The organism is Peribacillus folii, from assembly GCF_030271255.1.
Classification (GTDB): Bacteria; Bacillota; Bacilli; order Bacillales; family DSM-1321; genus Peribacillus.
Map to the genome: position 1 here is coordinate 288357 of NZ_JASJOM010000006.1, position 57671 is coordinate 346027.

The 57671-nt window shown below is 40.5% G+C and carries 52 protein-coding genes and 1 pseudogene (1 of these 53 only partly in view); 14 read left to right on the top strand and 39 right to left on the bottom strand.

Going from position 1 to position 57671, the window contains the following annotated elements; genetic code table 11:
- The 5 genes from QNI08_RS12540 to allW form a co-directional block, all read right to left on the bottom strand.
- A protein-coding gene (locus tag QNI08_RS12540; protein WP_285767755.1) for a uracil/xanthine transporter crosses the window boundary here: on the bottom strand, positions 1-264 show its beginning. The gene continues 1041 nt to the left of window position 1, outside the view; only the first 264 of its 1305 coding nucleotides appear in the window; its start codon is at positions 262-264; the stop codon falls past the left edge of the window.
- A 173-nt stretch (positions 265-437) separates the two neighbouring features.
- Positions 438-821 carry a cupin domain-containing protein gene (locus tag QNI08_RS12545; RefSeq protein WP_285767756.1) on the bottom strand — a complete coding sequence of 128 codons (384 nt, stop codon included), beginning with the start codon at positions 819-821 and terminating at the stop codon, positions 438-440.
- Positions 822-941: 120 nt separating this feature from the next.
- The gene (allE, locus tag QNI08_RS12550) at positions 942-1706 is read right to left on the bottom strand and encodes a (S)-ureidoglycine aminohydrolase (RefSeq protein ID WP_285767757.1); all 765 of its coding nucleotides are present in this window, start codon (positions 1704-1706) and stop codon (positions 942-944) included.
- 370 nt (positions 1707-2076) lie between these two features.
- Entirely contained in the window at positions 2077-3429 is a 1353-nt protein-coding gene (locus tag QNI08_RS12555) for an allantoinase (RefSeq protein WP_285767758.1), read from the bottom strand.
- A gap of 147 nt (positions 3430-3576) precedes the next feature.
- On the bottom strand, positions 3577-5043 hold the full coding sequence (gene allW, locus QNI08_RS12560) for an allantoin permease (RefSeq protein WP_285767759.1): 1467 nt from the start codon (positions 5041-5043) through the stop codon (positions 3577-3579).
- 394 nt (positions 5044-5437) lie between these two features.
- Between allW and QNI08_RS12565 the strand changes: the two genes are divergently transcribed.
- On the top strand, positions 5438-7093 hold the full coding sequence (locus QNI08_RS12565; RefSeq protein WP_285767760.1) for a PucR family transcriptional regulator: 1656 nt from the start codon (positions 5438-5440) through the stop codon (positions 7091-7093).
- 195 nt (positions 7094-7288) lie between these two features.
- Here the strand turns inward: QNI08_RS12565 and QNI08_RS12570 are convergent, their stop codons facing one another.
- The 15 genes from QNI08_RS12570 to QNI08_RS12640 form a co-directional block, all read right to left on the bottom strand.
- Entirely contained in the window at positions 7289-8539 is a 1251-nt protein-coding gene (locus QNI08_RS12570) for an allantoate amidohydrolase (RefSeq protein WP_285767761.1), read from the bottom strand.
- A 206-nt stretch (positions 8540-8745) separates the two neighbouring features.
- Positions 8746-9684 (bottom strand): sugar phosphate isomerase/epimerase family protein, encoded by a 939-nt coding sequence (locus QNI08_RS12575; RefSeq protein WP_285767762.1) that lies wholly within the window; start codon positions 9682-9684, stop codon positions 8746-8748.
- A gap of 145 nt (positions 9685-9829) precedes the next feature.
- Positions 9830-11587, bottom strand: coding sequence for a thiamine pyrophosphate-binding protein (locus QNI08_RS12580; RefSeq protein ID WP_285767763.1), 1758 nt, complete (start codon positions 11585-11587; stop codon positions 9830-9832).
- A complete protein-coding gene (locus QNI08_RS12585) occupies positions 11588-13042 on the bottom strand; it encodes a four-carbon acid sugar kinase family protein (RefSeq protein ID WP_285767764.1) in 1455 nt (484 codons plus the stop codon).
- Positions 13043-13075: 33 nt separating this feature from the next.
- Positions 13076-14023, bottom strand: a complete 948-nt coding sequence (locus QNI08_RS12590; RefSeq protein ID WP_285767765.1) for a transketolase family protein — start codon at positions 14021-14023, stop codon at positions 13076-13078.
- Position 14024: 1 nt separating this feature from the next.
- On the bottom strand, positions 14025-14849 hold the full coding sequence (locus QNI08_RS12595) for a transketolase (protein WP_285767766.1): 825 nt from the start codon (positions 14847-14849) through the stop codon (positions 14025-14027).
- Between the two features lie 477 nt (positions 14850-15326).
- Complete coding sequence (locus tag QNI08_RS12600) at positions 15327-16082, bottom strand: IclR family transcriptional regulator (RefSeq protein ID WP_285767767.1); 756 nt, start codon at positions 16080-16082, stop codon at positions 15327-15329.
- 165 nt (positions 16083-16247) lie between these two features.
- Positions 16248-17630: an allantoinase AllB gene (allB, locus tag QNI08_RS12605; protein WP_285767768.1), complete on the bottom strand. Its 1383-nt coding sequence runs from the start codon at positions 17628-17630 to the stop codon at positions 16248-16250.
- 121 nt (positions 17631-17751) lie between these two features.
- Entirely contained in the window at positions 17752-19149 is a 1398-nt protein-coding gene (locus QNI08_RS12610; protein ID WP_285767769.1) for an NCS1 family transporter, read from the bottom strand.
- A 629-nt stretch (positions 19150-19778) separates the two neighbouring features.
- On the bottom strand, positions 19779-20309 hold the full coding sequence (tpx, locus tag QNI08_RS12615) for a thiol peroxidase (RefSeq protein ID WP_285767770.1): 531 nt from the start codon (positions 20307-20309) through the stop codon (positions 19779-19781).
- A 146-nt stretch (positions 20310-20455) separates the two neighbouring features.
- Positions 20456-21373: a class II fructose-bisphosphate aldolase gene (locus tag QNI08_RS12620; RefSeq protein ID WP_285767771.1), complete on the bottom strand. Its 918-nt coding sequence runs from the start codon at positions 21371-21373 to the stop codon at positions 20456-20458.
- Positions 21374-21566: 193 nt separating this feature from the next.
- A complete protein-coding gene (locus tag QNI08_RS12625; protein ID WP_285767772.1) occupies positions 21567-22871 on the bottom strand; it encodes an MFS transporter in 1305 nt (434 codons plus the stop codon).
- 868 nt (positions 22872-23739) lie between these two features.
- Positions 23740-23877 (bottom strand): hypothetical protein, encoded by a 138-nt coding sequence (locus QNI08_RS12630; RefSeq protein WP_285767773.1) that lies wholly within the window; start codon positions 23875-23877, stop codon positions 23740-23742.
- A gap of 430 nt (positions 23878-24307) precedes the next feature.
- Positions 24308-25084 carry a carbon-nitrogen family hydrolase gene (locus tag QNI08_RS12635; RefSeq protein WP_285767774.1) on the bottom strand — a complete coding sequence of 259 codons (777 nt, stop codon included), beginning with the start codon at positions 25082-25084 and terminating at the stop codon, positions 24308-24310.
- 157 nt (positions 25085-25241) lie between these two features.
- A complete protein-coding gene (locus QNI08_RS12640; RefSeq protein WP_285767775.1) occupies positions 25242-25913 on the bottom strand; it encodes a GntR family transcriptional regulator in 672 nt (223 codons plus the stop codon).
- Between the two features lie 375 nt (positions 25914-26288).
- Here QNI08_RS12640 and chrB point away from each other — a divergent pair, with 375 nt between their 5' ends.
- Positions 26289-26876: a chromate efflux transporter ChrB gene (chrB, locus tag QNI08_RS12645; RefSeq protein WP_285767776.1), complete on the top strand. Its 588-nt coding sequence runs from the start codon at positions 26289-26291 to the stop codon at positions 26874-26876.
- The gene (gene chrA / locus QNI08_RS12650; RefSeq protein WP_285767777.1) at positions 26873-27427 is read left to right on the top strand and encodes a chromate efflux transporter ChrA; all 555 of its coding nucleotides are present in this window, start codon (positions 26873-26875) and stop codon (positions 27425-27427) included. The genes chrB and chrA overlap by 4 nt, the downstream gene beginning before the upstream one ends.
- A gap of 140 nt (positions 27428-27567) precedes the next feature.
- Here the strand turns inward: chrA and QNI08_RS12655 are convergent, their stop codons facing one another.
- From QNI08_RS12655 to QNI08_RS12670, 4 genes are all read right to left on the bottom strand, one after another.
- Positions 27568-28866, bottom strand: coding sequence for an arsenic transporter (locus tag QNI08_RS12655; RefSeq protein WP_285767778.1), 1299 nt, complete (start codon positions 28864-28866; stop codon positions 27568-27570).
- A gap of 105 nt (positions 28867-28971) precedes the next feature.
- Positions 28972-29700, bottom strand: a complete 729-nt coding sequence (locus tag QNI08_RS12660; RefSeq protein WP_285767779.1) for a hypothetical protein — start codon at positions 29698-29700, stop codon at positions 28972-28974.
- On the bottom strand, positions 29693-30421 hold the full coding sequence (locus QNI08_RS12665; RefSeq protein WP_285767780.1) for a hypothetical protein: 729 nt from the start codon (positions 30419-30421) through the stop codon (positions 29693-29695). The genes QNI08_RS12660 and QNI08_RS12665 overlap by 8 nt, the downstream gene beginning before the upstream one ends.
- Positions 30422-30598: 177 nt before the next feature.
- Positions 30599-30721: a hypothetical protein gene (locus tag QNI08_RS12670; RefSeq protein ID WP_285767781.1), complete on the bottom strand. Its 123-nt coding sequence runs from the start codon at positions 30719-30721 to the stop codon at positions 30599-30601.
- Between the two features lie 273 nt (positions 30722-30994).
- Here QNI08_RS12670 and QNI08_RS12675 point away from each other — a divergent pair, with 273 nt between their 5' ends.
- The 4 genes from QNI08_RS12675 to QNI08_RS12690 all read left to right on the top strand — a co-directional run bounded on the left by QNI08_RS12675 (position 30995) and on the right by QNI08_RS12690 (position 35042).
- Complete coding sequence (locus tag QNI08_RS12675; protein WP_483313775.1) at positions 30995-32368, top strand: sensor histidine kinase; 1374 nt, start codon at positions 30995-30997, stop codon at positions 32366-32368.
- Complete coding sequence (locus tag QNI08_RS12680) at positions 32369-33046, top strand: response regulator transcription factor (protein ID WP_285767783.1); 678 nt, start codon at positions 32369-32371, stop codon at positions 33044-33046.
- Positions 33031-33594 (top strand): TVP38/TMEM64 family protein, encoded by a 564-nt coding sequence (locus QNI08_RS12685; protein ID WP_285767784.1) that lies wholly within the window; start codon positions 33031-33033, stop codon positions 33592-33594. Before QNI08_RS12680 ends, QNI08_RS12685 begins: the two co-directional genes overlap by 16 nt.
- 659 nt (positions 33595-34253) lie before the next feature.
- A complete protein-coding gene (locus QNI08_RS12690; protein ID WP_285767785.1) occupies positions 34254-35042 on the top strand; it encodes a SurA N-terminal domain-containing protein in 789 nt (262 codons plus the stop codon).
- A gap of 128 nt (positions 35043-35170) precedes the next feature.
- Here the strand turns inward: QNI08_RS12690 and QNI08_RS12695 are convergent, their stop codons facing one another.
- Positions 35171-36355, bottom strand: a complete 1185-nt coding sequence (locus QNI08_RS12695) for an MFS transporter (RefSeq protein WP_285767786.1) — start codon at positions 36353-36355, stop codon at positions 35171-35173.
- 788 nt (positions 36356-37143) lie between these two features.
- Between QNI08_RS12695 and QNI08_RS12700 the strand changes: the two genes are divergently transcribed.
- On the top strand, positions 37144-37584 hold the full coding sequence (locus tag QNI08_RS12700; RefSeq protein WP_285767787.1) for a cell wall hydrolase: 441 nt from the start codon (positions 37144-37146) through the stop codon (positions 37582-37584).
- A 348-nt stretch (positions 37585-37932) separates the two neighbouring features.
- On the opposite strand, the gene QNI08_RS12705 is transcribed toward QNI08_RS12700, so the two are convergent.
- The 8 genes and pseudogenes from QNI08_RS12705 to QNI08_RS12740 form a co-directional block, all read right to left on the bottom strand.
- On the bottom strand, positions 37933-39348 hold the full coding sequence (locus QNI08_RS12705; RefSeq protein WP_285767788.1) for a SpoVR family protein: 1416 nt from the start codon (positions 39346-39348) through the stop codon (positions 37933-37935).
- Between the two features lie 376 nt (positions 39349-39724).
- A pseudogene (locus QNI08_RS12710) lies at positions 39725-39886 on the bottom strand (zinc ribbon domain-containing protein); the annotation flags it as partial.
- On the bottom strand, positions 39856-39999 hold the full coding sequence (locus QNI08_RS12715; protein WP_285767789.1) for a hypothetical protein: 144 nt from the start codon (positions 39997-39999) through the stop codon (positions 39856-39858). The gene QNI08_RS12715 and the pseudogene QNI08_RS12710, both read right to left, overlap by 31 nt.
- Entirely contained in the window at positions 39984-41147 is a 1164-nt protein-coding gene (locus tag QNI08_RS12720) for a M20 peptidase aminoacylase family protein (RefSeq protein WP_285767790.1), read from the bottom strand. Before QNI08_RS12720 ends, QNI08_RS12715 begins: the two co-directional genes overlap by 16 nt.
- A gap of 27 nt (positions 41148-41174) precedes the next feature.
- Positions 41175-42017, bottom strand: a complete 843-nt coding sequence (locus QNI08_RS12725) for a MurR/RpiR family transcriptional regulator (RefSeq protein ID WP_285767791.1) — start codon at positions 42015-42017, stop codon at positions 41175-41177.
- A 180-nt stretch (positions 42018-42197) separates the two neighbouring features.
- Complete coding sequence (locus QNI08_RS12730; protein WP_285767792.1) at positions 42198-43079, bottom strand: radical SAM/SPASM domain-containing protein; 882 nt, start codon at positions 43077-43079, stop codon at positions 42198-42200.
- Between the two features lie 193 nt (positions 43080-43272).
- Positions 43273-43596: a DUF3889 domain-containing protein gene (locus tag QNI08_RS12735; protein ID WP_285767793.1), complete on the bottom strand. Its 324-nt coding sequence runs from the start codon at positions 43594-43596 to the stop codon at positions 43273-43275.
- A gap of 20 nt (positions 43597-43616) precedes the next feature.
- Positions 43617-44615: a M14 family zinc carboxypeptidase gene (locus QNI08_RS12740; protein ID WP_285767794.1), complete on the bottom strand. Its 999-nt coding sequence runs from the start codon at positions 44613-44615 to the stop codon at positions 43617-43619.
- A gap of 131 nt (positions 44616-44746) precedes the next feature.
- Between QNI08_RS12740 and QNI08_RS12745 the strand changes: the two genes are divergently transcribed.
- Positions 44747-44989, top strand: a complete 243-nt coding sequence (locus tag QNI08_RS12745) for a YhdB family protein (protein WP_285767795.1) — start codon at positions 44747-44749, stop codon at positions 44987-44989.
- A 127-nt stretch (positions 44990-45116) separates the two neighbouring features.
- On the opposite strand, the gene QNI08_RS12750 is transcribed toward QNI08_RS12745, so the two are convergent.
- From QNI08_RS12750 to QNI08_RS12760, 3 genes are all read right to left on the bottom strand, one after another.
- Positions 45117-45644, bottom strand: coding sequence for an NADPH-dependent FMN reductase (locus QNI08_RS12750; protein ID WP_285767796.1), 528 nt, complete (start codon positions 45642-45644; stop codon positions 45117-45119).
- Between the two features lie 372 nt (positions 45645-46016).
- Entirely contained in the window at positions 46017-47747 is a 1731-nt protein-coding gene (locus QNI08_RS12755; RefSeq protein WP_285767797.1) for a phospho-sugar mutase, read from the bottom strand.
- 151 nt (positions 47748-47898) lie between these two features.
- Entirely contained in the window at positions 47899-49446 is a 1548-nt protein-coding gene (locus QNI08_RS12760; protein WP_285767798.1) for a bifunctional GNAT family N-acetyltransferase/carbon-nitrogen hydrolase family protein, read from the bottom strand.
- Positions 49447-50013: 567 nt separating this feature from the next.
- Between QNI08_RS12760 and QNI08_RS12765 the strand changes: the two genes are divergently transcribed.
- Positions 50014-50484, top strand: coding sequence for a thioredoxin family protein (locus tag QNI08_RS12765; RefSeq protein ID WP_285767799.1), 471 nt, complete (start codon positions 50014-50016; stop codon positions 50482-50484).
- 66 nt (positions 50485-50550) lie between these two features.
- Here the strand turns inward: QNI08_RS12765 and QNI08_RS12770 are convergent, their stop codons facing one another.
- A complete protein-coding gene (locus QNI08_RS12770) occupies positions 50551-50970 on the bottom strand; it encodes a DUF5365 family protein (protein ID WP_285767800.1) in 420 nt (139 codons plus the stop codon).
- A gap of 262 nt (positions 50971-51232) precedes the next feature.
- Here QNI08_RS12770 and QNI08_RS12775 point away from each other — a divergent pair, with 262 nt between their 5' ends.
- Positions 51233-52114 (top strand): RluA family pseudouridine synthase, encoded by an 882-nt coding sequence (locus QNI08_RS12775; RefSeq protein WP_285767831.1) that lies wholly within the window; start codon positions 51233-51235, stop codon positions 52112-52114.
- A gap of 473 nt (positions 52115-52587) precedes the next feature.
- Here the strand turns inward: QNI08_RS12775 and QNI08_RS12780 are convergent, their stop codons facing one another.
- Positions 52588-52842 carry a GlsB/YeaQ/YmgE family stress response membrane protein gene (locus QNI08_RS12780; protein WP_180319977.1) on the bottom strand — a complete coding sequence of 85 codons (255 nt, stop codon included), beginning with the start codon at positions 52840-52842 and terminating at the stop codon, positions 52588-52590.
- 705 nt (positions 52843-53547) lie between these two features.
- A complete protein-coding gene (locus tag QNI08_RS12785; protein WP_285767801.1) occupies positions 53548-54378 on the bottom strand; it encodes an aldo/keto reductase in 831 nt (276 codons plus the stop codon).
- 372 nt (positions 54379-54750) lie between these two features.
- On the opposite strand from QNI08_RS12785, the gene QNI08_RS12790 reads away from it, so the two are divergent.
- From QNI08_RS12790 to QNI08_RS12800, 3 genes are all read left to right on the top strand, one after another.
- Entirely contained in the window at positions 54751-55749 is a 999-nt protein-coding gene (locus QNI08_RS12790; protein WP_285767802.1) for an inorganic phosphate transporter, read from the top strand.
- 233 nt (positions 55750-55982) lie between these two features.
- Entirely contained in the window at positions 55983-56603 is a 621-nt protein-coding gene (locus QNI08_RS12795) for a DUF47 domain-containing protein (protein WP_285767803.1), read from the top strand.
- 15 nt (positions 56604-56618) lie between these two features.
- Positions 56619-57617 carry an inorganic phosphate transporter gene (locus tag QNI08_RS12800; RefSeq protein WP_285767804.1) on the top strand — a complete coding sequence of 333 codons (999 nt, stop codon included), beginning with the start codon at positions 56619-56621 and terminating at the stop codon, positions 57615-57617.
- The last annotated feature ends 54 nt before the right edge of the window (positions 57618-57671 follow it).

A 57671-nucleotide genomic window follows, 5' to 3' on the forward strand; every position in this document is an offset into this window, starting at 1 on the left:
TGCCGAGATGCCCATATTTATCATCAAACCCCACATTAGCCCCGAATGGCTATCCAATAATGGATAACGATGCCCTATCCATGCCTGCACAATAGAGGATATCCCTGTAAAGATGAAGGAGCATCGTATTGTCATTTCAATTGTTTCCGAAGGAAGCTGGAATGCTGCTCCTACAGAAATCGGTACGACAACTGTATTGGCAAAAATAAAAAAAAGCCACTGTAAAGAAGACAATATTGTTACAGTAACTCCCTGCTGTTTCATCCTGATCATCACCATTTCCTTTATAAGATCTGTTTGCATTTCCTTTGGAATCCATAGTTTCTACGTAAAAATGCAAATCATCTCGTTTTAATAAAAATATAAGCGAAGCGCGGTTTTCATTCCACTCGCTTCGCCTTAATCACTTTTTTTGAAAGCAGAATCTTTAGCCTTTTTTAATATCTTGTAATATCCATTGGCAATGTCCCTGCCGCAAAGCCTACAAACATGAATCGACTGTTTCCTGTATTGCGCATTCCATGGATTTGATTAGGCTTGGCCAATACTACCATTCCTTTTTTGATCGTAATTTCATTCTCTAAATCTGGAAAGTAAGTTCCTTCCCCCTCAATGCAAACCCAAATATCATCAACGTTCGAATGAGAATGTAAATATACTTCCTGCTCAGGTTCTAGACACCAAACAGCCCCAACCGTTTTATCCGTTTCATAGAAATAGTTTTTTTGTGGTACATTAGAATCGAATTTTGCTATTTTATCGATTTCAAAAACTCTTTCCTCTATTATCGATTTTGTGTTCAAAATTGTATTCTGGTCCATTTCTCAGCACCTCTTTACTATTTAATGGGTTTGAATTATACCTACCGAATCTCCCGATATTACAGCTCAGCCTGCCCGCATTGTCGGGATCTGCTCATTTCTCCAAAGTGATGTGGCTTTTTACAAGGATGCGTCACGATTACAATCTTTAGAGTAAACATAGGTTAAATTTCCTCTACCTACCGCATAGGCTGCTTGATGTACATATGGACCCATAAAAATGTAATCTCCTTTCTTTACAGGAACCCACCGATTATCCAGATTATACATCCCTTCTCCCGAGAGTAAGTAGGCGCCATGTTCTTGTACATGTGTTTCGATGAACGGATGGGATGCTGCAGGATCAAAGGAAAGAATATGAAAATTCATATCAAAATCTATATCAGCGGGCAAAAGATCTTTAAGATGGACATTATGCATATCATCATAAATCCTGAATTCAATATTATTCGCATGGTTTGAATGAACCCATGGACTCCTTCCTTCAAGAGGACGATATTTTTGCTTATATAGAAATAGTTTGGATTCTCCATCCGATTGGTTTTCTAAATACATCTTTTTCCCTGGCGGACAGTATAAATACCCGCTCTCCTCGAGGGCAAACTCTTGCTCACCTGCAGCAGCTTTTATTTTCCCTTCAATAACATAGACAAATGTCTCTACATCTTCTTGTCCGCCAAACCCCTCGCTGTTCTTTCCTTCCTTTTGCATGGTCACAATGTAATCGACAAAGCTTGCTCCAAGCTTAGGAGAACCCAAAATGGAAATGATACAATTCTCGAATCCTGGAACAACATTATTCACCAATCCTTCAGGTGCAATTAAAGCATATTTACCGTGCTCGATTATTGATCTGCTTGCTAATAAATCTTTAGGATAACCCATCTTTTAAACTCTCCCTTTAACCATATTTTTTGAGTATTCATTTGACACCAATCAACGTTTTAATCGTGAGCAAGTATAAGCATGTGAATCCTGGTGTGCCCTGTTACCGAAAATAGATTAACTCGTCTCTTATATAAATGTTAAACGCTTTCATTTAAATAGTCATTATGCCTAATTGATAAAAATGATTATGTTTTTTGTCTATAATAGATAAAACCCCTATTTATTTCTTCATCCGATATTTCCTATTTTAGGAAACATGACCACAGTGTTCTTTATAGGCCTTGATTGTGTACGCCTGAAAAAATGCATGAAAGAGAAGCAGCTGTTTAAATGATTAAGATTTTCTTAGTCCTTTATCCTAATAAGTCTAGATTTTCATTTTTTCCCCAGTTGTAATGCTTCCATTTTCAAAAACAATAGCCCCATTGACGATGGTTGCCGTTACTTGTCCTTTGAATGTCCTGCCAACATAAGGCGACTGCTGGTGGCGGTAGAACAAATCTTCCTTTTTCAGCTCGAAGCTCCTGTTCAGGTCAACTATAGCCAGATCAGCGTCACTATCAACGGCTATTATTCCTTTATGGGGGTAAAGACCAAATAACTTAGCTGGATTCGTTGATGTCAATTCAACAATTTTACCCAGAGGGAGATTACGGTTGAAATGCCCCTCTGTCAACATTATATTGAGAGTGGTTTGAGCACCGGAAATCCCGCCCCATGCACTGAAAAAGTCATCATTTATTACCTCTTTCATAGATGCAGGTGCTGGTGAATGGTCTGAGGCGATAACGTCAATTTCACCCTGTGCCACGGCTTCCCATAATTGTTCTACTTCTTCATCATCACGCAGTGGCGGGCAGCATTTTGCCAATCCGCCTTTTTCCTCTAAGTCTTTTAATGTCAAAGATAAATAATGGGGGCATGTTTCTACCGTAATATCCAGGCCCCTTTGCTTTGCCTGATTAATGACATCCACTACTTTCCGGCTGCTTGCATGAACAATATGCAGTTTACAACCTGTAGCTTCAGCATATGAAATGATCCTTCTAACCGCTTCAATTTCGGAAATGATCGGCCTTGATTCGACGAAGTCTTTTGCAGTCGTCTTATTTTGACTTTGTTTTTCTTGTGCAAGCTGCTCACAAATGACTGTACTTTCAGCATGAACGGCTAAAAGTGAACCTACAGAAGCAATTTCTTTCATCCCTTTAAAAATCGTAATATCATCGACATGATTGAAATCGACAATCCCGCTCGGTGACATAAAAGCTTTAAAACCAATTACTCCATTTTCATCAAGTTCTTTAATATCCCCAATATTCTCCGGTACAAGTCCCCCCCAAAAGCGGCAATTGACTACCGATTTTTCTTCGGAGCAGGCTCTCTTTAATGCCAAATTCTCTTTATTGGTTGTTGGCGGCGTACTGTTCAATGGCATATCAAAATAGGTCGTTACCCCACCAGCCGCTAAACTTCTGCTGCCAGTTCGAACACCTTCCCACTCAGTCCTGCCTGGCTCGTTGAAATGAACATGCGTATCAATTAATCCTGGGAGGATATGCTGTCCTTCAGCATTAATTTCTCTTGTTGCTACAGCAGCAATATTTTTTCCGATGGACACTTCTTTAATTTTCCCTTCCTTAATCGCGATATCTCCTTGAACAATCGAATCTGCCAATACAAGATTTCCATTTCTAATGAGTAAATCGTATGTAGCCATAGGTTCATTCCTTTCCATGAGAAATCGAATTTTATAATTTCTATTAAATCCAATCTTTTTAATGTTCGAAACATCAATATGAGTTTTAGCAGACTCCAAAATTTAAATATTCCAAATATTAAGCTGATCTTTTCACTTTCCCATCAATTAAGCTCCTTTAACCACATCCTCTCGTTTCTGCATTTTTCCTGAAACGTATAATTCCCTTTTAACAAAAACGATATATAGTATGAATGCAACTATCGTACCCGAGAAAAATGATAGATGATACACTAGCTTGAGAGCAGGAAAAAACTGGCCAGATAAACTAAAAGCTCCTGCGATTACAGTGGCAATCAAGGCTGGCATGTGAAAACCATTTTTATAATGATACTTTCCATTAACGGAATATAATTCTTCCATATTGATTTCTTTTTTTGCGATAACATAATAATGCGCCAGCATAACCCCAGTTACAGGACCCAATAAACCTCCGATAATATTTAAAAATAAGAATATACTAGTTGAATTCTCCATCAACTTCCATGGCATAATGATAAGACCTGCTACCGCTGCAATTAAAGCACCTGTTTTAAAGCTGACTCTTTTCGGGAATAACGCTGATAATTGTAAGCCTGCTGGTATAATATTTCCTGTGATATTCACAGATAATGATGTTAAACAAATAGTTAATACGGATACTGCAATGGCAAATTTATTATCAAAACGTTCAACTACGTCTAGAACATTCCAAATTGGTGTACCGAAAGCGATTTCCGAGCCAACGATAAGCGTGATGCTTGCGATCGCAAATAATAGATACGCAAAGACAATTCCCGAGATTTGCCCTATCGTTTGATCTCTTTGTGAGCGGGCTTCTCTTGTAAAATCAGAAACATTCACAATTGGTGAAGCCCATATTGCCAAGACTGCACTCACACATGCAAGTAAAACAAATAGGCTATTACCCTCAATCCCTTTGGGAGTGTAGTGAAGAATCGGAGTGATCCCCCCTGCCAATTTAATCGCCCAAATTGCCATCCCGCCAAACACTAGATAAACGAGCGGTAATAAGAATTTCGTGAATTTACCTATCGCCTGCATCCCACCGTATATAAACGATACATTTAACATCCAAAATATTAAAAATGATATTAAAGCTGGAATACTTAGACCAAGGAAGCTCCATTCCCCACCTAGTTTTAAATACGGCGGCCATAACTTCCCGATAAAGATTGTAAAGGCGATACTTCCTGCGTAAGTTTGAAAGCCAAACCACATGATTGCTGCGATGCAGCCTCTTAATATACCTGGCAGCATGGCTCCTTTCACTCCATATGATGTCCTCAGCAGCATAGAAAACGGTATCCCATATTTGGTTCCCGCATAACCGTTTAACACCATGAAAATGGCCAAAATGAATGAGGCTATCATGATAACCCAGAATACCTGTCCAACTGATAATCCTAGCGCGAAAAAACCGCCAATTGTAACATAGGATGGAACATTATGGATTGAACCCATCCAGATAGAGAAATAGTTGCCCACTTTCCAATTTCTCTCTTCCGGTTTTATTGCCAATAAGTCTCTGCTAAATTCCGCTTCCTGCTCCAATGTAGCTTTGGTTTGTTCCAAATGGTTTCCTCCTCGTTATACAGCTCATGATTGATAGCGCTTACTCTTTGCAGAAATAACAACTGGAGACATAAATAAGGTAGACAAGGTGTAGTAAAATCTTAGATGTCAAAACCCCGATTAGACATTTGACCGGTGCACAATTATGTAGATTGTCAGTTCTTCTAAATATGAATATAGTTTTTGATTATAATAGAAACATGAAATGTATCGAATGAAAACAGTTTCATTAACCTTAAATCCTCTATACAATTGATTATAAGCGGATTAATTCACAAAATCATTATGCAGTGTAAACAATTGCCATTTAAATTTTTGTCCAAATTTAACAAGATACGTTTGCTTCCCTTTCTAGAAATTTAAACTGACAAACTTTAGAATTAGAAGGTGTATGATGAAAAAGGTAGAAGATTTATTTATCGTAGATGTGTTTCGTGAAGCTAAGATGATTGCCGGACATGATGGCCTTAAAAGGAAAGTGGGCTCAATTGAGATTTCAGAGACGCCAGATGCCATCAATTTTCTAGCTGAGAACTCCCTATTATTGACGACAGGATATGCTTTTAAAGACGATCCTCATGCACTATGCAATCTTATTTCCCAAATTAACGAACTGCCCTGTGCAGGTATCGCCATTAAGCTTAAAAGATTCATTGATAAGATACCGCCGGATGTAATCGAATTAGCAGACTCATTAGAATTTCCGATTATTCAAATTCCAGAGACATTAACATTAGGTGCGGTTGCTCATCAATTATCAAGCTTTATTTGGGATAACCAAATCGAAGAGTTATTTTATGCGATGCATATTCACAAGGAATTTACCAATATGATGATAAAAGGCTACAGCCTTAGTTCCTTAATTGAAAATCTTGGCTCCTTATTAAAATGTCCTGTTCTCCTAATTGATCCTATTGGTGATGTGACATCCTTTTCTAATCATTTCCGCACAGGAAATATGAAAATCGTTATGAAAAGTGTTCAGGAGCATATTAAAAGTGATATGGAAGCATACCTGGAAAAAGACCAGTTCACAATCGACATCCAGAATAATGACATTTCCATAAAAATGTTCCGGGTGAAAACAATGCGTCCCTACCCATATTTACTAATAATTCTTCACCCCGAGAAGCTTTCATTCCCATCTTCCCAATTAGCTATAGAGCAAGCATCAACAGTCATTTCATTCACGCTGCTAAAAAACGAGGCCATTAGAGAAAACAGTCGGTTGTTGGAAAACAACTTTTTTGCCTCCCTAGTTGATGGAAATATTTCCAGCAAACAAGAAATTATCCATAGGGGAAAACAGCATGGCTTGGTCGACAGTATGAAATATGTATGCATTGTTTGTAAAATTGATTATGATCAACAAAATGCTTTACAAAAAAGTGCAGAAATCATGAATAGATTATACGACTACTTATACAAATTTTTACATAAATCATTTTTAAAAATAGATACAAACAATATCGTTTTTATGAAAGATGGTTATTTTGTCATTTTGATGCAATTTCCTCTGAATAGTAATGATTCGATTAAAAGCATAATTGAAGAAAGGCTGAAGGAATTCCAGAATGAAGCTTGTTCCAATCTGAAAATTTCGCTGTCGTTCGGAGTCGGTAACTTTTCCAATGACCTTACTTATATCCCACTTACATACGAAGAGGCAGTGGAAGCATGGATGCAGGGGTCTGAACTGTTTCAAACTAAATTCATTAACTTTTACGAGACCAAGCAATTAATCGAGCTGATCCGGTTGATTCCCGAAAAAGATTTAAAAAAGTTTTTTGAGAATACTTTACGTTCTCTATCGTATCCTAAAACTAAAGATGAAAAAGACTTAGTTAATACTTTATCGATCTATTTGGATAACAACTGCGAACTTGCGATCACATCGAGGAAACTGTTTGTCCACCGTAATACCGTTAAATACCGAATTGCCAAATGTGAGGACATTTTGAATTATTCCGTCCATGATCCAAAAAACTCCCTTCATTTACGTATCGCATTACTTATGGGTTCAATTTTCAGGGATAACAGTGATCAATAAATCATTAAATGTTACTAAAATAGGTATGGTTGAAGGGAAGCTTGCCCTCATATACAATTGCGTTGATTTGTCCTGTCTCCTCGATTGAAGGGTTTAGTTCTTACCAAACAAACTTTTCGAAGAACTATACCTATAAAAAAACTCGTGATCCGGTACAGTCGGTTCACGAGTTTTTTTGGATGGAATATTCATCCCTCACAATTGTTTTGTGGCTATTTTAATTACTGTAGAGTAAAGAACTCTTGCTCCCGCCCCCATATCTTCTACCGTAACGAATTCATCAGGGTGATGACTAAGACCATCTTTACAACGAACGAAAATCATGGCTACATCCGTTACATCCGCCATAGCCATTGCATCATGACCAGCACCACTTACAAGGCTGATGCCGCTTCCATCCAGGTCGTTAATGGATTCTTCAATTACGGCAATCAATTGTTCATCACAGTATACAGGATCGGCTTCCATAACCTGTTCAAAATGAATTTGCAGTCCTCTTGCTTTTGCGACTCTTTCACTTTCAGTTAATATGGCATCAATTGCTTTTTTCTTACGATCCACATTTAAATCCCGGATATCCAGTGTCCCTGTTACAAGGCCTGGTATTACATTACTGGCCCCCGGACCTACGGTAAGTTTACCAACGGTGGCTACTAATGGGGCATTTTGGATAGCGATATTCTCAATGTAGGAAATGAGGTCACTGGCCCCTAAAAGTGCATCTTGCCTAATGGCAACAGGAACTGTCCCGGCATGTCCAGGTTTCCCGATAACTTCAAAATAAAATCTTGTAGCACCAGCAATCCCTCGAACGATTCCGACAGGTTCATTCTCCCTCTCAAGCACAGGCCCTTGTTCAATATGAAGTTCCAAATAAGCGAGAAGCTCTTCTGGAGTGCGACTCGCTTTTTTATAAGCATATGGGTCAGCAATGCCAATTCCCTTTAACGCTTCAGCAATTGTAATTCCTTGTTCATCTGCCCTTTCTAAATCATCGGCAGTAAAAGTTCCTGCAACCGCTTTACTGCCAAGGAAGGTTGAGTGAAACCTTACTCCTTCCTCATCGCAAAAACCTACCACTTCGATTGGATTGTTTACTATCATGCCATTATCCTTAAGGGTCTGAACCACTTCTATTCCGGTTATAACTCCTAAAATGCCATCATATTTACCCGCTTCAATCACACTATCTAAATGTGAACCAATCATTAAAACTGGAGCTGTAGGATCTTTCCCTTCATAACGCCCGATTATATTGTTGAGAGCATCTTTTCTTACCGTCATCCCAGCTGCTTTCATCCACTCTTCCACAAGCCTTTCTGCTTTTAAACTTTCCACTGTGAAAGGTAGTCTAGTGACACCAACGGATGTAGAAGAACAAGCAGCAAGTTCTTCGGTTCTAGTGTTGATTCTTATAGCATCAATATCCTTCTGAAGTTTAACCAATCGATCACTTCCTTGCCCATTTAATCACTAAAATAGTTTGTTAGTTATTTTTAAATCCGGTTTTTATAATGCAAGGTCATATTAACACCTTATTCAGTTGGGGTTCAATGGGAATTCTGAATAGTAAGCTAATTGAATAGTAGAGTAAACGGCGACAGGCAAAAGTGCTTGTCACCGTTTACTGCATATTGTGAATATCTGGGAGGCTAGCTGACTAAGCGCCCTTTTTTTGAATGTAAAAATGACCATGCATCAATGAGAGTACGTTTTGACTGTGCAATGATAATATCTGAAGATTCTGTACCTACAGGTTTTACTTCAAAAGCGACGATATTCTTTATACCTTCACCGATGTAACCAATTTCCAATAGAGATCGTAAATACTCCGCTAATTCCGCAACATCGACTTCACTTCCCGGATATCCGAAACGCGGATGCTGATCACCGTAAGCAGGATCAGAAGTATCTTTAATATAACAATTTCCGATATGGGCATGGGTAATATAATCACGCGCGACCGTTAATGCATCACGAGATGTTTCACGTTGCATTGGTAAATGACTTAAATCAAGCATCAAACCGAAAGTGGGATCTACTTTACGTACTTCTTTAGCAACTTCAACAGCAAGTTTATTCGAACCAATCAAACATTTCTTATCGGTTTCATCATCGAACGTTTCAAGTGAAAGTGCTAAATCACCTTTAGATTTTGCATAATCGCATAATTCTTTGATGGAATTCGTAAGTAATTGCAATGCAACATCTTGTTGATTATCCGGCTTGGCCCCACTTAAGAAACCAAGTTTAGCAGCATTTACTTCGTAAGCTTGGTCAATTCCTGCTTTTACTAAATCAATGGCCCTTCTACGCTCAGCTTCATCAAAAGAATTCAGATTCCCTTTGTTTTTTAATAGAATCGGTTGTGCACCGAATCCTACACTCATTCCACCGGATTGTAAAATTTGTGCAGCCTCTTTACGTTCTTCAGGATTGTTAATGGATGTTATCTCAATTCCAGAGAAAAAATCATCTTGGACAATTTTCTTAATTGTTTCAACAGCTGGACCATCCCCACCCATCGTTTCTGGATAAGCCATAAAGTGAACAATTCCGACTTTCATAGCATTATGAAGATTTTCTGACATTGCTTCGCCGATTTTTCGGCTTCCCCCCTTTAATAATCCGGTATTTACGTACAGTCAATCCTACTTTTAATTACTGATTTGTTTTTTGAAGCAATAGGTTCATATCCCATCGCTTCAAAAAACAATACGTCCATTACAGCAATGATCATTTTGAATAATCAATATCTTTGGAATATACAAACCCGTTAAGTGCACCGTTGTTCGAGAATTCGCAAGCCTTTTTAGGATCTGGGTCAACTATAACTTCGATTAAATATGGTTTACCTGAGTCAACTGCACGTTGTAGAGCTGGTTTGATATCATCATAATGAGTAACAAGCTCACCACGAACACCCATCCCTTCAGCAGTTTTAACAAAGTCGATTCCTCGCTCTTCATTATCACATAACTCATTTTTGTAAATTAAGTCTGTCGAAATTTGGCGTTCACTATAGAACCAGTTTTGTTGTTGTCGAATTAATCCCATCAATGAATTGTTCATACAGAAAATTATGACCGGAATATCATGCTTGGCAGCTGTAGCGATATCTTGCAAGGACATACCTAAGCTTCCGTCACCAAGGATGTTTACACTTTGCCTTTCAGGAAATGCAAGCTTCGCTGCCATTGCTGCACCAAGGCCCCACCCCATCGTACCCGCACCACCAGTTAATAAGTATGTTCTCGGTACATACGTTTCAAATAATTGACTGGACCAGATTTGGCTGATGCCGCAATCATGTGATACGAATGCATCTCGATCTAAGAATTCACGAAGCTCGCGCAATGCACGCTCTTGTCTGATTGGCAAGGTTGTGTAATCCGTTTTACGTGCCCATTTCTTCCGCTCTTCAGTTAAGTTAACTCTAGTACCGACTTCGGCAGTTGCAGCTACATGTGCACCAAGTGCTTGATGTGCTTCTGCAAGTTTAACCATGAATGTCTTAACATCAGAAACGATGCCTAAAACAGTTGGCACAACTTTACCAATTTCTTTATTATCCAGGTTTACGTGGATAACTTTCTTGCCATTTTGCGTGAATACCGAAACATTTCCGGTAGAACGATCAGCAAAACGTCCGGCAAGGTTGATGACTAAGTCAGCTTCAACAATTGTTTTGTTACCAAATGGAGTATCAAGCATTGTCCCCATACGTCCAGCGAATAAAGGGTGATCATTAGGGAATGTATCCATCCCCATGCCGGAAGTTACTACTGGGATTTGCAGTTCTTCAGCTAATGCTTTTAATTCAGCGGTAGCGTTTGCAATATTGACCCCTCCACCAGAAAGCAAGACCGGTCTTTTGGCGTCTTTTAATAATTCTAACGTTTTCTCTATATCAGCGTCAGAAGCCTGTGGTAAGTTATCGACTGGAGTGGAGGCGATAAGCTCATCTAAATCAACTTCTATCTCTACTTTTTGTTGGTCAACTGGTAAATCAATAAGAACTGGACCTTTTCTGCCAGTAGTAGCCGTTATCCATGCTTCATGAATGAATTCGGCAGCTTTCGAACCGTCAGTTAAACGGTAAGCAGCTTTCGCTACAGGCTTTGCCATTTCTACGATAGGCGCTTCTTGGAATTGCATGGTTCCAATCAAGCTATTTTTTTGTTGACCAGTGATGGCTATCATCGGTATTGAATCCATCCATGCACCGTAAAGTCCAGTTAAGAAGTTCGTTCCGCCAGGACCTGACGTGGCCGCACATACTCCTACTTCACCAGTTGCCCTTGAATATCCGTCAGCCATGAAAGCACCAGTTTGTTCATGACGAACAATATATGATTCAATTTTAGTTAATTCTTTAATTGCATCATAGAATGGCAAGATTGCAGCTCCCGGTATACCATAGACGTGTTTCACTCCTCTTTTTTCTAAATACAAGGCAATTAACTCAGCAGCTGTCATTTTTTGTTTAGCCATTTATATCTCTCCCTTTTGATCCTTTTTTATGTTCTCAAAGATTTGAGCAATCGATTCTTTGTCCCCAACGTTGCCGGGAAATACGATATAAGGTGTATTTTTAAACTTAGCTTCACTTCCGGTTAACCATACTGGAACACCGGCGATCGCTTGACCTAAAATTTTTGCATATTTTATTTCCAAGCCCTCCGTTGCCACATCACTGGAGGTTATACCGCCTTTTGCAATGATAAACTTCGGTTTGACTTTTAAAGAGCGAATCACTTGAACTAAAGAACTGGAAACGGTTTGACTAATTTTCAGATTTTCTTCCTTATCTTTTGCACTGATTAAATCCCTGCTTGTATAAACAAGCGTATCGTGGTTGGAAGAAATATTCTGGTCTACCAATTGGCATACTCGTGTGAGCTCTTCCGTTCTCGTTTCTTCATCAAGAATTTTCCGAACATTCATTTCGATTTGTACAATCGGGTATTCATTCATTAGCACCTTAACTTGTTCCGTAGTTTTATTCGTGTGAGAACCCACTATAATGAATCCGCCATTTTTTTGGCTTTCCTCATTTGAAACGATCTCATTAGCTGATAAATAGGGACGATCCTGAATTCCAGCAATTGATTTTACAAAAGATGCTGCTGTCCTAAACAAGAAATGCTTGCCAGAATCAATTGCTTTAAGGACAGCCAATGATACGATGTCCAACTCATAGTAAGATTTTGCATTTACTATAATAGGAGCATTATGGTTGGCAGATAGTAAAATATCATAAACTCTATCCATGCCGCCTTCATGAATATCTTCAAGTGAAATGATCAAAGCTGACCCTGGTCTTACGTTTCCATTTGTCTTCTCTTCAATCCATTTCGGCAAATTAGCAGTCGTGAAGCCGAAAACTGAATCATTCGCAAACTCTGTTTCATTCACTGGTACAAGGTTGCCATCCATACCCAAAAAATGTGTATTTTCTAAAGTGTAACGATGTGCTTCAAAAAAAGCCGGTATGATTAAATGACCTGAAATATCTACATGAGCGGTTTTTGATAATTCATCTTGGAGTACATCAATTTCAAGTGGATAATGCCCCCTTAATGTTGAGTCACTTCTGCTGATAATCGAATAATCAATACCCATTTCCTTCGTAACGTCTACAATGTTTCGGACAATCTCCCGATTGATGTTTTCCGTTTTTTCTGCATTATAACTTCTTGTGTTCGTTAAAATGTAAAGGACGCTTCTCTCATCAGATAACCCTTTTTCAATCCAATCCTTCCCCCAGTCCGTGATGACAAAAATATCATGTACCGTTTGGACACCTGTTGGATCATCATCTAAAACGATAAACTTATGTTTTGTTCGTTTTAAATGAGCTTTAATTTCAGCACGAAGGCTATCGTCCGATGTAGAGAAGAGGTCTAATGCATCCTTTAAACTTGGATATTTGGTCCCATTTGACAAAACCCCTCCCCCTTTCATCATCTGAAAATGTGTTTAGCTAGTTACTCTATGGCCTAATAATTCATTTGCAGTCGAAACAATCCGGTGTGCTCTCAATTCAAACAAATCGAGCAATTCATCCATTTTTCCAGAAACTCCAAAACGGTCATTTGTACCGATTCTTCTTAATTTAGCTGGTTGGTGTTCTGACAAAACTTCCGCAACAGCACTACCTAATCCGCCAATAATGGAGTGCTCTTCAACTGTGATAACATGTTTTGTTTTCGCAGCAGAGGCAATAATGGCTTCTTTATCAATGGGTTTAATTGTATGAATGTGCAAAAGTTCAGCGCTTACACCTTGCTTTTCTAATTCAGCTACTGCTTTTAGTGATTCATCAAGCATTATCCCCGTACTGATGATGGTAATATCAGCACCTTCACGGTATTTAATTGCTTTACCTATTTTGAATGGTTCTTCCTTTTTTGTAACGATCGGTACTGGTAATTTGCCAACACGCAGGTAAATGGGTCCTTCATGGTAATAAGCAGCTTCTACCGCTTTTTCCATTTCAACCGCATCTGCTGGAACAATCACAGTCATACGCGGCAGTGAGCGCATTAAAGAAATATCTTCAAGCGGTAAATGTGTTGCACCTTCTTGAGCAGCTGAAGTACCAGCATTATGACCGACAATTTTCACATTGTTGTTTGAGTAACATACGGAAATTCTCATCTGATCGAATGCACGCCCAGTAAGGAAGTTTGCATAAGCATTCGCAAATGGCACCTTACCTGCTACGGCCATACCAGCTGCAGTACCCACTAAATCGCATTCAGAAATACCGATGTTGAAAAAGCGATCTGGAAATCTATTTTTATATAAATTCGTCATATTTGATTTTGCGCAATCAGCGTCAAGTACCACTAAATTGTCATGCTTTTCCCCAAGTCTAATCAGTGCATCAGCAAAACCTTTACGTGGTGCTTCTTGATTTGCCATCTTAAGCCAACTCCTTTAAAGCGGTTTCTAATTGCTCATCATTCGGAGCCATACCATGCCAATCATGTGTATCTTCCATAAATGAAACTCCCTTGCCTTTAACCGTATGAGCTAAGATTGCAGTAGGTCTGCCTTTCGTGCGTTTAGCTTCTTTATACGCTTCATTAACTGCATTAATATCATGGCCATCAATTTCAACGACGTGCCAGCCAAAAGCTCTAAATTTATCACCAAGATTTTTTACACCTTTTACGTTCTCAACGAAATCATCAAGTTGAATTTTGTTCCAGTCGATAATGGCACAAACATTATCAAGATTGTATTGTGCTGATGTCATTGCGGCTTCCCATACCTGACCTTCTTGTAGCTCTCCATCACCAATCATGCAATATGATCTTCTGTTGCTACCATCAAGTTTTGCAATTAACCCAACACCATTAGCCACTGATAATCCTTGACCAAGCGATCCCGACGATATGTCTACACCTGGGATATGTTCCCCGCATGGGTGTCCATGCAACCTGCCGTCAACATCCCTGAACGTCATTAACTCGTCAACTGGGAAGAAACCTTTTTCTGCCAATACTGAGTAAAATACAGGTGTACAATGACCCTTAGATAGGAAGAAGCAATCTCGGTCTTGCCAATCCGGGTTGTTAGAATCAACATTCATGTGTTCAAAAAATAGCACGGACAATAGTTCGGTAGCTGATAAAGAACCACCGGGATGACCACTTCCTGCATGGTTCGTCATCTTTACAATGTGCCGGCGAATCGTTTTCGTTAGATTATTATAAAATTCGCTTTTCTCTTTAGAAAAATCCACTATTACTCCTCCTTTTAGTATCGTTATAAGCAACGTTGTTTCATTTTATAATTAAAAAAATATTTTTTTGTTGCTTATCAACTAACCTTGTTTCTTATTTTGATGTTATCACCATTTTTTGAATATTTCAAGTATTTCTGTCAATTTTTTATTAAAACTTTAAGCCCAAATAATCAGACTGCCTGATTGAAGATGAACTTCAATCAATGAATTTTCCACAAAAGGGGTTCTATCTATGAGTTAAGACAAATTTGACTGGGGCGGGTGTTCGAGACTCCTGCAGGAAGTGCGAGTCACGGGAGATTCCACAGGCTGAAAAACCGAGGAGGCTCCCGGACCGCCTCTGTAAAGCTAAGTGTCTGGAGAGGAAACCAACGGCCACATTGTACAACACATAAAAATAGACAAACTCGATTTTCATCAGGTTTGTCTACAATCTGAAGAATTGATCTGACACCAATTCTTTTTTCACATTATTTAATTGTCTGTGTAACCAAGCCTTTTGGAAATTTTTTTACCAATATCCATTATAATCGGTTTAATTTCAGTTAATCTCTCTTCAGTCATTCGGATGCTTGGTCCTGAAATACTAACGGCAGCAGTAATTTTCTTCCGGTTATCAAAAATAGGCGCTGCAATACAGGTGATTCCTTGTTCATTTTCCTCTATTTCTCTGCCAATACCTTCATTCCTTATTTTTCCCAATTCTTTAAAAAAAGAATCTTTATCTGTAATCGTTTGTTCAGTATGCTTCGGCAATCCATGCTTGTCTATTATATCCACGATCTCATTTAAGGGCAGGTGGGCCAAAATTACCTTCCCGACTGCGGTGCAATGCATGGGAGCCCGTCTTCCCACTTGTGAATGTGTTCTAAGGGTTTCACTTCCCTCAAGTTTTTCAATATAGATTACCTCTCCTTGATCATATACGGTCAAGTGGATCACTTCATTGATATGTGATTCCAGCTCTTCCAAAAAAGGTTTCGCCTGAGTTCTCAAGTCGATAGATTCAAGCAGCATCGAACTTAATTCTAAATATTTATAGCCTAATCTATATTTTTTAGTTTCAGGATTTTGTTCGATGAATCCATGATCTACAAGAGTACTTAATAATCTGAATATAGAGCTTTTATTTAGTTCAAGGTTGGAGGCAAGCTCAGTAACCCCAATCCCTTCTTTACGCTTGCTTACCAATGAAATAATTGTTAATGCCCTATCCACTGACTTAACCATTTGCATTACCCTCCGATTAAATCCTATATTACTGATTCTATCTCTTTATCTTACCACAATAGCAATCCCCAGACATAATGCCATTCAAAAATAAAACAAAAAGAAGGTATGACCAAAGCATGAGCAACTAAAGTGCCCTTTCAGGTCATCCTTCTTTAAAGGATTTTATGCTTTTACAAAACTACTTTTTGCCGACATGAACTTCCCGATCGGCTGCCCTACAATCCCCTTTTCAAAATCGAATACCAGCTGTCCCCTTACAAATGTTTGCGTCACTCGACAGTTAATCTTTCTTCCAACATAAGGGCTTTGTTGATGACGGTAATACAAATCCTCCGCCTGAACGGTGTAGGATTTATTTGGATCAACGAGAATGATATCAGCATCATAGGAAACTTTAATGCTTCCTTTATTTCTTAAGTTGAATATTTCTGCAGGTTTTGTCGCTATCATCCTTGAAAATTCACTTACCGAAACCCCGCGATTCTTAACAGCCTCGTCAAACATTAAATCTACATTATTTTGGCAGCCACTAATCCCTCCCCACACATCAAACATATTATTGGTATTGCTCTGCTTCATATCCGGAGGGCATGGGGAATGGTCAGATGTCAGGATATCGATTTTACCCTCCTTAAGAGCTTCCCATAATTTATCTTGTTCTGTTTTAGAACGAAGCGGCGGAGCGCATTTCGCAACAGGTCCTATATTTTCGAAAGTTTCCGTATCTAACGTGAAGTAGTGAGGACACGATTCTATCGTAACCTCTTGGCCTTGTTTACGTGCTTTAAGGATTTCTTCAATAGCCTCCCCACTACTAATATGAACGAAATGTAATCTACATCCAGTCTCTTTACCTAATAACAAAGCACGTTTTACAGCATCAACCTCAGTAAAAACGGGGCGGGACTCCACATAATCTCTTGCGGTTGTCTTGCCTTGTTTTTTCTTTTCTATTGCCAGCTTATCAGTAAGCTCTGCATTCTCGGCATGTATAGACAAAATATGCCCCAATTCCGATAATTTTTTCATTCCTTGATATAAAGTAAAATCATCAACATTCTTAAAATCTCCAATTTCAGCACTTCCGCATGTTGCCATAAAACATTTGAAGGCGACAACACCTTCGTTAGAAAGGTCCTCTAAGTCTCCGAGATTATCAGGAACTAACCCACCATACAAAGCATAATCAACATACGACTTATTTTCAGCAGCTTTTAATTTTAAATGGAGCGAGCTCTTTGTAGTCGTTGCCGGCAAAGCGTTTAATGGCATATCCACAAAAGAGGTTGTCCCCCCTGCAGCTAATGCTTGAGTTCCAGTTACAAACCCTTCCCACTCCGTTCTTCCTGGCTCGCAAATATGGACATGGGCATCTATCATTCCAGGCATGACATATTGATGAGAAGCATCTATAATTTCAGCGGATTCTCCTGCAATTTCTTTTGAAATTTCTGCAATTTTACCATTGAGTATACCGATATCCAGTTGTTCAACTGTATGTTCCATTACTACATTTCCGTTCTTGATCACTATATCAAACTTCATTCTCCCAGCCCCTTTTTTCGGAATTTTTCGCCTATTCACCTTACCCAGCCACCCTGTTATCCACTGATTGTATCAATCCAAGATAAATAGACAGAGAGAGTACCCCTCTAGAAATATAGGCTTACTTTTCAAAAATCGTGCCTTTTTTGAATGTAGAATCTTTAAATGCAAATTTCATCAATAGGAAATAGGCTATACCTGCCACAAAAACACCGATGATCCATGCCAGTTCCACTTTCATGAAGGCTGCTCCGGCGCCGATAATCAATGCAAGCACCGCTGCTGGGTTATACCCGGCAAATGGACCATCTTCCTTATACAAATCTGCAACATTCACTTTTTGCTTTCTTAATATATAATATTCGACCAATAATATCGAAACAATAGGACCTAAAAATGCGGAATATATAAGAATGAAAATACCAAGACCCTTTGCCGAAGAATCCTGTACTAGAACCCAAGGGAATGAGCAAAAAGCAAGTAATCCGGTAATGGTAACTGCAGGTTTAAATTTCATTTTTGTAAGCAGGGTAATAACATAGGTTGGCGGAATGATATTGGCAACCATATTTACGGCAACGGCACCCAAAACGATAAATGCGGATACAAAAAGTGTAATATATGAGTTATCAACCACAATCGCAAACGCTTTAACAGGATTGTTGATCCCGGTTGCGGAAGCAAGCATTCCACCGATTGTCAGTGTCAAACCGTAAGCTATTAATATAGGAAGAAAGTACAAAAATCCGCGTTTTGCATCGCTAATACCAGATTTCAGCTCTCTTGAATAGTCCGCTGCACTTAAAAAGATCGCCGCATAATTCCCCATGAACATCATGATCAATGCAAAGAAAGGCAAGCCCCATGACCCTTCTGCATGAACCCATTTCTCTGCAATAACGTCGCTATAGGAAGTTAGAAGAACACCAAATACATAAAGAAGCGCTAGTACAATAACAATGGAAGCGAGCGTTTCAACCCATTTAATGGCATGGAATCCATACAGCGAGAGCCCAATTTGCACCAGCTGCAGCACTACAAAGCAAATGGCAACATGATCAAAGGCGCCGCCCGTTATTATCTTCACAATTTCATTTAAGGCAGTACCGCCAATCCAACTTTGAAAACCGTACCAAACGATGGCGGGAATACCGCGCATTAGTGATGATATTACGGAACCTTTCAGCCCAAAGGACATTCTAAGCTGAACAACATATGGTATTCCCGTTCGGTACCCTAGCCTGTCATTTAAAGCAAAAACAGTTGAAATGATGCCAATTGCCATGATAGCAGCAGCAAATGTCTGAAAGATGTTTAACGTAGCTATTCCCGCTACGATTATACTGGCACCAAGCGTCATATTACCTAGGTTAACACCGTCCCCCACCCACATGAAAATATAGTCTAAGGGCCTTACCGTCCTACTTTCCTCTGTTTTCGGATTAAGTGATTCATCCACACCCGTATCATGTTGAATTTGCGTTTCTTGTGAAACGTAACTATTTACATTTGTAGACATGATACATCCAACCCCTTTTTTATGGTTATCCGGATTACTGACTAGGCAATGGTTAACAAGTTGATCTATAATGTTTGCCAAGAGTATGATTTGATACAATCTTCTTTTAAAATGTTCTTTTCTGTTTCTCATTCCCAGGAATTAAAGTGCGAATTTGTTTAAAGTACTATTTCCCCTCGAACCTACACTATCTCATTGGTTTCGCCTTAATAATCGCTCAATAAGCAACGGCGTTTCTTTACATTCACAAAAAAACAACATGACAACGGCATTTAATTAAAATTGCGTTTGAATCACTGGGTCACCTCCTTAAAAGCCTCAAGAGTAAGCGCTTACACCGAATCACATTTCAATCTACAATTAAGAAAAAAGTTTATTCCGAAACCGCTACTTCTCAACATAATCAAATTTAACTTTCAAGGTAATAAGAACTTTTTTGTTTCGATGCTTCCAACTCACACCCCATCATTAAAACCAGTAGTAGAAGAGGCTGACCTTTTGTGGGCAGCCTTCCTATTTTGAGAGATTAGGATAAAATAATCTGAGAAAAAAAGCTAATTCAATTAACTTGTTACTTCTTTGCATTCACGAAAAAGGTTATACGTCCTTTGAATATAGCGCATAATCTATCATTTTTTAACTTTTTTTAATGACTTAATTGCTTCTATAGCGGCTTCGTAGTTCGGATGTTCCGTAATTTCCGGTACGTATTCAGCATACTGTACGACATCATTTTCATCTACGACGAATACTGCACGGCATTCTAAACGATGTTCCTTTATATATGTGCCATATGCTGTTCCAAATGACATCTTAAAATGATCTGAAAGGGTTTGGGCGTGTTCCATTCCTGCGTCTCCACACCATCTTTTTTGTGCAAACGGAAGATCTACACTAATTGTTAACACTTCTACATCATTTCCTAAACTGCTCGCTATTTGGTTAAATTCCCGTGTTTGTGCGTCACATACTCCTGTATCAAGAGAGGGAATACTGGATATGAGGCGGACTTTCCCTTTTGAATCTTCAAGTGTAACCTTTGTTAGATCGTTTGCTAATACTTCGAAATTTGGCGCATTATCACCAACGCGAATCTCCCTCCCAATCAACGTAACTGGATTATCGGCAAATGTTACTATACTAGATCTTTCTAAAGACATATAATTTTTCCTCCTATTATCTTGGCGATTTTTACAAAAAAAGGTATTTCAAGGTAATGAGTATAGCCAACTACTATGTGGTCAAAGGGTTTCTCTTATGTGAGTTAAAAAAGGAGCATAGTTCAAAGTTAGTATGATATTCCTTCTTAAACATAGTAAGAAGCGCTATTGCTACTTATTAAGAAGGTTTCAATTTTTTCTTTTACCACGTTGTTAACTGCGTTTTGGACTAAAGTTATTGTTTCAGTTGGTAGGTCCGACCACTCTTTTTCCGTCACATAATGTTCTCGATTAAGAGTTTTTATCATGGTATGTTCTAAATCCGTTGCAATATTCACTTTACTAATTCCGCCATCAGGGATTTGAATTGCATTTCTGATCATTTCAGAAGGAGTGCCCGAACCGCCATGCAATACTAAAGGTACAGAAGTCCATGCACGAATTTCTATTAATCGTTCGATATCGATTCTAGGATTTTTAACAAGATAAACGCCATGTGAAGTTCCGACAGAAACCGCCAATGCATCAATGCCTGTTTCTTCAACAAACTGCTTTGCTTCTTTAGGCTCCGTGAATAGCTCTTCATCAACATCAGTTTCAATAAAGTCGGTGGTCCCTATCTTGCCTAGTTCAGCTTCAACCGTTACGCCTCTTGAATGTGCATACTCGACAACCTTTTTGGTTATCTCCATATTTTTCTTAAATGGTTGCTCTGACGCATCGATCATTACGGAGGTAAAACCAACTTCGATGGCTTCAGCAATTACATTGAAATCCTTCGTATGATCTAAATGTAACACGGCAGGGATCGTAATATTCTCCTCTTGGATCACATGATAAAACTCTCGGCTAAACTCCGCTAAGTTAATTCCGTAACGTTCCTGCTCTCTCTCTGAAGTTTGAACAATAACGGCAGACTTCTTTTCTTGGGCCGCCCTAAGTATAGGAGTTATCATCTTTGTAGCTCTAGGAGTAAACGCCCCGACAGCAAATTGATTTTGCGTAGCTACTGCAAGTACCTTTGATAATGAACTAACATTGCTTGGTTTAAAGTCTACTTTCATTCATTCAAACTCCCTTATATATGATTTCGTTCGTTCACACCCTTTTAGTTACTCAATAAGCAACAGCGTTTCTTTTATTTTAATTACTTTTCTGAAAATTACAATACTTTTTTCTCTTTCTTACCCAATTTTTAATAAAAGACTTCATTTCTAGCATAAGGAAAAGAAAATAAATTTCAGCTAGCGTTGCAAGCTAAGCTTCCACGATTGTTTCTGAAATCAATGAATTTTCTTTTTTGGTATTATTGCCGATCGTCAGGGCAATAATTGCTGCTACTATTATTGCTGCAACCATTACTATGAAAGATGAATTGTAAGAACCACCGCTTCTTTCGATCAGATATCCCATTAAAAAAGGGGCGATGAATCCTGCAATTGATCCGAAACAGTTAACAGTGGATGAGCCTGCAGCCATTATTTTAGCGGGAAGTGTATCAACAACCAAACCCCAGAATGCTCCTTGGGCCAAGAACATGAAGAATGCCGCAACACATTGATACATAATGACCATGGCAGTGGAAGAAGCTTGAAGCATCAATAATAATGCTAGACCACCAATTACAGCATTAGGAATAAACACCCATTTTCTTTTCCCCTTGACTTTATCTGACAAATAACCACCAAAAATGATCGAGACTGTACCAACTAGAAACGGTAAGGCACTGAAGATACCAGTATCCATTAAAGAAAGTCCTCTTACATTTATCAGATAAGATGGAAGCCAGGAAGTAAAGCCCCAGAAAGTAATATCAAAGAAGAACCAAATAAGCGCCATTTGCCATAAAATAGGTTTCTTTAAAAGTTCCTTAAAGGAAACTCCTGATTTCTTTTCTTCGTTCGATTTGTCTATCTCACTGTCTTCTTCTAATTCTGCAAGCTCTTCTTTCGTCATTTTAGGATGATCTTTCGGATTATCTTTGAATGTAAACCAGATATAAAGACCGATGATAATCCCTGGGATACCCATCACGATAAACACTGTACGCCATCCAAATGCCGCAATGATTGCTGCCGCAGCAATAACAGCAAGAGCCGGCCCTAACGTATTAACTGTTGATTGAATTCCTGTGGCCGTCCCTCGTTGCTTACTAGGAAAGTAATTTGCTATTCCTTTGTAAGCCGCACCTGGTAAACATGCCTCTCCTAAACCGAAAACGAATCGGATAATTAACAGAAGTGGATAAGAAAACATTAAGCCAGTCAATGATGTGAAAATTGACCACCATACTATCGCAATGCTCATCACTCGACGAAAGCCAAATTTATCTGATAACATCCCGCCTGGTATTTGAAACAGTGCATAACCTGCAAAGAAAATACTTAACAGTAATCCTTGAGCTGTCGCCGTTAAATCCAGATCTTCACCTATAAATGGCAATGCAATTGTGATAACCATTCGATCAAGGAAAGAAAACAGCCAACATAGCCATAATACAAATAAGACAGTATAACGAACTTTCCATTTAGATTTCTTATTCATCTGCAGTTGTTTGTTCATTGATCACAAACCTCCTGATTGATTCATATTTAGGCCAAATGCATTGGACATTATCACTGATCACTTTCATAGAAGCGCTTACAATTCCACCAACCAAAAACAGATCATATGCATACTTACAATGTGTTTACTTTTACTTGTGCTGATTTTTCAAGCACGATAACGATGAAGCGCTTTAAAATCATTCCCTTCTTCGCAAATAGATAGGAAAAAACCGAAAAGTTTCTCAATAAGCAACGTTGTTTCCTGTATTCATCAAAAAAAACGTTTTTAAAACCAATTATTGGCTATGTCGTAATGTATACTAATCATTGTTCTGATTTTAAAAATTTTGAGGTAGATAGGTAAGAATCCGTCGTTTTATAATACACTTAGGTACATGGAACACATTACGCTAGGACTGAATGAATTTGTAGAGGAGATTTTTTTGCTATTACAAATGGAATCGTTTAATTTTACCACCCCCGTATATTTTATTTTCCATTAAGATTTGCTTCAGTCTTTCATGATCATTATTGGTTGCTTATTAAAGAACAAGGTTTCAAACAAACTCCAAGATTACCTTATTAATAATATTCTTACCTGAAATGAATTCTAACATGTGCTAGGCTATGTTTCAAGAAAATTCTGAATTTTATATCCTTATCTTTAGGATTGGTTTTTTGTTGTTTTGACCTTGCCGGTTATAAAAAAAAGCTTGCCCTTACTCCCTATCATTTTTATGAATCCAGTTAACCTTGCCTATCAAAAAAAAGCCCCTTATCAAACAAAACCCCATCTGTTCCCAATGGCAACTGATGGGGTTTCTAACTTGCTTCTGCTTCTGCATCAACCTGGAGATCCATCTTTCTCAAACACACCCTTTCCTTTATACAGCTAATTTACTGTATTCATCCAACTGGTCTTTGGTTAAATTTTTAATGAAAAGGTCGATGTTTATCGACTCGATTTCATGCCTTTCACAAATCTTTACATAACTTTCATAGGCTTTAACATGATCGTTCATCAGCTTTACCCCCCCTTCTGTTATATAACAATTTAATGTAACTTATTAATAATATATAACAATGTTTTTTCTTCGTCAATAAAATTTTCTGAATATTTAAGAATAACTTATTTCTTTCATTATCTCCCAATTCATTCTTTGCTAACCCTCCCACATGACCAAAAAAGAACAAAAATATTTAATTCTCCCCAAGGCAAAATTAAAAGGATTAAGCCCGGATAATAATACCGGACCTAATCCTTTTTAAGAACGTAGCCATACCATTTTTGATGAAAATGGTATTGGAAGCAGTTCTTTTTGTAATATGGGAGCCTATGTATCGACACCGCGGTCTCTGAAAAATTGCAGAATATTTCTGGTTGAAGCAGCAGCCTCACAGGTTTAATAATTTCAGCTCTGGTTTTACTTCCAATTTTTTTCGTAATTTCTCCTATCGCTCCATGACACGGTGCTTCAAATTAGGAAATACCTCTCGAATGTTAGCAATCTGAGATATGTCAATCTCTGTTTTTATGATCGTTTCTTCATCACCTCCCGCAGCCACAACAACTCCCCAAGGATCTACCACTTGGCTATGGCCGGCTAAAAGAACATCATTGGTATTTCCAACACAATTACTTGAAATCAAGAAGCACTGGTTTTCCAACGCCCGAACTGAATTGAATAATTTCCAATGCTCCAGTCTCCTATGCGGCCAAGCTGATGTGACCAGAAGCAGTTCCGCCCCTAAATCCACTTCTGCGCGATACAATTCAGGAAATCTCAAATCATAGCAAGTTGATAATCCCATTTTCCCGAATTCAGTATCGACAACAGTCGTTTCATTTCCTCTTGTCAATATTTGCCCCTCTTTAGAGCCATATTGGAATAAATGCATTTTTCGGTAGGTTCCTATTAGTGTTCCATCAGGAGCAAACAAGACGCTGGTGTTGTAGTATTTCCCATTATTTTTTTCTATGAAACTGCCTGCAAATATATATGAATTGACTTCTTTTGCCTTTGAGGAGAATTTCCGTACAAAATTCCCATCCATTTCTTCCGATTCCTCGATATATCGATTAAAAGAAAAGTACCCCGTTGCCCACGTTTCTGGCAAAACTATTAAATCTTGTCCTTTTAAGCCATCAATCATTGACTCGACCCGATTCATGCGATCATTTTTTGATTCATTATCCTTAATCTCCAATTGTATTGATGCGATTTTCATTTCTCCAACATCCTTTGCTTTATATTAGTTCCTTCACCAGTGGGAGTTGAATGGCTGCTCTATAAACTTATTTACCCTTGACCTGAGAACAATTATAAATGCACAATGAGCTAATTGTTATATCCCCCTCTATCACACTCAAGCATTTGATGGCAAATCAGGAATGATCAACAATGATCAATGTTTCTTTTGTTTTCGATAAGTGGTTTAAAACCGCTCGTGAAGCCAGTTCGGAATTTTTCTCCTCTAATGCCTTGATAATCTGATGGTGTTCCTTTAAAACATTTGTCATTCTTCCATTCTTGCTTACTGCTTTTAACCCCATGAGCTGCGTAAGGTTGTGGAGATTGTTCAAGACCTGCTCCATTATTGTGAACTTCGCCAGTCTTGTCAGCGATAGATGAAACTCAAGATCTAGCTTGATGAAATGCATGGCATCATCATTTTGCCATGCATCTTCCTGCTGCTTCAGGATTAATTTAAGTGGATTCAGCTGAATGGGTGAGGTAATTTCTCTAGTAAGTTTTTTCACCGAATCAAGTTCAATGGCACTTCTTAGCAAAAAGATTTCGTCCTGTTCTCCGGGTGTAATCTTCCTAACCGTTAGGCCCTTCCTTGGAATGGAAACGAGCAATCCTTCCTTCACCAAATCTTGAATGGCCGCCCTTACAGGCGTTCTTGAAGTAGTCAGCCTTTCCGCTAATTGAACTTCAGTAACTATTTCATCACTGGTTATACCGCCAAATAAAATTGCTTTTTTGATTTGTTGATAAACTTTATCCTGTGTTGTTCTTTCCCTTTCGATCGGTTTTAATTGAATCCCTGCCATATTAATCCGTCCTTTTGAAAAGTGTTTACAATTGGAGTCAGCATGACCATACCTAGGTTATGTATACATAATACATAACACACTAAACAGAGGTCAAATACATATTTTCATTTTTCTGAATCTTACCCCTTTTTCCTTAAGGAGGTTAATGGACTGTGTCCGCTTGTTAGCTTATAAAGCATTCTCTCTCACCCTACTTGACTTAATGTTTCACGATATGGACATTATGGTTCTGGCAATTCCATTACTTTTCCCCTACGACGACTTATATATATTCATATTTATCAATATTTCTTGTACTATACGAAAGGGGTTTTTGTTATCATTAGTTCATATTATTGGAAAACAAGGCTAAGTTCTTAAGGAGGAAACGCTTTGAAAAGTCCTTATTCTGAATTAACGGTTGGAATGTTGCGGACGGGGATATTAGGTTTTGGCGGCGGACCATCTGTCATCCCGCTCATCCGTCACGAAGCCGTTTCCCGATATCAATGGCTCGATGATGAGGAATTTGGTGACACGCTAGCGATTGCCAATACGCTCCCGGGACCGATCGCCACCAAGATGGCAGCATACCTTGGTTATCAAGTAAGGGGGTGGCCGGGAGCCTTATTGAGTGTGGCCGCCCACGTTTTGCCCTCATGCCTTGCAATGGTTTTCTTGATTGGATTCATTAATGTATTAAGCAATTCAGCAATCGTCGGCAATATGATTGCTGCTGTCATGCCAGTTGTCGCCGTCATGCTTGGACAAATGGCTTATGAGTTTGGCGAAAAGGCGATAAAAGGTTTAGGAACGGTGCTCGGCATCACCTTTTTTGCCATTTCCTTTATATTGCTCCAGACTGTATCCCTCCACCCAGGAATCGTGATCATGATTTTCCTTTTATATGGTGCATTCCACTTTAAATTAAAAGAAAAACTGAAAAACAAAAGGGCAGAAAGGAAGGAGGGGTCAGCATGATGGGCTTCATCATCCCAATTGGGGCTGCTGTTTTTCTTGCGTTCTTCATTGCCAATCTGCTTGGTTATGGAGGAGGGCCCGCCTCCATCCCATTAATGTATGATCAAATCGTAAACCGTTACGGCTGGCTCGATAATGCCGAATTCTCACAAATGCTCGCACTGGGAAATTCTCTTCCAGGCCCAATTGCCACAAAAATTGCCGCTTATGTCGGATATGATGTGTATGGCTGGCCAGGTTTTATAGCTGCCTTGGCCGGCACCATCATCCCTTCAGCTGTAGCCTTGATTTTTTTATTGAAAATCCTTCGCAAATTCAAGCATTCACCGATCGTAAAAGGAATGTCTTTGCTGGTACAGCCCGTAATCGCGATCATGATGTTATTGCTTACCTGGAGCATGGCCGCAGATGCCGTCGGTTCGATCGGTTACATCCATTCGATCATCATCGCCGCCTTGGCCTTCTTGGCTTTGGGTAAATTCAAAATACATCCCGCATTCGTAATCATCCTTGCATTTGCCTACGGCGGCCTGATCATTCCCAACTTATAATATAAAAAACCCCAACATCAAGTGGGGTTTTTCTACATTATGACCTCGATAACAACTGCATGCCTTGAAACCATCATTGTCTTCAGTAAACCTATAAAGGAAACTTATATGTCCTTTTCAATTTTCCGTCCGTCGTGTTTTTAATGTATGATCCGGAGCCAAAAATAAAGCCCGATCAATGTAATCAATAATGTAGGAACGGTCAGGATGAACCCGACCTTGAAATAGTACCCCCAGGTGATCTTGATACCTTTCCCCTTCAATACATGCAGCCAAAGCAGCGTGGCCAAGGACCCTATCGGTGTGATTTTCGGTCCTAAATCAGAGCCGATCACATTCGCATAAATCAGAGCCTCTTTAATCGGCACGGTTGTTTGTACCTCGGCAATCGCCAAGGCATCAATCATGACCGTTGGAAGATTGTTCATGAAGGAAGAAAGAACCGCTGCAATGAACCCCATGATGATCGCAGCCGCAAATAATCCCTGATCCGCCGTCGCCTGAATGACATCAGCCAACAAGCTGGTCAAGCCGACATTTTTCAATCCGTACACGACTACATACATCCCAATCGAAAAGAAAACGATATCCCACGGTGCCCCTTTCATTACATGTTTCACATCCACTATAGGACTTTTCCTTGCCAGTACTATCAGGAAAAGCGCAATTGCGCCTGCAATGAAGGATACAGGAATGCCGATGAATTCACTAACGAAATATCCAAAAAGCAAAATCGCAAGGATCAGCCATGAAATCTTGAACAGTTTTGGGTCGTTGACCGCTTCTGCAGGCTTCTTTACATGCTCTGCAACATATGTAATAGGGATCTGCTGCTTAAAAAATAAGTACAGGACCAAGATGCTTGCACCTAAACTGATTAAGGTAGGAATGATCATCCTGCTGGCATATTCGCCAAAACCAATCCCAAAAAAATCTGCCGAAACAATATTCACTAAATTGCTTATCACCAAGGGCAAGGAAGTCGTATCTGCGATAAATCCACTTGCCATTATGAACGGCAGCACCAATTTGTCTTCAAAGTTCAATGCGCGGACCATCGCAAGCACGATTGGGGTCAGGATCAGGGCCGCTCCGTCATTGGCAAAAAACGCTGCGGTTATTGCTCCCAATACCAATACCAAAACAAATAAACGGACACCCCGGCCGTCAGCAAGACGGGCCATATGGAGCGCTGCCCATTCAAAGAAACCCACTTCGTCCAATATCAACGAAATGATGATCAAAGCGACAAATGTCAATGTCGCATTCCAGACGATTTGCGTCACATCACTTACATCCTGAAAAGAAACCACATTGAATAACAATGCGATGATTGCCCCGCCGCAGGCACTCCATCCTATTCCAAGACCCTTGGGCTGCCAAATGACCAATACCAACGTGACAAGAAAAATGATGATCGCCAATACAATTGAATTCATGATATACGCACCACTCGCAACTCCTTCTACAAAACTATCTCTTAACTATATAAGAATAATAGTTTCGACACAATCCGTACGCTTCAACGCTCCAGAGGTTTGCTTTCAATACTTCCCTTCCAGTTCATTCTCATGCACCTGGATAACAGCCTCGACAAATTCATCTCCTGTGGAATAGCTATTACCGGTAAAGGAGATGTGAGGAAATGTTTCTTTCCCCTTGGCATCATGAAAACTGGCGACCACCTGAAGCCCACCTTCCAGTCCCAAAAATTCATTCTGTCCATCGCTTGACTGTATTTCCCCATATTGTTTTATAAGCTCCTGCCAATGATCAGGAAACGATTCGGCTCCGTACATTTTGCCTTCAAGCGGAATGCGGTGCATCATTCCCATTCTTGGTTGATAGGTCGCCAATTCCCCTGACACCATGAAATCCCTTTCCTTCTTTACAAAAATGCTGATTTCACCAACTTCATCTTTAGGATTTAAATTCCACATGATTACTGCTTCTTCCCCTCCATTCCAAACCATAGGCTGACCGCCTCCACTTACGGAAGCTGCAATCCATTCATTATTCTTCCATACCCAAAAGCTCATTCCATATCCATCATCTTCACTAATAAAAGGGACAAATACATGCCTATCATCCAAAAAGATTCGGTCTTGAATGATCTTTGGCCGAATCTCGGAAAAAAATGAGGTAATCCGTTCGATGACTTGCTCATCCGAAGGGAAAGGGTCAGGGTCTTTTGGAAAATTAATAAAAGAAAGAATTCCTATAATCAATAATACCGGAGCCAATAAAATGAACTTTTTTGTTTTTCTACCCATTATCCGCAACACCACCGTTAAAAATCGATTCCTTAAGCCTGAAGTAAACCTGACGCCCTTTATTAGGTGTAATCAGTACTCCCTTTCCATCTTCTTCAATGAAGATGATGACCTTAAGTCCGCCTCCCTTCGCAGGAACCGTTCCGGCCAACACATAGGGAAATTTCTCCTTGTGCCCGTCCGCTTCAAGAATTCGGTAATACCAAGATTCACTATCAAGCCTTTTTTGAGTCATCGTATCCAGCATTTTTTCAAGCTTTGCTTGATTTAAGGTTAATTCTTTCGCGTTCGGGTGGGTCGCTATCAATGTTGCCTTTTTAACATTCATCATGTATGTAGACGGTACATCCTTCGGATACATGATTCCATCAAGAGGTATGGCTAAAAGTAAAAACGCGAAAAAAATGAGATTCGCTAAAAATCCGAACCAGGCAAATCGGCGGAATTGCTGCCACCTGGCAAGGTTCCCTCGCATTCCCAAAAACAATGAGAGGAGGGCCACACCGATTGGAAATATTGGTATGCTGATGTCCTTACCCGCTAGATTAATAGTGAAATGAAAAGCAAACGACCCAATAATTGTGGCGACAAAAGCCTTCCAAATCTTAGGTGAATCCGTTTTTTTCCTATAAATACTGACAAACACTATCCCAATCAGTATGTAACCGGACGCCGTAACAATTAAAGATGGTGCATGACTATATTTCTCAAAATTAAGCATACCTACTGAAATTCTCCTTTACCGAACTTTCGCTTTCAAACTAATGTATCGGAATACCTACACAATACCATATTTATCCTTAGTTGTAAGTGAAAATAGGCTGCTCCCCCTCATCGAGAATGGAAAAGCGGGGTTAACAGCCTGCTTAAGGCGGGACAAGCGTCCATACTCTATTCCTCAATCCTTTGCTTGAAAGGTCTTGGCAATCGTTTTGTATTCTTCCTCGTTGATAATGCCGATTTTTTTGAATAAAGCCGAATACGCCATTATTTTTTTTTGGGTACGGTTTGTACAATTCATACAATTCAGCTCCTTTTTTACATTATATTCACTGGTGACAAAATGTTTCCTTCATGCAACAAATTTTGTAACGACAAAATATGGAAACCTATCATTCCTTCCCTTTTACTCTCGAACCGGATTATGGCAGATTAAGCTGCTATAAAAATATCGCAGTCCTGCTTGTTTCCTAGCTTCTTTCAGATTATGTTTAGTAAATGGAAGGAATGTGGCGAACCTACATAATTCCTGCATATTTTTCAGCTATAATGACTTTAATAGAAGGTGAATAACTTGAAAATTTCATTGAAGCTAGGACTCTATATATTTTTAAGCATTTTGCTACTGGAAACGGTTTCGATGCTTTACTTGCATAATCACGTCATCCAATCCCGTATCAATCAAGAATTGGAATCATTAAAATCGCGGGGCAACAGTCATCGTGATGTATTGGAGCTGTCATATTCCAAGGGAACCCTTGAGCATATCGGCCTGATGGAATCCCATACAGATACAGATGTCGTGATAACGAACTCAACAGGCGATATTCTGGAGACTTCGGAAATGGTAAATGCAGCGATGAAAGCAATCTTACGTAAGAATCTCCCTCAAATTTCACGGAACGGCTTGATTATCCAATCAACCTGGAAGAATGAACCATATATCGCTACTGTAACACCCTTCAACAGTAAAAATGAACAGGAAGGCTATGTTTATATGTTCAAAAATACAGGTGATGTAGAAGAATTAATCGACCAGTTGAATAAGCACTTCCTTTTTGCGACAGTATTGCTTCTTTTCTTCATGCTGATCATCATCTATTTCTTATCAAAAGCCCTGACCAGACCACTAATCGCCATGAAAGAGGCGACCACTAAATTAAGCGAAGGGAACTTCTCGGTAATTGTACCGATTCGATCACATGATGAACTTGGCGAACTTGCCCAATCAATACAAAGCTTGGCTAATGAATTGAATTATTTAAAAAAGGAACGAAATGAATTCTTGGCGAGCATTTCCCATGAATTGCGCACTCCTCTCACTTATATTAAAGGCTATGCTGATATTGCCCGTAGAAAAGACCTGGATTCTTCTTCTGAAATAACGTCATATTTGGAAATCATCCATGATGAATCACAACGGTTAAACAGATTATTGGATGAACTGTTCAATATGGCTAAAATGGATTTGCATACCTATACCATTTCAAAACAAACCATCCGTCTTTCTTCATACCTGCAATCGATTCGTGAAAAGGTGCTGCCAGCCTTTACGAATAAAAAGATGCAGTTGCAGCTCGATTGCGAGGAAGATCTAATCATCAATTTGGATCCCGCAAGGTTCGAGCAAATCATGCTTAACCTGCTGGATAATGCCTTGAAATACTCGAATGAAAATACCGTCTCTGCCATCAAAGCAAAAAGATTGCCTGATAGTATCTCCATTTCCATCATTGATCAAGGGATGGGTATCCCAGATGAAGACATCCCGCATATCTTTGACCGTTTATACCGTGTCGAGAAATCACGCGCACGAGATACCGGCGGATTCGGTTTGGGACTCTCCATCGTCAAACAATTAGTGGAGATTCAAGGAGGAGCCATTTCAGTTACAAGCACCTTGGGCCAAGGCACGTGCTTCACGATCAAATTCAAAGGAGATAATTAAATGAAGACTGCAGTTCTGGTAGATGATGAAAAAAGGATGATGGATCTGATAGAGTTGTATCTTGCTCCTCACGGCTATACATGCATAAAGAAGGACTCCGCACATGAAGCACTACTGTTCTTGAAGCATAACCACGCTGACATCGTCATTCTTGATGTAATGATGCCTGAAATGGATGGATGGGAAGCCTGTAAACGGATTCGGTCCTTTTCTGCCATTCCGATCATCATGCTCACCGCACGGGATGCAGCGGAGGAAATGGTGAAAGGGTTAAAAAATGGTGCCGATGACTATATAACGAAGCCTTTTAATGGAGATGTTCTATTGGCCAGAATCGAAGCTGTGTCGCGACGGGTGCAAAATCGCGAAATCGACGGCGTGTTCTTTAAAGGATTACAATTAAATGAATCCGCTTATGAAGTGCATTATCAATCCAAGGCCATTTCATTTACGCCGAAAGAATTTTCCTTGCTATGCTTGTTTTTAAAATCACCTGCTCAAGTGTATTCCAGAAATCACCTGCTTTCAGCCATCTGGGGTTTCGGCTCGGACACGGAAGATCGGACGATCGATTCCCACATTCGAAATATTAGGGAGAAACTGCGCCATGCCGGTTTTCCGGTGGATATGCATTTGAAAACGGTTTGGGGCGTCGGATATAAATGGAGTTCGTCTTGATCTACATGCATTTCATTTCCGAGGCAATAGCATCAAGCGGTCACTTGTCCATTGTTGTCAGTATAGTCTTGAACATTCTGATTAGCGTGCTTGGTTTTATACCCAGCGTTTTCATCACTGCAGCCAATATCACAGTGTTTGGATTCCAAGGGGGCTTGATCGTTTCTTATTTAGGGGAGACCATAGGAGCGGCAGTGAGCTTTTTATTATATCGGAAAGGCATTCAAGCAATTCAACCAAAATTCATGAAAAACCGTTGGATCATGAGGCTGCAAAACTCACAAGGATCCCCTGCCTTTGGGATGATCCTCTTGCTTAGGCTCCTTCCTTTCATTCCTTCGGGCGTGATTAACCTTGCTGCAGCATTGAGTAAGACGAGCCTCCTGATTTTCTTCATCGCCACATCGATTGGAAAGCTGCCCGCCCTCCTGCTTGAAGCCTACTCGGTGAAACAAGCATTGAATGCTTCAGATGAAGCGAAAATAATTTTGGTGCTGCTGCTTTTCATTTTCGCAGCCCTCTATTACGTTAAAAGAAAAAAACAATAAAACAATCAAGGGCATCATGTCAGCCACGGGAAAGAACTATCCTCCCTGGGCAAATTGAGTGAGGACCAACCGAGAAAATTCCGGCATCATTCTTTTCCCTTCATCACGTCCTTCAATCGCGAAAGGTCCTGTCCGCGATTATTTAATCCTTTACATGCTGCGAATGGCTTCGCGGCTTTTACCTTTTTAATGAAACGGTCCTGTAATGACTCTACCATTGCAGGATCGAAGTAGTCGATCGAGTTAACACCGACTTAAAAAACAGGCTTAGAATCCGATGATAATCTCCCTTGCATTACTGTCGCCTGTTCATATGATCAATATAAGATTGATGTGGCTTCCACTTCCATTTCCACTGTCTGTGATCGGAACCCTATATATCAATCGATATATATTCAGCCATCAAGCAATACCCGCTCATGGACCTCCTATCATCATTGACTGCTTGCTACATCTTTTCTAGCTCCAATCACCTGCCCAGGATGAAGGGTAAATCGTTTCAGTTCTTGGAAAGGAGCACCTATATCTTCGGGAAAGGACTCTACTATATTCCTGTTTTCTGGAAAAAAAGAATGATTTTATTGTGTTTTAAAGGGCAAATCCTATATAATGCGCATTAGATGATTTTTTTTAGCACTGAATATGAAAGGAGAATGAACATGAAAAAACTATTGTACCCCATCGTGATCGGATTATTGGCTGTTGCCCTGACGGCCTGTGGCTCGAACGATGAAGCGGATAAAAAAAGTGACGAGAAAGATACTAAAACGACCGAGGAACAGAAAAGCAAGGAAACGGCTAAAGCAACTGAGGAACAACAAAAAAAGATGGAAGAAATGCAAAAGAAATTAGACAAGCAAAAAGTCGATGAAAAGAAAACGGTAGCCATCGTCAATGACGAAAAAATCACTGGGGCAGAATATAATACCGTGTTATCGTCAACTCAAATGCAAATGCAGCAATTTGGACAAGATCCAACCACCAAAGAAGGTGCCAAGCAAATTAAAGAACAAACGATCAATTCATTAGTGGGGCAAACATTATTGCTGCAAGCTGCTGATAAAAAAGGCTACACAGCCTCCAAGGCTGAAATCAAAAAGCAACTTGCCAAAATCAAAGAGCAATATGGCAGCGAGGAAAAATTCCAGGAAGCGATGAAGCAAGCAGGCCTGAATACAGAAACGCTGAACACACAGATCGCCGAGAATATACCCTATACGAAGTACGTAGAAAATGAGATTAAAGTAGAAGAACCAACGGATGAAGAAATCCAGAAATATTACGACCAGATGGCAGAGCAATCAAAAGCAAGCGGCCAAAAGGTAAATAAATTGGAAGAAATGAAGCCGCAAATCAAGGAACAATTAGAACAGCAAAAGAAACAGGAGAAGCTTGTGAAACATGTGGAAGAACTTCAGAAAAATGCTAAGGTAGATATCAAAATCTAACCAAGTACATCAGGATTATAAAAGAGGTTTCGGAGGGTACCCCCTTCCGAAACCTCTTTGTTTTTTTAAAAAATTTGCCGGTAAACGGATACCTGCTTATAATGGCAGCTCCACATTTTTCGAGTTTTTCATGTCATTTTCGAGAAGAGAGCTTCCTTATCTTTCCTCCCATGTAGTACATGGTAGAGAGGAATGCCCAACATGATTAGCCCTGCCAGCGATAAATACATCCCTCTATATCCGATTAAAGGTACAAGACAGCCTAATATGAAGGGACCAAATCCAATCCCCAATTCAAGAAAAACGAGATATGTCGATGTGGCCAATCCAATTCTTTCCCTAGGGGTCACTTTGATGGCAAGAGACTGCGTACAAGATTGAAAGTTCCCATATCCTAATCCGACAAATGCCGATGCCACCAAAAAGACGAAACTTGTTTGCGCCTGACTAATTAGGAACATGCCAATCGCAAATAATACCAAGCCAGGATAGGCTACACTATTGCCGCCTTTCAAATCAACCAGTTTTCCTGTAAATGGTCTTGAAACCAAAATAGCGAGTGCATAGACAAGAAAGTAAAAACTGCCCGCCTCCACTAAATCGATTTCGGCAGTATAAACGGTGATGAATGAAAGGATACTTGAATAACCAAGAGCTATCACCAATATCGAGAGTGAGATCGGCAACGCCTTAGGTTCAATGAAACTGGAAAATGCAAATCGGCTTTTCGCTGACGTCATGATCTCCTTTGCTGGAGGATTCACAAGAACGGAAATGATCAAGCTTATCACTCCCACCGCTAATGAAAAGAAGAAGATACTCGTGTAGTTCATATATTCTATCAGGGCGACACCAATCAAAGGACCGATTGCCGCGGCCAATACTGCACTTAAACTGAAATAACCGATTCCCTCTCCATATTTATTGGCCGGGATGACCTTTCCTACGATTGTTCCAGTTGCTGTAGTGGCCATTCCCACACCGATTCCCTGTAAAAAGCGAATGACCATGATGGCTACTATATTGGTAGGCAGAAAGTAAAAAAAGGTCATGATGATATTAATGGCAATCCCCATCACCAGCATTTTTTTATTCCCTATACTTTCTATTTGCCGCCCTGCAAATAACCGACTCATTAGAGCGCCAATGATGAAGATACTGGCCGCCAATCCTGCAGTACTGACGGAAACATCATATTTTTCAATTGCATAAGGGGCCATCGTTACCAACAGTAAATACATCGATAGCATTAATCCAAAATTAACCATCGATATGGAAATAAAATCTTTCGTCCATACTCCTTCTTTTTTCATGATACACATCCTTTGGCTGGCCTATTCTCGACACATGGCTATAATCCTGACTCACAACTGCAAAATCTTTCTTATGGCCGTCTATTCCAGCAGAGTTAATTGATAACAATTTTCATTATCAATTGGTAAAGGCTAAATGTCAATATCCTATACCTTAAACAAAGGTTGACAAGGTCATGATTTAAGAGGCATTCATGTCTCCGATGTTAATCATTTACTGAGAAATGGGTTTGAGGGCTTCATGGAGCGCGAAAATAGGGTGCAAAGGGACATACTCGCACTTTTCGTTCATGATATCCGTTACAGGATACTAAGAAAAATTGAATACTCGAATTCAACGATTTTTCACACAAGTTGTCCAGTGCCAATCCAATTTATTCATGAATGGCTGAACGCGAAGTTATGAAAAGACCGCAGAGTTGTAAGCCATCTTTTCCGGTATCACCCAGGAAAAGTAACAAATCCTTGAGAATGGTGCCGATTGAAGGTTTTGTTTCGTGCAATTCCACGTCAAGAAAGCCGACCATATGGAATCAAGTGCTCAATGGGATATCACTATCGAATCATTAACGGCCTCTCCTGCTCCAAATTGTCTCCAAGCCCAATATCCCAGTTGGAGACCATAACTCCAAGCATGATGAAGGCCTCCGGAATTGGAAAGGACATGATGGTTCCAGATAGAAAAAAAAGCATGTCATAGCTTGCAGCTAACTAAAAAGTTGCTAGTCCTCTTAAATCATAAACATGAATGCAGGTTTTTTTTCATACTATATTTTTGGGGTGAAAAAATGCCAAGAGTAAGTTACCGAAGTTCGGACGTTGACTTGATGGCAAGAATGATGAGAGCAGAAGCTGAAGGTGAAGGATTACAAGGAATGTTATATGTGGGCAATGTGATTGTTAATCGTGTGAAAGCAAGTTGTTTAGACTTTAAAGATTTAAGGACAATTCCACAAGTCATTTTTCATGTCCAAGGAGGAAATTATTCTTTTGAAGCTGTTCAAAAAGGAAATGTTTTTTATCAAAGAGCGAGATCTGCTGAAAAAAGATTAGCAAAACAGAATTTGGATTATTGGAGACAGCACCCAGGGAAATATGCGCTTTGGTATTTCAATCCCTACGCCCCATGCCCTCCAACTTGGTACGACCAACCTTTTGCCGGTCAATTTAAAAATCATTGTTTTTATGAACCAAAGCCAGGGACATGTGAAAGTGTTTATACTGGTTAGACTTTCTGGAAGCCATCATTGATTTCTAAGATATTTTTATTTTATGAGGCGTAATGCCTGCCGATTTAACTCTGATAAAGGTAGCAGGAGTCCCTCATAAGTGCTTCAAGCTTTGATTCATAGCACCTAAACCGCCCCGTAACGGTTACGGGGCGGTTTTACGGTTCATTTTATTAACACTAAATGAGGCTTCTAAAAAGGTGAGCGGGTTGATTTAAGAGGTTCTACATGGAGCACAATGATTCTAGTCATTTCCATCCACAAATGGAAAGACCTGAGTCCGATATACCGAACTCAGGTTTACGAAGCTGCTTACATTATATGTCCAATTCATTGGGTAAAATGCCTTTATAAATATTTCCGATGAATCCCTTTTCCATCATAAGAAAACAGGACCTCTTTCCCCTCCATCACTGATTCCAAATGTACGGAGCGCCCCCAAAGCTGATGGATATACGGCATGACCTTCTCCAGGTATTTCAGGTCCAGCTCAATATCCTCGAACCAATGCTTCAAATATAGCTCGCCATTGCGCATGTAGTCGCCATCATTAACGGTAATATAAGGAAACCCACCATTCACCCTCATGCTGACGAGCTGATCGCGGACTTGTTCCCATGCCTTATCGACAATCTTATAATCTTTGCCCTGCTTTTGGAATAAATACATATCTTCCCGCATGACCAGGTCCTTCGTCAAATAATTGCGGAGAAAGGAAATATCCGATTCGATTTCCCTGACCTCGAACATCTTTTCCCGGCCAGATCCCGGCTTGACACCCAGTCTGATCATTTCCTCGGTTGGATTATCATAACGTTCCTCGATATCCTCCAGCACCTTCAATCCTAAATAATAAGGGTTGATGCTGGTGCGTGATGGCTGAACGACGCCGGCATTCAATTTTGCAAACTCGATCGCTTCCCCTGAGGATAAATCCAATTCGCGGATAATGCGTTGATGCCAGTAGGAGGCCCAGCCTTCGTTCATGATTTTCGTTTCGAGCTGAGGCCAGAAATACAGCATCTCTTCCCGGATCATCGTCATGATATCACGCTGCCAATCGGCTAGGTCCCTGCTGTACTGTTCAATGAAAAGCATAATATCCTTTTCAGGCCGCGGCGGGAATTTTTTTCTTTTTTTCATGCTCGATTTATTCGGTTTATCCTTACTGTCCAGGTTCCATAAGTCATCATATTGAGTCGCTATCGGTTTTATCTCCTCTTCCTCTTCCTCATCTTCCATCGACCAAGCCAGCTTCGGCCTCATCAACGAAGGGTCGATGTGCTCTTCAATGGCCAAAAGTGCATCAAGGAACGTCTCCACTTCCTTCTTACCGTGCAGGATTTCATACTCCCGGATTCGTTCTGCAGTGGCTGACATGCTTTCCACCATATCCCTCTTCGTATTATTGAAGCGTATATTATTCTTGAAGAAATCACAATGCGCCAATACGTGGGCAACAATCAATTTATTCTGTACAAGTGAATTGGAGTCCAGCAGGAAAGCGTAACAAGGATCAGAATTGATGACAAGTTCATAGATTTTGCTTAACCCAAAATCATACTGCAATTTCATCTTATGAAATTGTTTTCCAAAGCTCCAGTGCGAAAAACGTGTAGGCATCCCATAGGCACCAAATGTATAAATGATTTCCGACGGACAAATCTCATAACGCATCGGGTAAAAATCCAAGCCGAAACCAGTTGCAATTTCTGTTATCTCACTAATGGCATATTCCAGAGCCTTTTGCTCCGTTCCATTCATCCGATATCCCCCTTGTCTTCCGCCTTTACACTAATGTATGAAAAAAAGGAGGAAAAATGCCGTGATCATGTGTAAAGGTACATGATAATCTTCCTTTAATAAATATCAAGCTCTGCATTGCTGCAAAGATATCCTATTGCCGGCATTTCACCATTTCGCGATTCCTGTGCTCCCTGGCCTTTTTTTCGTCCTTGGACGAATCCAGGCGATGATAAGCGCAGCCATGATGACAAACCCTACATACCCTTTGAGACTCCCACGGCTAAAGCGCTTACGGTGTATTGAAAGACTAAGCGTTCGCAGTCCATTTCTGTTTTGAACAGCCTTCAAGATAAGGGCAGCTCATTGCCCCTACTAAGACCATGCATCTAGCATCTTAGTCTGAATGATTATTACCATCAATCACAAGTGCATATCGAATGTTAGCACCGACAAAATCACGATGCTTTTTGAATCCACATTTACATGTGTATGTTCTGTTTTCTGCCTTGTTCTTTTTATCACACTTCAGGCATGCTTGACTTGTATGTCCGCGGTAATGGTCTGATGGGTAGGGATGCTATCCATCCCCCATACAAGGGTTCCAAGCCGCTGCACCGCTTCAAGATCTTCTGGCGAAGATAACGATTTAATGGTTAATTCCTCTGACATGCCAAGGCCCCCTTCTCCCCATATTTTTCAAAAGTGATCATGATGGCTTTCGTCAGGATTTCAATACCCGATAACAAAGCATCCTTGTTGAAGGTCATGTCAGGATGATGGAGCCCCGGTGCTAAACCGCACCCCAAACCAAGCATTGTCGCTTTGATTTGCGGCTTTTTAAGTGTATAAAAATGAAAATCTTCCCCTCCGGTCGTTATGACTGGGACAACCAGATTTTCTTTTCCGAGTGTATCGGCTATCGCTCCGGCCATTATTTCCTGTGCCTGCTCGTTCACGATGGCTGCAGCAACATTCGATGACGGCAGCAGATTTATGCCCACATCGTTGGCAATCGCCAAGGACTCTGCAATTTTCCCCACTTTTTTGGTGAGCATTTTCATGGTTTCATTATCCTGTGCCCGTAAATCCAAGGAGAAAGTGGCTTTTCCAGGAATGATATTGGAGCTCTCGCCGCCAGCAGCAAACTGGGTCATTTTCACTGAATATGGAATGGATGGATTGAGGTGAATGCCATTTAACAATGTGACGAAAGCCGCTCCTATTTCAATCGCATTTTGCCCTTGATGCGGTCTTGCCCCATGGGCATCCGTGCCGACTATTTCGCCTTTCATGAACTGGGCGGCGCCATGGAAGATGGCTGGTGCAGCCTTCCCATCCTTCACTTCCTCCACCGGCCTCAAATGCACGCCATAAAGGAAATCGACATCTTCCATTACATTCTCTGCGATCATCTTCAAAGCACCCGTCCCTTTTTCCTCAGCTGGCTGAAAAATGAATCTCAGTTTTCCTGCCGGCCTATACTCCAGCTCCTTTAAAACAAGGAACACTCCAAGTGCCAAGGTCATATGTCCGTCATGACCACAGGAATGATTAGCTTGAAAAGTTCCACCCACCTCCTGCCAAAGAGCATCGATATCCGCGCGCAGCCCGACCGTGAAAGCACCGGCGCCGATTTCACCAATAACTCCTGTGCAGCTTTCGAAGGTTTGTGCATTACAGAGGTTTTCTCTTAAGATATTGGAAATGAAGGCTGTCGTATTCACTTCATTCCAGCTCGTTTCAGGATGGGCATGCAGATGATCGAATATCTCGAAGATGCGCGGCCTTAATGCTTGGATCGTTTGTTTAATATCCATATCTTTTCCCCCTCAGCGGTTTAAACGTCAAAAGAAATAGTCATCTTGATTGAATGCATCATACATGGCTTTCCTTTCTTTGAAACGCTGTTCATCTTTAACCGATACACCAGCTACCAAACTATTCAATACAGAGAATAAAACAGGCGCCGTATCGATGGTGGACATCCTCGGTGTTGAAATCGGCAATAAAATGTCCGTGAACTCGGCAATGGGTGCCAGCTCGGAATCAGTCAAGCCGATTACAAAAGCACCGGCCCGTTTAGCCATCTCCGTTATTTTCACGGTCTCTTTTACGTATCGGTGGAACGAAATGGCCACAAAAACGGAATTTCCACTCATTTTACTCAGCTGTAAAAATAAATCATCCATATCCGGTCTATATAAATCGACTTCCTCCCGCACAAGCCTAAGCGTAAACGTTAACCAATGTGCTGCCGAGTATGATAAGCGATGTCCAGCTATCAATATATTTTCAGCTTCGGCCAACCTATCGACCGTTTTGGAGAAATGATCATCGGATAGTTGTTGGATTGTTTTTTTGATGCCGCGTATATCTTGGCCCATCACTTGAGCCATAAAGTTGGGCTGAATGGCAGCTTCCAGTTTGGAAGTATGGTATTCCTGCAAGCTGCTGTTTTCGTATATTAATTGATTACGGATACGTTTTTGAAGTTCCGCAAATCCACTTAAACCCAATGAATAGCAAAAACGGATGATCGTGGTTTCACTGACGCCAATTTCCTCTCCAAGCTTTTGGGCTGATGTGACAGCAAATGTATGTGATTGCACTAACAAATATTTTGCTACTTTTTTTTGTCCAGTTGATAAACCCGGGAACACTTCCTTAACTTTTTGCTGTAAATCCATATAACATCCCTTTCTAACCACGGTATGAATTGCATACTTTTTTATATGAAATATGAAGCTAAGGCTTCATCCAGCGATAAAAAAATTTTATCATGGCTTCTTTATGAAAACAACAATATTCAGAATTATCATTCAAAAACAAATTAACCCACGAAGCTTAGCTACGTGGGTTACTTTGTTTTATTTTTTATGACGCTTCGCATAACCGCAGCGTTTACACAATTCTTCAACTGCGCATCTCCTTGAAAACCCATCATACATATTTCTGGCACGTTCACCATTCAGGATGTCTTCAAGTGACGTTTCAAAAATATTGCCAAGGGGGATTTTCCCTTCACTATCCAAGCAACAAGGCACAACCGTTCCATCCACCAGAATTCCCAATTGATCTCTTAACGCATAGCAGAATATATTCTCGTCAATAATGTCACGGTCCAATTCCGGCCATTCAAATTTTTCGGCCATGTTCAGGTAAACCCGATCCTTCAACTTGATGTTGTTTTTTTGCTGAAGTGCTTCACTTAGTCGGATATCCAAGGAGAGCTTTTCCTCCAACATGCTAAGGATATCATCGTTCAACCCATTACTCGCCTCTAATTCATCGGTATCCATATTCCATAAGCGGATGGCACAAATCACTTCGCTCGTCGCATTTGCTTCATTGATGAAGTCGGCAATATTGCTGACATATGTGTCCAAACTATTTGTTGTATCATTCGCTTCAAAGCTATGAAGGGATATATTGATTTGACGGAGGGCTTTTTTCGAAAGGAGCTTTTCCTTGACCTTTTGAATCAGCGTGCCATTCGTTGTGATGTTCACCTTCAGATCATTGTCTGCACTTATATCGAGGAAGGTGCCCAAATTTTTATTCAAAAATGGTTCCCCCATAAGATGAAAGTAAATATGATCGGTGTGTGGTTTAATTTTCTCAATGACATGCGAAAATCCTTCTGGATCCATAAACTTAAGGGTCCTTTGCAAACTGGAGCTGGGACAGAAATTGCATTTCAAGTTACATATATTGGTTATTTCTACATAAACTTTCTTAAACTTCCACATGTTATTGATACTCCTAAAATCAAACTGTATTGTTTCAATCCATACTAACTATACTGGTTTGCAGCTCATAAAAGCAATCAAAAATTCATGGAAGCTGCATCTGGATGATAATATGACTTTAAAGCAAAAAAAAACATCTTCTGAAGACGAAGATGTTCGGCATGGATCATGTCTTTCTTTTCGTAGGCTGAACTCACTTTCCTTTTTGCTCCGTGACCTTTAAACTAAGCAATTTTTTGTTCCGCAAATCATGTTGCACGGTCACGATGACATTGAATTCCACTCCTTTGGAAGCTACCAAAAAATTGAAATTATCTTCGACAAAATTCTTCGCTACTGTATTTCTGCCCTTATATTCATAATCCGTAACTTCATTTTCGGGATAATCCGCTTGGACGACAGCAATCGCTATCTTTCCGTATTTTTCATAATCGGGTTTTTCGCCTGCCTCGGCTGAAAGTACTCCTGCCTGTAAAAATAAAAAAATTCCCATTACAATCATGATGATTTTCTTCAAACCTGTTTCCTCCTCATTGGTTACTCTTTAGTATTATTATGTAATATTTTTAAATTGTTATGCAGCAGCCCTGCTTCTTTTACAAGCATGATGCCGACGTTACGGTTCCTTTCCCACTCTTCGGGAAAAACAGACATGGGTGGATGGGTTTCATCCACTAAATAACTAAGCTCGATTGTCATTCCGGGACGGTTGAATTCAGTGATGAACCAATCGGTAAATCCGCTCCCTACCGCATTTTTTTCAGGAAAGGTCAATTCATACCCGGTCAGTTCCGCGGTTTTTTTTGCAATTCCATAATCCCTCGCCATATTGTCGCGTTTATTTTGATAATGCCAAAAGATTTCCCTTCCCGAGGTATGGTAGGAAACCGCGATAAGCGGATCAATTTCCTTGGTGAACGTCACTAGCGCTTTCACCTCAGCAGCTTGGATGGGCTGTTTCCCTTTATAAAATTGATAACTTGGTTTCTTCTCATGGCTCATGACTTCTTTCCACCCTGCCGGATATTGCCTATTCAAATCAATACCCTTAGCATTAGCCTTCCATCGCGACCAATTCATGCTGTACCTATTCATTTTCCAGATGGATGTTTTTTCAAGCATATTCAGGCTTGATAAGTCTCCTTGCTGGATGCTGACCCCATCCGGATTCAGCATCGGGATAAACCAGATGCTGACTTGATTCAATAATTCCGAAGGGTACCCTCCGATAGGCTTTCCTGCACGATATGCGGCTGCATAGTCCGCAAGCATGGCCATTAGAATTTTGGAGCTTAGCCATTCGCGGCCATGATGTGATCCAACAAGCAAAATCGCCTTTTTCCCAGTTCCTAACTTGACTGCCTTGATATGCTTCCCTTTTTCCGTTTGACCGATTGTTTGCACGTCCAAACCATATTGATCCTGAATGCTCCTCAGGTCCAATTCCATCCGTTCGGGAGAATATACTGCTTCTGCCAGTGTTGTCTCCGGACAAATATTCACGGCCAATATGATGATCAGCATTATTTTTCTCATATAATCACCTTTGTTTTTATTCAGGTAAAAAGCAACAACAGCGGTCCATATACATCGCCACTTATTGTTAGGAGATGTTAATCGCGAACTGAACAAAATACAAATAGCTCCTTAATAAGGGGGAGAACTACATGAGGATCGCGGATTATGATCAAGCATTGTTTCACACACATCGTTCTGATTGGGACAGCTTGTTAATATTGATGGTACGAACGAAAGACCACATTCTTTCGAAAAAAATCGAACATTTTTTACATGCTTACAGGTTTGAGCATGATTATCAAATCGTTCAATCCCAGCTGTATGCACTGCTTCGCTATTTGGATCATGCAGCAGAAAAAACAAATGCTTTTATAAGTGAACTTCCTGGCTGAATCACCCATAGTGTTTGCAAAACGGTAAAATATATACAAGAAGATGGATTTTAAGGGAAAAACTTTGGCTGGTGAAACCCATAAAACAAGGAAGGGTCAGGTATATAAATACCTGACCCTCATCTCATTATTTTTTCATTGCCGCATAAGCAGTTGCATACATTTTAAGTTCTTCAAGCAGACCCTCAACAAGTGCGGATGATTCTTCAAATAAACCATCTTTTTCATAATCGAAGCAATGCGGATCAAGAACCAGTTGTTTCGGAATTACATTGGCGTAAAGGCTGCGCCCTACAGTCCTAACCGAATTCAGTGCGTTAATTCCGCCTTTCCCCCCACCGGAAACGGCCAGTAATGCCACTGGTTTATGAGCAAATTGCTCACTGCTCAGAAAATCCAAAGCATTTTTCAAAGCACCACTCATCGAACCATGATACTCAGGAGTAGCAAGGATCACCCCATCCGCTTCCTCAATGCTTTTACGAAGACCTTGAATCACTTCCAGTTGATATTGCTCACCTTCACCGGAATACAAAGGAATTTCACTATTGCTTAAATCAATAAGTTCTGCTCCATAGTTCTTGGATATGTAACGCGATGCAATCCCTGTACGCCCTTGCTTACGTGGTGAACCATTAATGATTACTAACTTCATGAATATATACCCTCCATTTATACGGCTCGCTCTAAGTTAGATGATAATCGATCGACTCCCATCACTCGCCAATCCAGTATATCAAAATCGGAGCGGAATTACTTTGAAATTAAATTTTAGGCTTCTAAATATTTTTCTGCATCTTCTCTCCCTTACTGACAAAATTTCTTCAATAAGATTGGGTTGCTTTCGCACTCAAAATGGTAGTGGAGAATTAATTAACAGAAGTGCCTGAAGGGATATGAACCGGTCTATGTATACTCCAACTCGACGGATGCTTTACATACCCACAAAAAAACTGTAGACAAACTCCGGAGTTCTTGAGTTTGTCTACAGTCTGTGTAGCCATACAAATTATTACATTTCCCTCCCTTAAACCAATGCTTCAATCTGGTCCATAAAATTCGTCATCACTGCTGATAACTTGGATTCAGCTTCCGGCATCGTTTTACCCTGCACGCCAAAATAAAATTTTATTTTCGGTTCGGTGCCTGAAGGACGTAGGCATACCCATGTTCCATCTTCCAGGAAATACTTCAATACATTGGATTTTGGAAGCTCAATCGATTCTTCGGCATGTGAAGGCAATGTGAGCTTTTTACTGCTCTGATAATCTTCCATTGTGATTACCTTGCTGCCGGCAATTTGAACTGGAGGGTTCTGCCTGAATTGGTTCAATATTCCTGAAATTTGCTTTGCGCCTTCAATTCCCTTCAGCGTCAAAGACCGCAATCCCTCAAGGTAGAAGCCATATTTTTCGAACACGTTCGATAGCCCCTCATAAAGAGTCAGCCCCTGTTTTTTGTAATAAGCACAAACCTCTACAGCAAGCACCGCCGCTTGGATGGCATCTTTATCACGGGCAAAGTCTTTAACCAAATAACCGTACGACTCTTCATACCCGAACAAAAAGCTATATTCCCCGTTTTCATTATATTGCCGGATTTTCTCGGCGATGAATTTAAAACCTGTAAGGACATCAACCGTTTCTAGGCCGTAGGTTTTAGCTATTGCCCTCCCTATTTCTGAGGTGACGATCGTTTTTAAGACAACTCCGTTTGACGGAATCTCTCCTTTTTCTTTTTTTTGGGTAAGTAAATAATCAAGGAAAAGGGCGCCCGTTTGATTTCCCGTCAGGACAACATATTCGCCTGATTCATTTTTCACGGCAATTCCCAATCGGTCTGCATCGGGGTCAGTTGCAATTAGTATGTCTGCCTCGACCTTGTTCCCGAGTTGGATTGCCATTTCGAACGCTGCTGGTTCCTCGGGATTTGGTGACTTGACTGTCGAAAAATCCGGATCTGGCAGCTCCTGCTCCTTAACAATATGTAAATTTTGGTATCCCAGGCTTTGAAGTGCCCTCCTGACGGATTTATTTGCCGTTCCATGAAGCGGCGTAAAAACGATGGACACATCAATTTCCTCTGCCAGCTCAGCATTCTCGGGAACTGTCAGCAACTCGCGATTGTAGGCTGCATCCAAATCCTCTCCGATCATTTCAATGAGACCCTTCTCTTTTAAGGATTCAACTTCTTCAACCTGAATATCAAGCTCACTTTCAATGCCATTCACATAGCCGATCACTTGATCTGCAGCCTCTGGCGTCAGTTGTGCACCATCTTGGCCATAAACCTTGTATCCGTTATATTCAGGCGGGTTGTGGCTCGCCGTGATGACAATCCCAGCAAAGGCATTCAGCTCGCGTACAGCAAAAGATAATTCGGGGGTCGGGCGCAGTTCATCGAATAAATAAGCCTTTACTCCAAACGTCCCTAAAGTTTTGGCTGCTTCAAGCGCAAATTCGGGAGACTTGTGCCTTGAATCATAAGCGATCACAGCTCCCCTCACTTTTGCATCTTCCCCAAACGAAGTGATGAATTGAGCCAGCCCTGCCGTTGCCTTCCTTACCGTATAAAGATTCATTCGGTTCGTACCTGCTCCGATTTCGCCGCGCATGCCGCCCGTGCCGAACTCTAAGTTCTTATAAAAGGCATCCTCCAGCTTTGCTTCATTCCACTGCATTTCCTCAAGGAGGACACGCAATTCCCCATTTAAGTTCTGATACCCTGCCCATTTGGTGTATAACGCTTTCCAGTCCATCTACAACCTCTCCTCCCAAACCCCTTTTTATGGTCTATGTATTTGGCTTACATATACAAAATTATCACATTTTTTCCAATAAATGAAGCAAAGGCTCGCATTGAGAGGAAACGCACGAAGCGTCAATTCTCATTACGAGCTCTTTCACTGCTTATTTTTCACCATTCCGGTAATGTAACTTGTATATATCATGGCGGCGATCTTTCAATTGCCTTACCGTCCCTGACTGTCTTTCTCTTCGTAATATTTCAAGATCCACATCGCCAATCAGGACCATCTCCAAATTCGGGCTCGTTTCCCCGACTATGCCGTCACGAGCAAATTCGAAATCGGATGGGGCAAAAATACCTGATTGAGCATATTGAATATCCATATTTTCCGTTTGGGGCAGATTGCCGACCGTTCCGGAAATGACGGTATAAATCTGATTTTCGACAGCACGCGCCTGGGCACAATAACGAACGCGTAAATATCCCTGCCTGTCTTCCGTACAAAAAGGTGTAAAGATGATTTTGGCTCCCATATCGGTTGCAATCCGAGCAAGCTCGGGAAACTCGATATCATAACAAATTTGAATCGCAATTTTCCCACAATCCGTATCGAAGACCCGAACCCGGTCACCAGCGTTAATGCCCCACCATTTTTTTTCATTCGGTGTGATATGAATCTTATATTGCTTTTCGATCGTCCCGTCACGGCGGAATAAATACGCGATATTATAAATGTTATCATCGTCTTCTTTTACGAAATGAGAACCTCCGATGATATTGATATTATACCTTACAGCTAACGTAGTGAACAATTCAATGTACTGCTCCGTAAAATCTGAAAGCTTCCTTACAGCAAGGCTTGGCGATCTTTCATTCAGGAATGACATCAGCTGAGTGGTGAACAATTCCGGGAACACCGCAAAATCGGCATTGGCGTCGGAAGCAACGTCGGTGAAATATTCGACTTGGTTAGCGAAGTCATCGAATGATTCGATCTTGCGCAGCATGTACTGAACCACACATATCCTTACAGGCTCGGAAGTTTTGTAATATCGTTTCGATTTTGGCTGATAGTCGACATTATTCCATTCCATGAGCGTGGCGTATTTATTGGATTGCAAATCATCCGGCAGGTAATTCGGATTGATCCTCATGAGTGTGAATCCATTTAACAGTTGAAATGAAAGCACTGGGTCATATATTTTATGTAACTGCACTTCTTTCACATATTCCCTTGGCAACAGTTCATCCGCATGTTTATGGTAATTGGGGATCCTGCCGCCGATGATGATGCTTTTCAAATTCAGCTGCGCAACAAGTTCCTTTCTTGAATCATATAGCCTTTGACCGATTTTCATCCTGCGGAAATTAGGATGGACCATGACCTCGATCCCATACAAATTATACCCGTCTGGATTATGATTCGTAATATAGCCATTATCGGTTACATCGTCCCATGTATGGCGATCATCATATTCGTCAAAGTTAATGATAAGGCTTGAGCATGACCCAATCACTTTTCCATCATATTCAGCTACGAATTGCCCTTCCGGAAAAATTTCCAGATGGCTCTCTAGCTGTTCTCGCTTCCAAGGAACCATTCCTGGAAAGCAACTCGATTGCAAAGCGATAATTTCATCTATGTCCTCTATTTTCATGTTACGTATTTCCATTATTTTTTCATATTTATGCAGGTCCAAATTAGGCATTTTCCTCAGACTCCTTTAATCTCTTCCATAAGAATTATACCCCTTATTCAAAAATTAAAACAACTGTATCTATTCATGTTTCCATCCTTTTCCTGGCTATTCTCATCCGAAAAAGAATATATATTTTACAGACCCTATCCATACATACTATACTTTTCTTGAGGGAAAAAAGTGATGGGGAAGAGGAACCAAGAATGACTGAAAACGCAGTGACGAGAACAGCGCATGCTAAGGAGTGAGCTGCTTCCTTCAAAGCGAAGTTTGGACCTTCCATTTTTCTAAAACAAGTGTAATGAGCGGTATGCTCTTAGGTGGTTCCGGGATATATTTGGAATTGCCATCACATAGAAAAACATTCGATAAAAGCATTTATACCATGATATTATCCGATTCGCTGCGTAAAATTGCACGTATCATTAATTTCCGGCCCTTGCATGCAGAAGGATTGCATGCACAAGACAATAAATCGACGGTTTTGGTTTCATTACCGACCCGTTCCTAGCCTGACTGCATTCATACCCTATGCAGTTACATCGTATGGACAAGATCCAAGGAGGTTGCAGCTTAATGAGGAAAATGGCTATTTTTTTAGTGATAATCGTTGCTATATTAGTCCTGATGGGCGTTTTGACTACAATGAAAAAAGAAGAAAAATCTAAAGAGAATCCATACGGCAAGGATAAACTTGACCCTGCCACTGTCAATCAGCTGGATGATCCCAATTATCAAAACTTGATACTGCCACAAGAGCTGGAGCAAGACCTCCAAGATAAAAAAGACGTGACGGTGTATTACTACAGCCCTAAAAACGATTATAGTGAGAAAACCACTCCAATCGTAGCGCCATTGGCAGAAAAACTGGGGATCGACCTTGTTCAATACAATTTATTGGAATTCGATCAAGGCTGGAGCGATTATGGCATCAAGGATACCCCGACCATCGTTCACTATAAAAATGGGCAGGAACAAGATCGGATCGTTGGATTTAAAGAAGAGGAAACCTTTAAGAAGTGGTTTGAAGATAACGACATTAATTAATGAAAAAAATGAGCCGGCCCTGACGGAAGATGCTTCTCCCGTTATAGCCTGCTCATTTTATTTGGCTTATACTAAATATTGATTCGCCACTTGGACATCCATCATCTGCATATCATTACTCGCTTCACGTTTCATGCTTGAAAAATGGTCATAATAAAATGGGAAAAAGATTCCGTATTCATTCAATAACGAAATGTTATGTTGAAATAATTCCGCTGACTCGGCATCCATAATGGAATCCCCTTCCTGGTATTTGACTAAAATGGAAAGGAGCACATGCAGGCAGGTCATTACTTGGAAAGCATCCCTTAATGTGCCCAAGTAAGTAGACGTGCTGCTGCGATTGGGCGCTAGGACGCCTAACTTCCGAAAATGGATGATCTCACTTTCCGTGAAGTATTTCGGAAATACAATTTCGTAGAATCTCGAAACGAGACTCGCTATTTCCTGTTCTTGTTCTTCCGTTGAAGAAAAGACCGTCTTCAATTAAAAAACCACCTTTTTTCAGATCCGTTAGACCTATCTAATATATGTATATTCTAGGACAAGCGATTTCATTCTCCATAGAATAACATAAAAATTGTAAAAAATATGTGGTAATTTCCACCACAACAATATTGACAATAGGTCCATTGTTACTTTTTCAGTAACTTATCTGTAATTATTATATAGATTTTTGATAAAACCTCAACCAAATAAGCCGAAAGTAGGAATAAAATTGGAAGATAACAATGCAAACAACCAAAATATGTTAATAAAAGTCCAGCAGAATTGGACTGGAATTTCACTGGAATCACTCTTTAGGGAACGGTGGAAGGCCCCGAAAAAACTGGTGCATGAATGGAGAATGAATAAAGAAGTAAAGCTGAATGGCCATGCAGCCCCGTGGTCCACTTCCCTTCAACAAGGAGATTTGCTTAGCATTCCTTTAATGGATATGGCTGATGATGAAGCTGTTCAAGCGACCAACTTGGAAATCCCGATTTTATACGAGGATGAATGGTTGCTGGTTGCCAATAAGCCTGCCGGAATCGATACCCATCCTTCTCAGCCCGGTGATCGCCGCTCCCTCCTTAATGGGGTGGCCTACCATCTTCAACAAACTGGCCAGACCTGCATGATCAAGCATATTCATAGGCTTGATCAAGATACGACTGGTGCAGTCCTTTTTGCCAAAAACCGCCTGATTGGATCAATACTGGATAGAATGCTGGAAGAAAGGGCGATCAAACGGACGTATTTAGCTTTGGTCGAAGGCAGTCTCCATAAGAAGCAAGGCGATATCAATGCGAAAATCGGCCGGGATCGCCACCATGCGACCAGACGCAGGGTGTCCCCTACTGGCCAGGCCGCCATCACTCATTATCGGTTGCTCCATCACGATCCCAACAGGAACTTGTCGCTTGTCAGCTGCACCTTGGAAACCGGCCGAACACACCAAATCAGGGTTCATTTTAGCCATTTGAATCATCCTTTGGCCGGCGATACCTTGTATGGCGGTAAAAAAATCTTTCCGCGTCAAGCACTGCATGCACGGAAAATCGAATTCACCCACCCCATTCTAGAAGAAAAAATGGTTATTACTGCTCCATTCTTGGATAAACCTGAAATTTTCGATGAGCGCCTCTAAATGGAGGAAAACACCGTTTCCAATACGGAACGGTGTTCACTTTGTAGACAAAAGAGTATGTGTTTGCCAGTTATGTTGTGTCACCACTTTTTGAAAATTTTTGCTTTCTGTCCACCTTGAAAAAGGTGGACAGAAAACACAAATGTGTTTGTAAAGCCGGTATAAATAGGTAGTTTGCATTGCCGGTGTTTTAAAAGCTGTATCTTCTTTACCACCAGTTTTTAACAATAGGGACAAGGGTTCTTTCTATGAGTTAAAACAAAGTTGGCGGGAAGCGGGTGTTCGAGACTCCTGCGGAAGAGGAAATCAACAGCCATATTGTACAACTCATAAAAATAGACAAACTCGATTTTCATCGAGTTTGTCTACAGTCTGAACATCGTTCCAATGAACGGTGTTTTCTGTTCGGCGACTTTTCATAATAAATGGACAAAAAAATAGCTGGCCTCTAGGGCCAGCATTATTATTCATTGTTATGATGCTTTTCTCATGCCTTTTAAGATAAGGCTTAAGATGAAGACGAACACGATAGCACCGATCAACGCTGGAATGATAGCGAAGTCTGCCACTGAAGGTCCCCAAGTTCCAAGAATTAACGAACCTAACCAAGCACCTACAAAACCTGCAATGATGTTACCGATAATTCCAAATGGCACGTCACGTCCAACGATCATACCTGCTAACCAACCAATGATACCTCCGATAATTAATGACCATAAAAATCCCATAATATATTTCCTCCTTCAAGTTAGTTGTTTTTTCATCTACGGCAGACTCCAAGAAATCTCTTTACGTTAAGTCCTGCCCATTCAGTTCTTTAACTTTACATTCAAATGGTATGATGCCGATCATGCACAATATCTAATGAATGTGAATGTTTCAGTTAGTGGGTAAAGTTAGCTAGCTATAGCCCCTGCGGAACTGTTTGGCACTCCTCGATGTGTTAGTGTGCTTTCTTTTTGTTTGCCGCTGTACTCATTATTTTCCCCGTTTCTATAATCTAAAACCTAATTTTTTTAAAATTTATTTGGCAATAAAAACAAGGTTATCAGATGGAGTGAACGGGTATATTAAACGCTTAATTTTGTTACATTATTATTATAAGCAGTGACTACCGCAAATATGTTCATAATGGAAAAGAAAGAGTATGTCCCTTTAATGAGACCTTACACAAAGGGCTGCCTTCAATCATTTAATCCGGTATGAGACAACGGGGCACGTGACTGGTGCAGGATATTCAGTTAAAAAGAAGAAAGTGCGTGCTGTTAACAGATAACTCCACACATACTGTGCGATCGTGCCTCCCTTGGAGTGGATTGAGCCACCCTAAAAAAACAGCAGGCAAACAAGATAATTCAATTATCACGTTTGCCTGCTGTATGGGAGGATGCCCCACGTAATGGAATATCCTCTATCTTATCTTCTTATTTCATTTAAAATAAAACCTCGTCCGGATTGCTTCCGAACCGTTCGTTTTTGTTCAAGGCATCTATTTGGTTCATTTCATTAAGGCTCAATGAAAAGTCAAACACCTGGGCATTTTCCTCGATTCGTGCCGGTGTGATCGATTTGGGTATGACGACGATATCATGCTGCAGATGCCATCTAATTAACACCTGTGCCGGACTTTTCCCATGCTTTTTCGCAATATGGTTAATCGTCGGTTCTTCCAATAGATTCCCCCTGCCTAGCGGGCTCCATGCTTCCACCATGATTTCATTCTTTTCACAGTAATCACGGATTTCACCCTGGGTCAAAAGCGGATGCAATTCGATTTGATTGACGACTGGTTTCACTTCACAATTCGCCAGTAAATTTTCCAAATGGTGAACATGGAAATTACTCACGCCGATCGATTTCACTTTTCCATCCTTATAAAGCTTTTCTAGAGCCTTCCACGTATCCAAGTACTTATCTTTGCCCGGCCAATGGATCAAATATAAATCCAAGTATTCCAAACCAAGGCGTTTCAAGCTATCATCAAATGCCTGAAGCGTAGTATCGTATCCTTGCTCCGTATTCCACACTTTAGATGTAATAAAAAGCTCTTCACGGGGAACTCCGCACTCAGAGATTGCCTGTCCGACGCCTTCTTCGTTTTCATAAATGGCTGCGGTGTCAATCGCACGATATCCTACCTCGATAGCTTTCTTGACGGCTTCAACCGTTTCATTTCCATTCTTCACCTTGAAAACACCAAAACCCAATTGCGGCATCTGCACCCCGTTTTGTAAAGTGATCGTTTCCCCAATGCTTGAAATCATTTACATTCCCCCAAACTTTTATTTACCAATTATACATCTCCCTTTCTCCTATTTCTAACCATATGTCTTGTCATGATGTTTGGCTTAAAAAGAAAAACGGAAGGAAAACGGAACAATTATCCATTTTCCCCTTAACTAAATTAAATATTTTGTAAAAAAATGACGAAACATCTATCCTAATAGATAAGAAATTCGTTACAATTGAATAGTTGTTTAAAAACAAGTTAAAGAAGGTGCGATCTTTAAAGAATAATCAAGCGTAAAACCCCCATTCTAAATAATGAGGAGTTGCAGAAAGGATTCAACGTCCTTTCATCGTTTCCAATCAAATTCAATTTTTACATATTTGAATATTAAGGGAGTCTTCCATGTATGAGTAGCATTTTTATCATAACCGCGTTAATTATCGTATTTGCTTTGGTTTTCGATTTTATCAATGGGTTCCACGATACGGCCAATGCCATCGCCACAGCCGTTTCGACCAAGGCACTTAAGCCGCGCCATGCCATCATCATGGCTGCAGCCATGAATTTGTTGGGTGCACTGACCTTTACAGGGGTAGCACATACCATTACGAAGGATATCGTGGATCCCTTCACATTGAACAATGGTTCTTATGTAATCATGGCTGCGCTTCTTTCTGCAATCACTTGGAACTTGGTGACCTGGTATTTTGGCATTCCAAGCAGCTCTTCCCACGCGATTATCGGTTCGATAGCGGGGGCAGCCATTGTTGCCAGTGGGTTCGATGCGATTAAATGGAGCGGATTCACTAAAATTGTCCAAGCATTGATTTTTTCACCCATCCTTGCATTTACACTTGGATTCATTGTGTATAGCATCTTCAAAGTAATTTTCAAAAATAACAATTTAGGAAAGACCAACAAGCGATTCAGGAGAATACAAATTCTTACGGCCGCCATCCAATCCTACACACATGGAACGAATGATGCTCAAAAATCGATGGGTATCATCACGATGGCTTTAATTGCTAACGGGTATGCCACTAATTCAGAAGTACCTTTCTGGGTCCAATTATCCTGTGCAATAGCAATGGCGCTTGGAACATCGATCGGCGGCTGGAAAATCATTAAAACCGTCGGCGGGAAAATCATGAAAATCCGGCCGGTAAACGGGGTCGCTGCCGATATGACCGGTGCGGCGATCATTTTCGGTGCTACCTTCCTGCACATGCCTGTCAGTACGACACATGTCATTTCCTCTTCCATCCTTGGGGTAGGATCTGCACACCGCATCAAAGGAGTGAAATGGGGAACGGCTAAAAGCATGTTGATCACCTGGTTCATAACCTTGCCAATCTCCGCTTCATTAGCCGGTATCATCTATTATATAATTTCCTTGTTCTTGTAACATCGTCAGCCTTTCCTCATGGAGAGGCTTTTTTCATTACAATTCGCTCAATAAGTGTCATAGCCTCCCATTTTTTACTTATCCTTGTTTTCTTATGTAAAGTTTTATTAAGATTTTGTAAATTTTCGTCGAAAAACCTTCCCTGATCGTTAATGAATTCGTTACAATCAACTTGTTAATACTAAGCGTACGACTAGGTGCGTAAATTGCATGAATAATTGGGAGGCTTCAACATGGCTTTTAAATCAAAAAAAGACAAATTCGCAGTAATGCTTTTCAACATCGCCCAAAACCTTAAAGAAGGTGCTGACTATTTCGCTGATTATAAGCTGAAAAACATCTCAGATCTAAAAGTGTTTTCAGACAAGATGAAAGATTATGAGCATAAAGGCGATTCAATGGTTCACAACGTGATTAAAGAGTTGAACAACGCCTTCATCACTCCTATCGAACGTGAGGATATCCTTGAATTGACCATGAGGATGGATGATGTCATTGATGGTTTGGAGCATTGTTCCGCATTATTCGAAATGTACTCAATCGTCAATGCTGACGAGTACATGCTAAAATTTGTCGATGCAATCAAGGAATGTACGTATGAAATTGCAATAGCCGTAGATACTCTATCAACAAAAAAATTACCAATGATTCGTGAGAATGCAATCAAAATTAAAGATCTTGAATCTGTTTGTGACGGAATCCAACGTCAATCGATCAAAAACCTGTTTACAGTTGAGAAAGATCCAATCAGAATCATTCAATATAAAGAAATTTACGAAAGCCTTGAAGAAATTGCCGATCACTGTCAAGCAGTGGCCAATACCCTTGAAACAATCATAATGAAAAACGCCTAAGGAGTACCCCTATAAATGGATACTTTATTAATTTTAACTATATTAATCGTTTTCTTTGCTTTGGCATTCGACTTCATCAATGGGTTTCATGATACAGCCAATGCTATAGCGACTGCCGTTTCAACAAAGGCCATGAAGCCTCGGCACGCAATCATCATGGCCGCCATCATGAACTTCGTCGGAGCCATGACATTCACTGGCGTAGCGAAGACCATTACCAAGGATATCGTGGATCCGTTCACGCTTCCCAATGGTTCTTATGTGATTCTGGCCGCTTTGCTGGCCGCGATTTTCTGGAACCTGCTCACTTGGTATTACGGAATACCAAGCAGCTCCTCCCATGCACTGATCGGCTCGATTGCAGGTGCCGCCATTGCAGCAGCCGGTTTTGCCGGCATAAGATGGGAAGGATTCCTTAAAATCCTTCAAGCTTTGATCTTCTCCCCGCTAATTGCTTTTGCAATCGGGTTTATCGTATACAGCATCTTTAAAGTCGTCTTTAAAAACAATAACCTGACAAAAACGAACCAAAAATTCCGTACGATACAGATTGCCACTGCAGCGCTTCAATCGTATACACACGGAACGAATGATGCACAAAAGGCGATGGGGATCATCACGATGGCCCTGATTGCGAATGGTTATGCTTCAAGTTCGGATATCCCCTTCTGGGTTCAATTTTCCTGTGCGTTAGCAATGGGACTTGGAACTTCCGTAGGTGGATGGAAGATCATCAAAACCGTAGGCGGCAAGATCATGAAGATCCGCCCAGTGAACGGGGTAGCAGCAGATTTAACCGGTGCCTTCATCATTTTTGGCGCGACCGTCATTCACATGCCCGTCAGTACAACCCATGTCATTTCCTCCTCGATACTTGGAGTTGGAACCGCCCATCGGGTTAAGGGCGTAAAATGGGGAACGGCTCAAAGAATGATCATCACCTGGTTCATCACCATTCCAATTTCTGCAACATTGGCAGGCTTAATTTATTACCTAATCAACTTCCTATTTTAAAAGCAGGCAATCCCTTCCGGTTTCAACCGGTGGGGATTTTTGTATTTCCCACCA

Coding starts and splice junctions, on each gene's coding strand:
- QNI08_RS12545 (WP_285767756.1), bottom strand. CDS start 821: ATGGACCAGAATACAATTTTGAACACAAAATCGATAATAGAGGAAAGA.
- allE (WP_285767757.1), bottom strand. CDS start 1,706: ATGGGTTATCCTAAAGATTTATTAGCAAGCAGATCAATAATCGAGCAC.
- QNI08_RS12555 (WP_285767758.1), bottom strand. CDS start 3,429: ATGGCTACATACGATTTACTCATTAGAAATGGAAATCTTGTATTGGCA.
- QNI08_RS12565 (WP_285767760.1), top strand. CDS start 5,438: ATGAAAAAGGTAGAAGATTTATTTATCGTAGATGTGTTTCGTGAAGCT.
- QNI08_RS12575 (WP_285767762.1), bottom strand. CDS start 9,684: ATGTCAGAAAATCTTCATAATGCTATGAAAGTCGGAATTGTTCACTTT.
- QNI08_RS12580 (WP_285767763.1), bottom strand. CDS start 11,587: ATGGCTAAACAAAAAATGACAGCTGCTGAGTTAATTGCCTTGTATTTA.
- QNI08_RS12590 (WP_285767765.1), bottom strand. CDS start 14,023: ATGGCAAATCAAGAAGCACCACGTAAAGGTTTTGCTGATGCACTGATT.
- QNI08_RS12600 (WP_285767767.1), bottom strand. CDS start 16,082: ATGGTTAAGTCAGTGGATAGGGCATTAACAATTATTTCATTGGTAAGC.
- allB (WP_285767768.1), bottom strand. CDS start 17,630: ATGAAGTTTGATATAGTGATCAAGAACGGAAATGTAGTAATGGAACAT.
- QNI08_RS12610 (WP_285767769.1), bottom strand. CDS start 19,149: ATGTCTACAAATGTAAATAGTTACGTTTCACAAGAAACGCAAATTCAA.
- tpx (WP_285767770.1), bottom strand. CDS start 20,309: ATGTCTTTAGAAAGATCTAGTATAGTAACATTTGCCGATAATCCAGTT.
- QNI08_RS12620 (WP_285767771.1), bottom strand. CDS start 21,373: ATGAAAGTAGACTTTAAACCAAGCAATGTTAGTTCATTATCAAAGGTA.
- QNI08_RS12625 (WP_285767772.1), bottom strand. CDS start 22,871: ATGAACAAACAACTGCAGATGAATAAGAAATCTAAATGGAAAGTTCGT.
- QNI08_RS12630 (WP_285767773.1), bottom strand. CDS start 23,877: ATGAACGATCATGTTAAAGCCTATGAAAGTTATGTAAAGATTTGTGAA.
- QNI08_RS12635 (WP_285767774.1), bottom strand. CDS start 25,084: ATGAAAATCGCATCAATACAATTGGAGATTAAGGATAATGAATCAAAA.
- QNI08_RS12640 (WP_285767775.1), bottom strand. CDS start 25,913: ATGGCAGGGATTCAATTAAAACCGATCGAAAGGGAAAGAACAACACAG.
- chrA (WP_285767777.1), top strand. CDS start 26,873: ATGATGGGCTTCATCATCCCAATTGGGGCTGCTGTTTTTCTTGCGTTC.
- QNI08_RS12655 (WP_285767778.1), bottom strand. CDS start 28,866: ATGAATTCAATTGTATTGGCGATCATCATTTTTCTTGTCACGTTGGTA.
- QNI08_RS12660 (WP_285767779.1), bottom strand. CDS start 29,700: ATGGGTAGAAAAACAAAAAAGTTCATTTTATTGGCTCCGGTATTATTG.
- QNI08_RS12665 (WP_285767780.1), bottom strand. CDS start 30,421: ATGCTTAATTTTGAGAAATATAGTCATGCACCATCTTTAATTGTTACG.
- QNI08_RS12670 (WP_285767781.1), bottom strand. CDS start 30,721: ATGAATTGTACAAACCGTACCCAAAAAAAAATAATGGCGTATTCGGCT.
- QNI08_RS12680 (WP_285767783.1), top strand. CDS start 32,369: ATGAAGACTGCAGTTCTGGTAGATGATGAAAAAAGGATGATGGATCTG.
- QNI08_RS12685 (WP_285767784.1), top strand. CDS start 33,031: ATGGAGTTCGTCTTGATCTACATGCATTTCATTTCCGAGGCAATAGCA.
- QNI08_RS12690 (WP_285767785.1), top strand. CDS start 34,254: ATGAAAAAACTATTGTACCCCATCGTGATCGGATTATTGGCTGTTGCC.
- QNI08_RS12695 (WP_285767786.1), bottom strand. CDS start 36,355: ATGAAAAAAGAAGGAGTATGGACGAAAGATTTTATTTCCATATCGATG.
- QNI08_RS12700 (WP_285767787.1), top strand. CDS start 37,144: ATGCCAAGAGTAAGTTACCGAAGTTCGGACGTTGACTTGATGGCAAGA.
- QNI08_RS12705 (WP_285767788.1), bottom strand. CDS start 39,348: ATGAATGGAACGGAGCAAAAGGCTCTGGAATATGCCATTAGTGAGATA.
- QNI08_RS12715 (WP_285767789.1), bottom strand. CDS start 39,999: ATGTCAGAGGAATTAACCATTAAATCGTTATCTTCGCCAGAAGATCTT.
- QNI08_RS12720 (WP_285767790.1), bottom strand. CDS start 41,147: ATGGATATTAAACAAACGATCCAAGCATTAAGGCCGCGCATCTTCGAG.
- QNI08_RS12725 (WP_285767791.1), bottom strand. CDS start 42,017: ATGGATTTACAGCAAAAAGTTAAGGAAGTGTTCCCGGGTTTATCAACT.
- QNI08_RS12730 (WP_285767792.1), bottom strand. CDS start 43,079: ATGTGGAAGTTTAAGAAAGTTTATGTAGAAATAACCAATATATGTAAC.
- QNI08_RS12740 (WP_285767794.1), bottom strand. CDS start 44,615: ATGAGAAAAATAATGCTGATCATCATATTGGCCGTGAATATTTGTCCG.
- QNI08_RS12745 (WP_285767795.1), top strand. CDS start 44,747: ATGAGGATCGCGGATTATGATCAAGCATTGTTTCACACACATCGTTCT.
- QNI08_RS12750 (WP_285767796.1), bottom strand. CDS start 45,644: ATGAAGTTAGTAATCATTAATGGTTCACCACGTAAGCAAGGGCGTACA.
- QNI08_RS12755 (WP_285767797.1), bottom strand. CDS start 47,747: ATGGACTGGAAAGCGTTATACACCAAATGGGCAGGGTATCAGAACTTA.
- QNI08_RS12760 (WP_285767798.1), bottom strand. CDS start 49,446: ATGCCTAATTTGGACCTGCATAAATATGAAAAAATAATGGAAATACGT.
- QNI08_RS12765 (WP_285767799.1), top strand. CDS start 50,014: ATGAGGAAAATGGCTATTTTTTTAGTGATAATCGTTGCTATATTAGTC.
- QNI08_RS12775 (WP_285767831.1), top strand. CDS start 51,233: ATGTTAATAAAAGTCCAGCAGAATTGGACTGGAATTTCACTGGAATCA.
- QNI08_RS12780 (WP_180319977.1), bottom strand. CDS start 52,842: ATGGGATTTTTATGGTCATTAATTATCGGAGGTATCATTGGTTGGTTA.
- QNI08_RS12785 (WP_285767801.1), bottom strand. CDS start 54,378: ATGATTTCAAGCATTGGGGAAACGATCACTTTACAAAACGGGGTGCAG.
- QNI08_RS12790 (WP_285767802.1), top strand. CDS start 54,751: ATGAGTAGCATTTTTATCATAACCGCGTTAATTATCGTATTTGCTTTG.
- QNI08_RS12795 (WP_285767803.1), top strand. CDS start 55,983: ATGGCTTTTAAATCAAAAAAAGACAAATTCGCAGTAATGCTTTTCAAC.
- QNI08_RS12800 (WP_285767804.1), top strand. CDS start 56,619: ATGGATACTTTATTAATTTTAACTATATTAATCGTTTTCTTTGCTTTG.